The 57,671-nt window shown below is 48.4% G+C and carries 48 protein-coding genes, 1 tRNA gene and 1 other RNA gene (1 of these 50 running past the window's edge); 46 read left to right on the top strand and 4 right to left on the bottom strand.

Going from position 1 to position 57,671, the window contains the following annotated elements; genetic code table 11:
• Together EIZ58_RS29055 and eutB are read right to left on the bottom strand one after the other, a co-directional pair.
• Positions 1-1,103: the 5' portion of a PucR family transcriptional regulator gene (locus EIZ58_RS29055; RefSeq protein WP_134704485.1), read on the bottom strand. It extends 586 nt beyond the left edge of the window; 1,103 of the gene's 1,689 nt are visible here — the first part of the coding sequence; it begins with the start codon at positions 1,101-1,103; its stop codon lies beyond the left edge, outside the window.
• Positions 1,104-1,170: 67 nt separating this feature from the next.
• A complete protein-coding gene (gene eutB, locus EIZ58_RS29050) occupies positions 1,171-2,157 on the bottom strand; it encodes a hydroxyectoine utilization dehydratase EutB (RefSeq protein ID WP_134704484.1) in 987 nt (328 codons plus the stop codon).
• 210 nt (positions 2,158-2,367) lie between these two features.
• Between eutB and EIZ58_RS29045 the strand changes: the two genes are divergently transcribed.
• From EIZ58_RS29045 to EIZ58_RS28920, 26 genes are all read left to right on the top strand, one after another.
• Positions 2,368-3,573, top strand: a complete 1,206-nt coding sequence (locus EIZ58_RS29045; RefSeq protein WP_134704483.1) for a M24 family metallopeptidase — start codon at positions 2,368-2,370, stop codon at positions 3,571-3,573.
• A gap of 18 nt (positions 3,574-3,591) precedes the next feature.
• Positions 3,592-4,575: a cyclodeaminase gene (locus tag EIZ58_RS29040; protein WP_134704482.1), complete on the top strand. Its 984-nt coding sequence runs from the start codon at positions 3,592-3,594 to the stop codon at positions 4,573-4,575.
• A 24-nt stretch (positions 4,576-4,599) separates the two neighbouring features.
• On the top strand, positions 4,600-5,823 hold the full coding sequence (locus EIZ58_RS29035; RefSeq protein WP_134704481.1) for a cystathionine gamma-synthase family protein: 1,224 nt from the start codon (positions 4,600-4,602) through the stop codon (positions 5,821-5,823).
• 63 nt (positions 5,824-5,886) lie between these two features.
• The gene (locus EIZ58_RS29030; protein WP_205672397.1) at positions 5,887-7,104 is read left to right on the top strand and encodes a M20 metallopeptidase family protein; all 1,218 of its coding nucleotides are present in this window, start codon (positions 5,887-5,889) and stop codon (positions 7,102-7,104) included.
• Positions 7,105-7,127: 23 nt separating this feature from the next.
• On the top strand, positions 7,128-8,168 hold the full coding sequence (locus EIZ58_RS29025; protein WP_134704480.1) for a homoserine dehydrogenase: 1,041 nt from the start codon (positions 7,128-7,130) through the stop codon (positions 8,166-8,168).
• Between the two features lie 19 nt (positions 8,169-8,187).
• The gene (locus EIZ58_RS29020; protein WP_240689452.1) at positions 8,188-9,639 is read left to right on the top strand and encodes an aldehyde dehydrogenase family protein; all 1,452 of its coding nucleotides are present in this window, start codon (positions 8,188-8,190) and stop codon (positions 9,637-9,639) included.
• Positions 9,640-9,717: 78 nt separating this feature from the next.
• Positions 9,718-10,602 carry a pyridoxal 5'-phosphate synthase lyase subunit PdxS gene (gene pdxS, locus EIZ58_RS29015; protein WP_205672399.1) on the top strand — a complete coding sequence of 295 codons (885 nt, stop codon included), beginning with the start codon at positions 9,718-9,720 and terminating at the stop codon, positions 10,600-10,602.
• Positions 10,603-10,719: 117 nt separating this feature from the next.
• Positions 10,720-11,889: a M24 family metallopeptidase gene (locus EIZ58_RS29010; protein ID WP_134704478.1), complete on the top strand. Its 1,170-nt coding sequence runs from the start codon at positions 10,720-10,722 to the stop codon at positions 11,887-11,889.
• Between the two features lie 14 nt (positions 11,890-11,903).
• On the top strand, positions 11,904-12,635 hold the full coding sequence (locus EIZ58_RS29005) for an aspartate/glutamate racemase family protein (RefSeq protein WP_134704477.1): 732 nt from the start codon (positions 11,904-11,906) through the stop codon (positions 12,633-12,635).
• A 30-nt stretch (positions 12,636-12,665) separates the two neighbouring features.
• The gene (locus EIZ58_RS29000) at positions 12,666-13,742 is read left to right on the top strand and encodes a TRAP transporter substrate-binding protein (RefSeq protein ID WP_134704476.1); all 1,077 of its coding nucleotides are present in this window, start codon (positions 12,666-12,668) and stop codon (positions 13,740-13,742) included.
• 85 nt (positions 13,743-13,827) lie between these two features.
• On the top strand, positions 13,828-14,358 hold the full coding sequence (locus EIZ58_RS28995; protein WP_134704475.1) for a TRAP transporter small permease: 531 nt from the start codon (positions 13,828-13,830) through the stop codon (positions 14,356-14,358).
• Positions 14,359-14,379: 21 nt separating this feature from the next.
• Positions 14,380-15,654: a TRAP transporter large permease gene (locus EIZ58_RS28990; protein WP_134704474.1), complete on the top strand. Its 1,275-nt coding sequence runs from the start codon at positions 14,380-14,382 to the stop codon at positions 15,652-15,654.
• A gap of 55 nt (positions 15,655-15,709) precedes the next feature.
• A complete protein-coding gene (locus EIZ58_RS28985; protein WP_134704473.1) occupies positions 15,710-17,179 on the top strand; it encodes an NAD-dependent malic enzyme in 1,470 nt (489 codons plus the stop codon).
• Positions 17,180-17,301: 122 nt separating this feature from the next.
• Positions 17,302-17,916: a CBO0543 family protein gene (locus tag EIZ58_RS28980; RefSeq protein ID WP_205672395.1), complete on the top strand. Its 615-nt coding sequence runs from the start codon at positions 17,302-17,304 to the stop codon at positions 17,914-17,916.
• 295 nt (positions 17,917-18,211) lie between these two features.
• Positions 18,212-19,648 (top strand): stalk domain-containing protein, encoded by a 1,437-nt coding sequence (locus EIZ58_RS28975; RefSeq protein ID WP_134704472.1) that lies wholly within the window; start codon positions 18,212-18,214, stop codon positions 19,646-19,648.
• A 24-nt stretch (positions 19,649-19,672) separates the two neighbouring features.
• On the top strand, positions 19,673-21,046 hold the full coding sequence (locus tag EIZ58_RS28970) for an efflux RND transporter periplasmic adaptor subunit (RefSeq protein WP_134704471.1): 1,374 nt from the start codon (positions 19,673-19,675) through the stop codon (positions 21,044-21,046).
• Positions 21,046-24,114, top strand: coding sequence for an efflux RND transporter permease subunit (locus EIZ58_RS28965; RefSeq protein WP_134704470.1), 3,069 nt, complete (start codon positions 21,046-21,048; stop codon positions 24,112-24,114). The genes EIZ58_RS28970 and EIZ58_RS28965 overlap by 1 nt, the downstream gene beginning before the upstream one ends.
• 18 nt (positions 24,115-24,132) lie before the next feature.
• On the top strand, positions 24,133-24,822 hold the full coding sequence (locus EIZ58_RS28960) for a response regulator transcription factor (RefSeq protein ID WP_134704469.1): 690 nt from the start codon (positions 24,133-24,135) through the stop codon (positions 24,820-24,822).
• The gene (locus tag EIZ58_RS28955; protein ID WP_134704536.1) at positions 24,809-26,209 is read left to right on the top strand and encodes a sensor histidine kinase; all 1,401 of its coding nucleotides are present in this window, start codon (positions 24,809-24,811) and stop codon (positions 26,207-26,209) included. Before EIZ58_RS28960 ends, EIZ58_RS28955 begins: the two co-directional genes overlap by 14 nt.
• A 72-nt stretch (positions 26,210-26,281) precedes the next feature.
• Positions 26,282-27,895, top strand: coding sequence for a tetratricopeptide repeat protein (locus EIZ58_RS28950; RefSeq protein ID WP_134704468.1), 1,614 nt, complete (start codon positions 26,282-26,284; stop codon positions 27,893-27,895).
• Positions 27,896-27,905: 10 nt separating this feature from the next.
• Positions 27,906-28,604 carry a hypothetical protein gene (locus tag EIZ58_RS28945; RefSeq protein ID WP_134704467.1) on the top strand — a complete coding sequence of 233 codons (699 nt, stop codon included), beginning with the start codon at positions 27,906-27,908 and terminating at the stop codon, positions 28,602-28,604.
• Between the two features lie 85 nt (positions 28,605-28,689).
• Positions 28,690-29,655 carry a thioredoxin-disulfide reductase gene (trxB, locus tag EIZ58_RS28940; protein WP_134704466.1) on the top strand — a complete coding sequence of 322 codons (966 nt, stop codon included), beginning with the start codon at positions 28,690-28,692 and terminating at the stop codon, positions 29,653-29,655.
• Positions 29,656-29,843: 188 nt separating this feature from the next.
• Positions 29,844-30,716, top strand: a complete 873-nt coding sequence (gene rapZ, locus EIZ58_RS28935; protein WP_134704465.1) for an RNase adapter RapZ — start codon at positions 29,844-29,846, stop codon at positions 30,714-30,716.
• Positions 30,717-30,725: 9 nt separating this feature from the next.
• Positions 30,726-31,703, top strand: coding sequence for a gluconeogenesis factor YvcK family protein (locus tag EIZ58_RS28930; protein ID WP_134704464.1), 978 nt, complete (start codon positions 30,726-30,728; stop codon positions 31,701-31,703).
• An 11-nt stretch (positions 31,704-31,714) separates the two neighbouring features.
• The gene (whiA, locus tag EIZ58_RS28925; protein ID WP_134704463.1) at positions 31,715-32,659 is read left to right on the top strand and encodes a DNA-binding protein WhiA; all 945 of its coding nucleotides are present in this window, start codon (positions 31,715-31,717) and stop codon (positions 32,657-32,659) included.
• A 47-nt stretch (positions 32,660-32,706) separates the two neighbouring features.
• Positions 32,707-32,967 carry an HPr family phosphocarrier protein gene (locus tag EIZ58_RS28920; protein ID WP_134704462.1) on the top strand — a complete coding sequence of 87 codons (261 nt, stop codon included), beginning with the start codon at positions 32,707-32,709 and terminating at the stop codon, positions 32,965-32,967.
• A 160-nt stretch (positions 32,968-33,127) separates the two neighbouring features.
• Here the strand turns inward: EIZ58_RS28920 and clpP are convergent, their stop codons facing one another.
• Entirely contained in the window at positions 33,128-33,718 is a 591-nt protein-coding gene (gene clpP, locus EIZ58_RS28915; RefSeq protein WP_134704461.1) for an ATP-dependent Clp endopeptidase proteolytic subunit ClpP, read from the bottom strand.
• A gap of 368 nt (positions 33,719-34,086) precedes the next feature.
• Between clpP and EIZ58_RS28910 the strand changes: the two genes are divergently transcribed.
• From EIZ58_RS28910 to EIZ58_RS28820, 19 genes are all read left to right on the top strand, one after another.
• A complete protein-coding gene (locus EIZ58_RS28910) occupies positions 34,087-34,302 on the top strand; it encodes a hypothetical protein (RefSeq protein WP_134704460.1) in 216 nt (71 codons plus the stop codon).
• 170 nt (positions 34,303-34,472) lie between these two features.
• Positions 34,473-35,855 (top strand): RNA polymerase factor sigma-54, encoded by a 1,383-nt coding sequence (rpoN, locus tag EIZ58_RS28905; RefSeq protein ID WP_134704459.1) that lies wholly within the window; start codon positions 34,473-34,475, stop codon positions 35,853-35,855.
• A gap of 2 nt (positions 35,856-35,857) precedes the next feature.
• Entirely contained in the window at positions 35,858-36,118 is a 261-nt protein-coding gene (locus EIZ58_RS28900; protein ID WP_134704458.1) for a glutaredoxin family protein, read from the top strand.
• A 1,408-nt stretch (positions 36,119-37,526) separates the two neighbouring features.
• Positions 37,527-38,531, top strand: coding sequence for a type I glyceraldehyde-3-phosphate dehydrogenase (gene gap, locus EIZ58_RS28895; RefSeq protein WP_134704457.1), 1,005 nt, complete (start codon positions 37,527-37,529; stop codon positions 38,529-38,531).
• A gap of 97 nt (positions 38,532-38,628) precedes the next feature.
• Entirely contained in the window at positions 38,629-39,810 is a 1,182-nt protein-coding gene (locus EIZ58_RS28890; RefSeq protein ID WP_134704456.1) for a phosphoglycerate kinase, read from the top strand.
• A gap of 12 nt (positions 39,811-39,822) precedes the next feature.
• On the top strand, positions 39,823-40,572 hold the full coding sequence (tpiA, locus tag EIZ58_RS28885; protein WP_134704455.1) for a triose-phosphate isomerase: 750 nt from the start codon (positions 39,823-39,825) through the stop codon (positions 40,570-40,572).
• On the top strand, positions 40,569-42,104 hold the full coding sequence (gene gpmI / locus EIZ58_RS28880; RefSeq protein WP_134704454.1) for a 2,3-bisphosphoglycerate-independent phosphoglycerate mutase: 1,536 nt from the start codon (positions 40,569-40,571) through the stop codon (positions 42,102-42,104). Before tpiA ends, gpmI begins: the two co-directional genes overlap by 4 nt.
• Positions 42,105-42,128: 24 nt before the next feature.
• Entirely contained in the window at positions 42,129-43,415 is a 1,287-nt protein-coding gene (eno, locus tag EIZ58_RS28875; protein WP_134704453.1) for a phosphopyruvate hydratase, read from the top strand.
• Between the two features lie 81 nt (positions 43,416-43,496).
• Positions 43,497-43,739, top strand: coding sequence for a preprotein translocase subunit SecG (secG, locus tag EIZ58_RS28870; RefSeq protein WP_134704452.1), 243 nt, complete (start codon positions 43,497-43,499; stop codon positions 43,737-43,739).
• 129 nt (positions 43,740-43,868) lie between these two features.
• On the top strand, positions 43,869-44,576 hold the full coding sequence (locus tag EIZ58_RS28865; RefSeq protein WP_134704451.1) for an alpha/beta hydrolase: 708 nt from the start codon (positions 43,869-43,871) through the stop codon (positions 44,574-44,576).
• A complete protein-coding gene (locus EIZ58_RS28860; protein WP_134704450.1) occupies positions 44,569-45,324 on the top strand; it encodes an alpha/beta hydrolase in 756 nt (251 codons plus the stop codon). Before EIZ58_RS28865 ends, EIZ58_RS28860 begins: the two co-directional genes overlap by 8 nt.
• A 52-nt stretch (positions 45,325-45,376) precedes the next feature.
• Complete coding sequence (gene rnr, locus EIZ58_RS28855; protein WP_134704449.1) at positions 45,377-47,707, top strand: ribonuclease R; 2,331 nt, start codon at positions 45,377-45,379, stop codon at positions 47,705-47,707.
• 215 nt (positions 47,708-47,922) lie between these two features.
• Positions 47,923-48,384: an SsrA-binding protein SmpB gene (gene smpB / locus EIZ58_RS28850; protein WP_134704535.1), complete on the top strand. Its 462-nt coding sequence runs from the start codon at positions 47,923-47,925 to the stop codon at positions 48,382-48,384.
• A gap of 72 nt (positions 48,385-48,456) precedes the next feature.
• Positions 48,457-48,815: a transfer-messenger RNA gene (ssrA, locus tag EIZ58_RS28845) on the top strand.
• 205 nt (positions 48,816-49,020) lie between these two features.
• Complete coding sequence (locus tag EIZ58_RS28840) at positions 49,021-49,683, top strand: haloacid dehalogenase type II (protein WP_134704448.1); 663 nt, start codon at positions 49,021-49,023, stop codon at positions 49,681-49,683.
• 207 nt (positions 49,684-49,890) lie between these two features.
• Positions 49,891-51,363: a glutamate--tRNA ligase gene (gltX, locus tag EIZ58_RS28835; RefSeq protein WP_134704447.1), complete on the top strand. Its 1,473-nt coding sequence runs from the start codon at positions 49,891-49,893 to the stop codon at positions 51,361-51,363.
• 82 nt (positions 51,364-51,445) lie between these two features.
• On the top strand, positions 51,446-52,885 hold the full coding sequence (locus EIZ58_RS28830) for an aldehyde dehydrogenase family protein (RefSeq protein WP_205672393.1): 1,440 nt from the start codon (positions 51,446-51,448) through the stop codon (positions 52,883-52,885).
• Positions 52,886-52,915: 30 nt separating this feature from the next.
• Positions 52,916-54,265 (top strand): 4-aminobutyrate--2-oxoglutarate transaminase, encoded by a 1,350-nt coding sequence (gene gabT / locus EIZ58_RS28825; protein WP_134704445.1) that lies wholly within the window; start codon positions 52,916-52,918, stop codon positions 54,263-54,265.
• 118 nt (positions 54,266-54,383) lie between these two features.
• Positions 54,384-56,114 (top strand): sigma-54 interaction domain-containing protein, encoded by a 1,731-nt coding sequence (locus EIZ58_RS28820; protein WP_134704444.1) that lies wholly within the window; start codon positions 54,384-54,386, stop codon positions 56,112-56,114.
• Positions 56,115-56,142: 28 nt separating this feature from the next.
• On the opposite strand, the gene EIZ58_RS28815 is transcribed toward EIZ58_RS28820, so the two are convergent.
• Positions 56,143-57,273, bottom strand: a complete 1,131-nt coding sequence (locus EIZ58_RS28815) for a metallophosphoesterase (RefSeq protein ID WP_134704443.1) — start codon at positions 57,271-57,273, stop codon at positions 56,143-56,145.
• A 105-nt stretch (positions 57,274-57,378) separates the two neighbouring features.
• Here EIZ58_RS28815 and EIZ58_RS28810 point away from each other — a divergent pair.
• Positions 57,379-57,453, top strand: a tRNA-Gln gene (locus EIZ58_RS28810).
• Positions 57,454-57,671 lie beyond the last annotated feature (218 nt).

Below are 57,671 nucleotides of genomic sequence, written 5' to 3'. Positions count from 1 at the left end.
TTTTGGTGAAAGGTTGCCATGATGAGCCGATTAAGGGATTGGGCAGCTTTAGTGAACTGCTCTTCCATCGAGCGAACGGTCTGCTGGTGCCATTGATCATAAGAACCATGTGCAGGACTTTTCTTTTGGTACAAGGTCTCCAAATTTTCCGGCTGACCCAGTATGCAGACATAGGGGCAGTTGACGTTCATATCGAGGGATTTGGCTCGGGAAAGTACGGTATCCCAGGAATCCATCTCGCCCTTGGCTAAACTCCAGACAAAATCGTCGCGCAATCGTAGCTCCGTTTCCTGTATGGCGTTTTCCCTTTGGAACCAAAGGGCTGCTGCCGTCACCGCATGCTCCAGGACATATTCTTCACCGCCGGCATAGAAGGCATCAATGGTGGTACCGGAACCAAAGGAAAGAAGCAGATAGCCATGGGTCCGATTGGCGGTTTGGATGGACAGCCGGATGGCCGATGCATCCAATTGCTTGAACCATGAGGAATCTCTTTCGTTTCGCACTTCCTGTAGAAGGTGCCCCTGGGCTTGCTCGGCCAAGGATCCGGCGTCATGGCTTTTCCCTTTAATGAGGCCGTCCTTATCCATAATCAAGACGGGGAGTCCGACTTCTTCCCGGATCGCCTGGGCCGCATCGGATAGTGAGGCCCCTTGAAGAAACAGGTTCAGCAGCTTTTTCTGGAGTTCTTCCGAACGCTCTAGAGTAGAACGCTTCCACTGGTTCAATTTGCTCAACACCTCATGGGTAATGTCAGCGAAGCGGACCTCCCATGGAATCTCGATTAAGGGAAACTGATGTTCTTCGGCAAAGTCTATAACTTCCTTTGGAATTTCAAGCACGTGTCGGCCGGTGGCGATGGCTAAAGCAGCAGCATCCGATTCCATCACATCCTGGACAAACTTTTTGAAGATTTTCTTATCATGGTTGCAGCCGATGGCTGTCGTCAAGACGAGTTCATTTTTCCGAACAAAATTCTCTACTGGGATTTCGATGACCGATATGGACTCTACCGGACGCTGGTCTATGGCAGTTTTACCCGCCAATAGTTTGGCTAGTCCCATTACTTCGATATCCAGTGCATCTTTCAGTGTAAATGTCATGTGTCCCCCTAAGGTTGTAAGTGAAACTTCCTCCAGTGTACTACAAGAATGGGGTTTTTCTCTTTTTTTAAAATTTTCCAACATACGGTTGGGTCGCTCGCAGATGGGTATCCGTGTTGACATTGCATCCGCTGATAATGACGGCAATGTGCCCGCCAGGCTTGGCTACATTCCTCTTTAACAGGGCTCCGATGCCGACCGCTGCAGCGCCTTCCACAACCATTCGGTGGGCTTCTAGCATGTAAGCCATTCCCTCGGCAATCGTTTCTTCAGGGATCAGAATGGAGTGATCGACGTACTGGCGAACCATCGGAAAGGTGTACTGATTATTCAATCCGATTCCCCCGAGTAGGCTGTCTGCCAAGGTGTCCCGCTCTTCCATTACCACGGGCCTGCCTGCTTTGAGACTTTCATGCATCACCGCACCATGTTCCATGGAGACACCAATTACCTGAATGGCTGGATCATTGGACTTTAAGGCTAAGCCAACCCCGGCGTGCAAGCCTCCCCCGGATAAGCCGCCGATGACCAGATCGACTTCAGGGAGCTCCTCTAGGATTTCCAAGCCCATGGTTCCCTGGCCGGCGATGATATGAGGATCGTCGAAGGGCGGGATGACGGTTAGCCCCTCTTCCTCTTGCAGATGGAAGCAGTGTTCGCCTGCAGCATCCTGGCTTTCCCCAACAATCGCAAGCTCGGCCCCCCAGCGGCGGATCGCATCGACTTTGGCCTTTGGCACTCGCTTGGAGATGCAGACCACAGCTGGAATGCCGAGCTTCTGGGCTACATAAGCCACCGCTTGTCCGTGGTTTCCCGTCGAGAAGGTGGTTACGCCCCGTTTTTGCTCTTGCGGGGTAAGGCTTAAGATCTTGTTTGCCGCTCCTCTTACTTTAAAGGCACCGATGTCATGCATATTTTCAAGTTTTAGATAAACGGATGCCTGAGCCATTTCGGATAGCTTGTGCGAAAAGATCAGCGGCGTCTTCTTTACAATTGGCGCGATTCGCTTTCGCGCCTTCCACACATCTCGAAGGGTAGGCGTGAACTGATTCATTTTGTTTCCTCCCAATGAAACCCAAACTGAAAGTTTCTTTAAATTGTAAGAATAACACGAATTATAGTGCAGAAATTGACGAACCGTCAATTATTCAAAATGACTACAATTCTGAAAAAATCTTCATACATTTTTGCGGATGCTTCGGTTAGGGGAGAGAAGGTAATATTGCCTTACAAGCAAGCTGAGTCGACGAAAAGGGGAGTTGCAATGTTATCATTTGACATTTTGGAATATAGAGAAAGATTAAGAAAAACGAAGCAAAAGATGCAAGAGCAAGGGATTGACGTCTTGTTGGTAACCGACCCTGCCAATATGAATTACTTGTCTGGATATGATGGCTGGTCCTTTTATGTACATCAAATGCTGATCGTCATAGCTGATGAGGAACAGCCTTTCTGGATCGGCAGGGGGCAGGATGCGAATGCGGCTAAGGTCACCACTTGGCTGACCAAAGATAACATTATTCCTTATACCGACGAGTATGTTCAATCGACCACGAAGCACCCGATGGATTTCGTCTCCGATATCTTAAAGCAAATCGGCCAGGCAAACCGAAACATCGGCGTAGAAATGGATACGTACTACTTTACCGGCAAGTGCTACACCAGCTTGATCAAGGGACTGCCGAATGCCCGATTCCTAGATGCCACTTCGCTCGTGAACTGGGTCCGAATCGTAAAATCGGATCAGGAAATTGATTATATCCGAAAAGCTGCAAAAATCGTGGAAAATGCGATGCGAATCGGCATTGATATGATTCAAGAAGGAGTGAGGGAGTGCGATGTGGTGGCTGAAATCTACCGCACGCAAATTCGGGGAACCGACTTCTACGGAGGCGATTACCCGGCGATTGTGCCCCTTTTGCCGGCGGGAGAAAAGACCTCTACGCCCCATCTGACTTGGACCGATCAGCGCTATAAGCAAGGGGAACCGGTAATCCTGGAGCTGGCTGGATGCTATAAGCGTTATCATGCTCCGCTAGCCCGAACCATGGTGATCGGCGAGCCCACAGAGCTTATGAAGGATTTGGGCAAGGTGGTAAGCGAAGGCCTCAATGCCGCGCTAGACGTTGTCAAACCTGGCGTCACGTGTGAAGAGGTGGAGCTGGCTTGGCGAAACTCGATCGCGAAGAGCGGTTTTAGCAAAGATTCCCGCATTGGCTATGCGATGGGCTTGAATTACCCGCCGGATTGGGGCGAACATACGGCAAGCTTCCGCCCGGGAGACCGAACCATTCTCCAGCCGAATATGACTTTCCATATGATTCCTGGAGTTTGGCTGGATAGCTGTGGAGTGGAAATTAGCGAGTCCTTCCGGGTTACGGAACAGGGATGCGAAGTGTTCGCGAATTTTCCGCGGGAACTGATCATTAAGAAGGACGAGCCGGAGATTCCAGAGCCGCAAGCAGGATAAGGAAAGGAGGAACCGCCGATGATTATCTTTCAGGAAAAAGAAATTCGCCGACATGTTGAGCTGAATTTGGAGTCCATTCGGGTCGTAGCTGAGGGGTTTACCTCTTTGGCTCAAGGTAAGGTGACCCTGCCGCCGATCATGCGAGTGGATATCCCAGAGCATCACGGAGAAGTGGATGTGAAAACGGCCTATATTCAAGGTTTGGATAAATTTGCAATTAAAATGTCTTCCGGTTTCTTCCATAACTATCAATTAGGACTCCCCAGCTTGAGCGGCATGATGATCCTATTCAGTACCGAAACGGGGATTCCCCAGTCGGTCCTTCTGGATAATGGCTATCTGACAGACGTAAGGACCGCAGCGGCTGGAGCCGTAGCGGCAAGCTATCTGGCCAAAGAAAAGCTGGATACGGTAGGGGTCATTGGAGCGGGAGCGCAAGCCCGCTACCAGATGGTGGCGCTTAAGCAAGTTCGAGATTTCCGGCGCATTCGAGTGTATGCGCCAACGGCAAGCAAAGTGGAGCAATATGTAAAGGACATGGAGGCCCGACTCGGTGTTGAGGTGATTGCCGTACCGAGTGCGGAGGCGGTCGTCAAGGAAAGCGAGCTCGTGGTAACGACCACGCCCTCCACTTCGCCCATTATCAAGGCGGAATGGCTTCATCCCGGCCTGCATATTACGGCGATGGGATCGGATGCGGAGCATAAGCAAGAGCTGGAAGCCCAAGTCTTGAGCAAGGCCGATCTTCTGGTCTGCGATGTCAAATCCCAATGCTTTCGCCTGGGAGAGCTGCATTATGGATTGGAGCAGGGAACCATCTCGCAAGCAAGCGATATTATCGAGCTCGGCGAGGTCACGGCAGGCCATAAAGCGGGCCGCGTTCATGACGGCCAAATTACAATTTGTGATTTAACGGGTACGGGTGTACAGGATACAGCCATTGCCCTCTATGCGTATAACGCCTTAGTGGCACAGCAGGCAGGAATACAATTCGATAACTAATAACAGAAGAGGAGAGTGTGGAAGATGGCAAAGAACTTCGATAAAGCAAATGTAGGAACAAAAACGGTATGGGCAGGCGAGCAGGATTATTTGGTGCATGGGGCAACTCAGGTTCCCGTTGTAGTTAGTGTTGCTTACGGCTACGATGACATGGATGAATGGTACGACGTCGCGACAGAAAAGAAGAAAGGGCATATCTACGGGCGCAACACCAATCCGACGGTTCAAGCTCTTGAAGACAAAATCAAGATTCTTGAAGGATCGGAAGATGCGACCAGCTTTTCGACCGGAATGGCGGCAATCAGCAACACCCTCTATACGTTCTTGAGACCGGGAGATCGCATTGTTTCGATTAAAGATACGTATGGCGGAACCAATAAGATCTTTACCGAATTCCTTCCGCAGATGGGAATAGAAGTTGTATTGTGCGAAACCGGAAACCACGAGGCCATCGCAGCAGAAGTAGCGAAAGGCTGCAAGATCCTTTACTTGGAGACACCAACGAATCCGACGGTGAAAATTACAGATATCGAAGCCATGGCAAAAGCCGGACACGAAGTAGGAGCCCTCGTGGTTGTAGATAATACGTTCGCGACTCCGATTAACCAGAATCCGCTGCAATTGGGTGCAGACCTGGTCATCCATAGCGCTACGAAGTTCTTAGGCGGACATGCGGACGCGCTGGGCGGATTAGTTTGCGGAGACCACAAGCTAGTCAAGCAAATCTATCACTATCGTGAAATCAATGGAGCCACGATGGATCCGTGGGCTGCCTACTTAATCCTTAGAGGAATGAAAACCTTGAAGCTTCGCGTCCTTCAGCAAGCGAAAAGCGCGATGGAAATCGCGAAGTATCTGCAAACGAAAGAGCTGGTTGAAGCGGTGTACTACCCTGGTTTAGAAACGCATGTCAACCACGATATCGCGAAAAAGCAAATGCGCGGATTTGGCGGCATGCTCAGCTTTGAAGTCAAGGGCGGCATGGATTCTGTAAGACACTTTTTGCCGAAGCTCCAGTACGCCAACCGTGCAGCGAATTTGGGAGCGGTTGAGACCACCTACGGCCCTGCCCGTACGACGAGCCACGTAGAATGTACGCCAGAAGAGCGCAAAGCGGTAGGAATTGCTGAAGGATTGGTACGTCTGGCTGTAGGGATCGAGGATACCGAGGATTTGATTGCTGACCTGGAGCAGGCATTCGCGTACTTAGAAGCGCAGCTGCAAGTGGCTGTAACCGAAGAAAACTAAGTTGAAAACGAGGGGCGGCTGCCAACTGCTGCCCCTTATAATCCAGGCAGAGGTGAAGAAACATTGGCAACGCTTTATGATTCCATTGCAGAAAAGGCACAGGAACTCTCAGGAAAAGTCGCGGAATGGCGGCAACAGCTCCACAGCCATCCGGAGCTTAGCTATCAGGAATACCGTACATCGCAGTTTGTGGCCGATATTTTGAAAACGATTCCCGGAATGGCCGTTGAAACCGGAGTTGGCTACCCGACCGCGGTGGTCGGAACGTTGTCCGCAGGGGTTGGACCGACGATTGCGCTTCGGGCCGATATGGATGCCTTGCCGATTATGGAAGAGAACCAAACTCCCTATCGTTCGCAGCAGGAAGGGGTTATGCACGCTTGCGGTCATGATGCGCATACCTCGATTTTACTCGGTGTGGCCCACGTCCTGGCAGAAAGGTTTGAACGCCAAGAGTTAACAGGGACAGTGAAATTCATTTTTCAGCCTGCCGAAGAGTCGACGGATGAGAATGGCTTAACCGGAGCGGTGCATATGATCCGTGCGGGCGTTTTAGACGGGGTGGATTGTGCCATCGCCCTTCACATGAGTCCGGAAAATCCAGTGGGTGAAATTCAGGTGAATGCCGGCTATAGTATGGCGAATGTCGATGTATTCGATGCCAAGATATTCGGTACGGGAGGCCATGGAGCCTACCCTCATTTGGGTACCGACCCCATTTGGATGCTCGGCCCGGTTCTCCAAGCCCTTCATGGCATCGTATCGAGAAAAGTGTCTCCGCTGGATGCAGCTGTTGTCAGTGTGGGGCAGATTCATGCGGGATCTGCGAGCAATATCATTCCTTCTGAAGTGACGGTTCAAGGAACGCTTCGCAGCTATACCCCTGAGGTAAGGGAACAGCTCATCACAGAAGTGGAGAAAGTTTTTTCCTTAGTGGATATTCTGGGCGGAAGCTATACCTTCCACGCGCAGCGGGGAGAGCCAGCTTTAAAAAATGATGAGACCGTAAATGAGTGGATCAAGCAAACCCTTCAAGACCTGTATCCGGACTGCCGACTGGTGCATACCCCATTTGGGCTGGGGGGAGAAGATTTTGCCTATATGGCCCAAAGGGTGCCGGCCGCGATGTTTTTCCTGGGATGTGCCTTGCCGGACGGAATCAAGAGAGAGCTGCACACGCCAATTTTTGATATTGATGAGAGATGCTTGCCGATGGGAGTCACCATTCTGGCAGAGATCGCCAAGCGGTTTCTTGAAGGGCAATATCAATTAAAGAAATAGAAAGAGAAGGGAGCGGACGAAAGATGCCACACAAGATTGCACTGCTGGGGTTTGGAGTGGTCGGACAAGGGCTAGTGGAGATTCTTCGCGACAAAGGCGAAGCACTTCAAGCCGAATGCGGATTTGACGCTAAGGTGGTAGCCATTGCAGACCTAATGAAAGGATCGATTTACGATCCGGAAGGCTTAAACTTGAATGACGCCTTAAAGGCAGTAAAAGAGACGGGAACATTGGATGCTTATCCGGATACTCCCGGCTTGATCCGAGGATGGGACAGCTTCCGGACCATCCGGGAAAGCAATGCGGATACGATTGTGGAGATCACATTTACGGATGTGAAGACGGGCCAGCCGGCTATCGACCATTGCCGCGCCGCCTTCGAAAGCGGAAAGAACGTGGTAATGAGCAATAAAGGGCCGGTTGCCCTTGCTTATCAGGAATTATCCCAATTGGCGAAGAAGCACGAGGTCCGCTGGGGCTATGAAGGAACCGTGATGAGCGGAACCCCTGCGCTCCGGATGCCGATTACCACGTTGGCCGGAAACGAGATTCAGGTAATCGTCGGGATCCTCAACGGAACGACTAACTACATCCTGACTAAGATGGAAGAAGGCTTAACCTATGAGGCGGCCTTGAAGCAAGCGCAAGAGCTGGGCTACGCCGAAGCCGATCCGACCAGCGATGTGGAAGGCTATGATGCGCAGTACAAAGTGGTGATTCTGGCGAATGTGGTGATGAATGTACCGCTGAAGCGGGAAGATGTGGCTTGCGAGGGGATCAGTCACCTGACGCCTAGAGATATCGAATGGGCCCAAGCGGAAGGGAAACGCTGGAAGCTGTTAGCCAGAATAAGCAAGGACGGAGACAAGGTGATCGCCAAAGTAGGGCCAGAAGCGATTCCGATGACGGATCCGCTGGCAGGAATTATGGGCGCAACCAATGCCGTGACCTACCAATGCGACTTGGCCGGCCCGATTACGCTTGTCGGAGCAGGCGCGGGCCGTACGGAAACTGGATTTTCCTTATTGATTGATTTGATCAACATTCATCGTCAGCAACTTTAACCAGGAAGGCGGGAGAGGGATGGTTATATCCGTGAGAACAAAGGTACAAGGCAAACAAATGCACATAGCTGGAAAATGGGTGAGCAGCGAGCGCGTCATCGAAGTTCGCGATCCACAGGATAACAGCCTGATCGATACGGTTCCGGCAGCGACAGCCGAGGAGATGGCGAAGGCGATTGAGGCGGCCAAAGAGGGCGTGAAGATTGCTGCTGAGATGCCGGTTCACCAACGAATCGCAATTCTGAACAAGACTGCAGATATCATCGAGCGCCGCAAGGAAGAGTATGCCACCACGATTGCCCGCGAAGGCAGCAAAACGATCCGCGAAGCCCGCAAAGAGGTGACCCGCTGCATCGAGACCATTCGGATCAGCGCGGAAGAGGCGAGACGGATTCATGGCGAAACGATTCCGTTTGACCAGATGCCGGGAAGCGAGAACCGGATGGGGTACTATTACCGTTTTCCGATTGGGCTGATTGCCGCAATCACGCCATTCAATGACCCCCTCAACCTAGTCGCCCACAAAGTAGGGCCGGCCATTGCTTCAGGAAATGCGATCATCGTCAAGCCGGCAACGGTCACCCCACTAAGCGCTATTTTGCTGGCCGAAGCCTTGCTGGAAGCGGGTCTTCCGCCACAGGTGCTCACGGTCATTACAGGGAATGGAAGCGAGATTGGGGATGTTTTGGTTACCCATCCGGCTGTACGCATGATTTCCTTTACGGGGGGCTCGCAAGCAGGCTTGGATATCAGTCGCAAAGCCGGATTAAAAAAGATCGGAATGGAGCTGGGCTCCAACTCGCCGGTGATCGTGCTAGCCGATGCGGATTTGGAAGAAGCGGTAGAATCGACCGTTTCCGGAGCGTTCTGGGCAGCCGGGCAGAATTGCTTGGGCGTGCAGCGCGTGTATATTGAGGAAAGCATCTTCGATACATTCAAGGACAAGTTTACGGCCCGCACGAAGCAATACCGCACAGGGGATAAGCTTTCGGAATGGACCGACATGGGGCCGATGATTACGGAAAAAGAAGCGATTCGCGTAGAAACGTGGGTGAATGAAGCCATTGAAAAAGGAGCTACGCTGATTTGCGGCGGAGAGCGCAACGGCGCCTTCTATTCCCCTACGGTGCTGGCCGATTTGCCGGAAGATTGCACGCTAGCCAAGGAAGAAGTGTTTGGCCCAGTCGTGATGCTGTACCCGGTGTCGGATTTAGAGGCTGCGATTCAGCAGTCGAATAGCGCGGATTATGGATTGCAGGCCGGGATCTTTACCAGCAATCTGGAAAAAGCTTTCTCTGCGATTAAACACTTAGAAGTAGGCGGAGTGATGATTAATGACAGTACGGATTATCGGATCGATGCGATGCCGTTTGGCGGAGTGAAGGGCTCCGGGCTTGGCCGCGAAGGCATTCAATTTGCCATCCATGAGATGACAGAACCGAAAGTCGTTTGCTTTAAACTGCCTAAATAATAAAAATAAGGATTACAGCGAGGAGAGGAGGAGGAACAGCTTTTGTTCCTCCGCTCGAGACATAAGGAGGATAAGAAGATGATTGAAGTTGGAACGGTAATGGTAAAGCGCGGTATGGCAGAAATGCAGAAGGGCGGCGTGATCATGGATGTGGTCAATGCCGAGCAAGCAAGAATCGCCGAGGCGGCAGGAGCTGTAGCGGTGATGGCGCTTGAGCGAGTCCCTTCCGACATTCGGGCGGCAGGTGGAGTGGCCCGCATGGCGGACCCGACGATTGTGGAAGAAGTGGTGAAAGCCGTTTCGATCCCGGTTATGGCGAAGGCTCGCATTGGCCATTTCGTTGAGGCCAAGGTGCTCGAATCTCTAGGCGTAGACTATATCGATGAAAGCGAAGTCCTGACGCCGGCAGATGAGGTTTTCCATATCAATAAAAAAGCATTCACCGTCCCTTTTGTATGCGGTGCGCGAGATATCGGAGAAGCGTTGCGCCGAATCGGAGAAGGGGCATCTATGATCCGCACCAAAGGGGAGCCGGGCACCGGCAATATCGTGGAAGCGGTCCGCCATCAGCGCATGATGCAAAGCCAGATCCGCAAGATCCAATCCATGGCCTATGACGAGCTAATGGCCGAAGCCAAGAATCTTGGGGCTCCTTATGAGCTGGTCGAGTATATCCACAGGAACGGAAAGTTGCCAGTCGTGAACTTTGCCGCAGGAGGGGTCGCTACTCCGGCAGACGCCGCTTTGATGATGCACTTGGGCTCCGATGGGGTGTTCGTAGGTTCCGGGATCTTCAAGTCGGAAAACCCTGAAAAATTCGCCCGCTCCATTGTGGCGGCGACGACCCACTATGAGGACTATGATCTGATTGCCAAATTATCCACCAACTTGGGTAATCCTATGAAGGGGATTGAAATCTCGACTTTGCTGGAAAACGAAAAAATGGCGGTTAGAGGCTGGTAATCGAAAAGTTGGGCAGAAAATCTAACAATTATAGTATATGCAAAAGTATATACTGGTATATTTATCCTTGTGATAGATCACAAAGTGCAGAAGATATTGGTTTGGGAGGCAAAGGGCATGGCTCTTTTTGAAGTGGCAGAATATCGTAAAAGAATGAATCAAACCAAGCAAAGAATGGCCGAACAGGGCATCGACGTCTTACTAGTGACCGATCCGGCCAACATGAATTATCTCTCCGGATATGACGGCTGGTCGTTTTATGTTCATCAATTGCTGATCGTGCGATTGGATGAAGAGCAGCCGACTTGGGTTGGAAGGGGGATGGATGCAACCGCGGCGGTTGCGACCGCGTGGATCGACTCCGACCATATCGTCGCTTACCCTGATGATTACGTGCACAACACGGTGAAGCATCCCATGGATTATGTGGCGCAGCTGTTGGACAGCAGGGGACAAGGGAATAAAACCATCGCGGTAGAGATGGATGCCTATTATTTCACGGCTCAATGCTATGAAAGCCTCAAGCAGGGCTTGCAGAACGCCCAGTTCAAGAATGGGACCAACCTTGTGAATTGGGTTCGGATCGTGAAGTCAGACCAAGAGATTGTTTATATGAAGAGAGCGGCCAAAATCGTAGAAAACGCCATGCGCATCGGGATCGAATCGATTGAAGAGGGGATCCGGGAGTGTGATGTGGTGGCGAAAATCTACCATGCCCAAATCAGCGGAACGGAAAGCTATGGCGGAGACTATCCGGCGATTGTTCCGCTTCTGCCTTCCGGAGAAAAAACCAATACCCCTCACTTGACTTGGACGGACCAGAAATATCGCAAGGGCGATCCGGTGATCTTGGAGCTGGCCGGCTGCCACCAGCGCTACCATTCTCCGTTGGCGAGAACGGTGGTCATCGGGGAACCGGAACAAAAAATCAAGGATTTGGCGGAAGTAGTCATCGAAGGAATTGAGGCAGCTTTAGCTGCGGTCAAGCCTGGAGCGACGTGTGAGGAAGTGGAGCTGGCTTGGAGAACATCCATTGAAAAGAGCGGCTTCAAAAAAGATTCTCGCATTGGCTACTCCACAGGGGTGAACTATCCCCCGGATTGGGGCGAGCATACGGCGAGCATCAGGCCTGGAGATCGAACGATCCTTCAGCCGAATATGACGTTCCACATGATTCCTGGAATCTGGCTGGACAAGTATGGGGTGGAAATCAGCGAAACGTTCCGCGTGACGGAAACCGGCTGCGAAACGCTAGCGAACTTCCCTAGGCAATTGTTCATCAAATAAAGGAGCGGGAAGATATGGTCTATAGAGCTAGGAAAGGCCAAGTCAGTTATGGGGAAGCGATTGGCATCCTCATGCTCGAAACCTATGCGCCATTTATCCCCGGAGATGTAGGCAATGCCTCGACGTACAGCTTCCCGGTTCGGTACCAGACCGTCAAGGATTTTACCGTAGACCGGTTGTTCAGCAAGGACATGTCCTTGCTGGACGCGGTGAAGCAAGCCGGCGAGCAGCTTGTCGCGGACGGAGTCAAAGCCATTACAGGAGATTGCGGGTATATGGCTCTGTTCCAGCGGGAACTGGCAGAGCATCTGGAAGTGCCGGTGTTCATGTCAAGCCTTCTCCAAGTGCCGTTCATCTCCCGCATGCTTCGTGCGGAGGAAAAGGTGGGGATCCTATGCGCCAGTTCCCAAGTCCTTGATTCGACACTGCTCAACGCCGTGGGGATCCATCCAGGGATCGGCATCCGTGTGAAGGGGCTGCAGGATCAGCCCCATTTCTACTCCGCGGCGCTGGCAGAGGAAGGTTTTTTGAATTCCATCGAGATCGAAAAAGAAGTCGTAGCAGTTGCCAAGCAAATGGTAGAAGAAGACCCCTTAGTCCAAGCGATTCTGCTTGAATGCAGCATGCTACCGCCGTATGCCGAGGCTGTACAGAAAGCGGTTAACCTTCCGGTATTTGATTACATCACCATGATCAATTATGTCTATTCCGCCGTGGTAAAGAAGAGGTATGCCGGATTCATGTGAGTCGAAGAAAAAATAGGGGGAATTTGAAAAATGAAGAAATATACTGCTAAATCCACATTGTTGACGCTCTTTTCCGCTCTGATGGTTTTCACCACGGCATGTTCTTCCGGTTCAACGGGTAGCACAGCGAAGCCGGCTGAGGGCGCGGGCGGTAATGAAACCATCACGGTTCGCATGGTGCATGAAGAGATTCCTGGAAGCGTTCAAGACCAATACGCGCAAAAGTTTAAAGAAGTATTGGAGCAGAAATCAAACGGAAAATTCAAGGTGGAGATTTATCCGGTCGGTCAATTGGGGGATGCGACCCAGCAGGCTGAGCTATTGCAGAATGGAGGAGTCGAGTTTGCCATTACTTCCCCGGGAACGACAGGTACGCTAGTTCCGGAAAACCAATTGTTTTCTCTGCACTTTCTATTTTCTGAAGATATGGAATTGAACAAGAAAATACTAAATGAAAGCAAAGCCTTGAATGAAGAGCTGAACAAGATCTATGAAGAGAAGAACATTAAGGTATTAAGCTATTGGACGGAAGGGTTCATGGACTGGACCAGCAGTAAGCCGGTGGATACCCCGGAAGGCTTTAAAGGCTTGAAGATGAGAACCATGGCCTCTCCTATGATTGTAGCGGCTTATGAAGCCTATGGAGCCAATCCAACCCCCGTTCCTTATATGGAAGTGTACAGCGGACTGCAGCTGAACATGATCGAGGGTCAGGAAAACCCGATGTTCGCTATTGAGGAAATGAAGTTTTATGAGGTGCAGAAATACCTGACGCTTTCCCATCACTGCTTGTATGTCACAAGCACAGCGGTTAATCCGCAGTTCTTCGACTCTTTGTCACCCGAGGATCAGCAGGTCGTATTGGATACGGTAGATGCCTTAAAAGATCATTCCTTTGATATCCAAGAAAAATTGAACAATGAAAGATTGGAAAAGATCAAGGCAGCAAGTGACATTCAGATCGTGACCCTTACGGATGAACAGCGCGCAGCGTTCAAGGAAGCGAGCCAAGCGGCCCGTGCCAAGTATGTCAGCCTAGCTGGTGACCGCGGGGATGCCATCCTCAAGCAGCTGGAAGAAGAAATCGCGGCGATTATCAAGAAATAGCGATGGAGAGGCTTGAACCAAAGGGGGGATCCCTTTGGTTCGAAACGTCTCTCGGCAACGTTGATAAAAGGGGGACAACTCTAATATGAAGCTTCTCAAATGGATCGATAGACTCATTATGAACATAGAAGAGAAGATATTAAGCTACTCCATTCTCCTCATGGCGTTTATCTTAATCGGAAATGTCATCAGCCGGACATTTTTTAACTATAGCTGGCATTTTGCAGAGGAGGCGGGCCAGTTTCTGGTGATTGCCATCACGTTTATCGGGATTAGCTATGGAGCTCGGAAAGGAAGGCATATCAGCATGACTGCCGTCATCGACCTTTCTCCTCCCAAAATCCAAAAAGCCCTCATTCTCATCATTTCCGCTGTCACCTCTGTCACTTTGTTTTATTTGGCCATTTTAGGTATCGAGTACACGCTCAAGGTGGAGGCCTTAGGAAGGGTCACGCCAGCGTTGCGGGTTCCCATGTATCTCGTCGTGATGTTCATACCGATTGGGTTTATTCTAGGAGGCATTCAATATGCCCGAAACTTTTGGATAAACCTGAAAGCAAAGCCTGCACTGACCGATGAGACTGCGTCAGACCGCAATATGCAACAGGTTATTTAATACTAGGGGAGGAAAAAACCGATGGTCTTAACCCTCATGTCCGTCATGGTCCTGCTGTTAGTTATGGGCTTCCCCATGATGATGCCGATGATCGTATCGCCGCTGATTGTCTTAAAGCAATATTATCCGAATATGGATCCCATGATGATGACCCAACAGCTCTACGCTGGGGTGTCCCCTTTTGTCCTGCTTGCCGTTCCCATGTTCATTTTTGCCGCCGATATCATGGCCACTGGCCAGACGGCCAACCGCCTGCTGGATTTTGTGGGGCGCTTTGTGGGGCATATCCGGGGAGGATACGCGATTACGACAGCCGCGACTTGCACCTTATTCGGAGCCATATCCGGTTCCGCCCAGGCGACGGTAGTGGCTGTGGGAAAGCCGATGCGCTCTAAGCTGTTGAGCAATGGCTATAAAGACTCTGCCGCCATGGCTTTGATCGTGAATGCTGCTGATGTTGCCCTTCTGATTCCCCCCAGCATCGGCATGATTATGTATGCGGTGGTGACTGGCACTTCCGTAGGGGAGATGTTTATTGCCGGGATTTTGCCGGGACTGGTCGTTCTCCTGTTTTTTTCCGTTTACAGCTATTTCTATGCCAAAGCCAAAAATCTTCCGCAGCAGCCGAAAGCCACGTGGAAGGAACGCTGGACCTCCAGCAAAAGAGCGCTGCTGCCTCTTGGATTTCCCGTCATTATTATAGGAGGAATATATACTGGTCAATTCAGCCCGACTGAAGCGGCTGCCATTTCTGTTCTCTATGCGATTATTTTAGAGATATTCATCTTTAAGACCGTGAAGCCCAAAGACTTACAGGGCATCGCCCTATCCAGCGGTCTCGTCACGGCGGCTGTCTTCATCCTGGTAGCCGGCGGTTCCGCGTTCTCTTGGGTCATCTCGTATGCCAAGATTCCTGAGATGATTACTTCCAGTGTGCTTGGAGCGGATCCTTCCGCTTTAGCCATTTTAATCACGGTCACGATCTTCTTTTTTATCGGCTGCATGTTCGTCGATCAGATTGTGGTCATCATGGTGCTAACGCCTATCTTTTTCCCCGTTGCGATGCAAGCAGGAATTGACCCGGTCGTACTGGGCATTATCATTACTCTGCAGGCGGCTATCGGGGCATCCACCCCGCCTTTCGGCTGTGATATCTTTACGGCTTGCGCTGTGTTCAACAAGCCTTACCTCGAGGTTGTGAGAGGGACTCCTCCTTTCATTCTCATGCTGATTGCAGTTTCAGTCCTATTCATTGCTTTTCCGGATGCGATCTTGTTTTACCGTTACTTCATGTAACGGCGAATCATGCGTGTAAAATCAACGAGTTCTATTATGAAAGGTTGGAGTCCAAATGTCCTTGACTAGCGGTACAGGTATGCATATTATTGTTCGGGTACAATTTCAAAAGGAAACCGTTTCGTTTGGAGACATTGCCAAGACCATTGGTGAGGCCGGGGGAGATATTATCGGCGTAGATGTGATTTCCTCGAGCAAAACGCATACCGTTCGGGACATTACCGTGAGTGCGTATGACCAATCGCACGGCCAGCTGATTGCCGATACCTTAAAGAAACTGCAAGGCATCACCATTATTCATGTATCGGATCGGACATTTCTCATGCACGTGGGCGGGAAGATTGAGGTCACGTCCAGAATCCCCATCAAAAACCGGGATGACCTCTCAAGGGTGTATACCCCCGGCGTGGCCCGCATTTGTACGGCGATTGCCGAAGAGCCCAGTAAAGCTTATTCTCTGACGATCAAACGGAATACGATCGCTGTTGTTTCGGATGGAACGGCGGTATTGGGCCTAGGGGATATTGGCCCGGAGGCAGCCATGCCGGTGATGGAAGGGAAGGCCATGCTTTTCAAGCAGCTGGGGAATGTGGACGCTTTTCCGATTTGCTTGGATACGAAGGATCCTGAGGAAATCATCCGAATCGTGAAGGCCATTGCCCCTGCTTTTGGCGGAATTAACTTGGAGGATATTTCCTCCCCAAGGTGCTTCGAGATTGAGGAGCGGCTCAAACGGGAGCTGGACATTCCTGTGTTTCACGATGACCAGCATGGAACAGCCGTCGTCTTGCTGGCTGGCCTGCTCAACGCGCTGAAGCTCGTCGGAAAAAAGCTGGAGGATGTTAAAGTAGTCCTAAGTGGCGTAGGGGCCGCAGGCATGGCATGCACCAAAATTCTGCTGGCTGCCGGCGTAAAAAATATTATAGGTGTAGACCGAGAGGGAGCGGTTGCACGAGGAATCCTCTATACCAATCCTTATTGGCTTAGTTATGCCCAGATCACGAATCCAAAGAATGAAACCGGCGGCCTCAGCGACATCATAGCCGGTGCGGATGTCTTTATTGGCGTGTCCGCCCCTGGTATCCTCAAAGTGAAAGATCTTAAGAAAATGGCAAAGGATCCGATCGTGTTTGCCATGGCAAATCCGAATCCAGAGATTCAGCCGGAGCTAGCTGAGCCTTATGTTCGAGTCCTGGCTACCGGCAGGTCAGATTACCCGAACCAGATCAATAATGTTCTTTGTTTCCCTGGGATGTTCCGTGGGGCTCTTGACTGCCGCACTTCGGATATTAATGAAGAAATGAAACTGGCTGCCGCTTATGCAATCGCCTCCGTCGTCTCGGACGAAGAGCTGAGCGAGAGCTATATTATCCCGACCGTGTTCAATCATCGAGTGGTAGAAAAGGTGAGGGAAGCTGTAATTGAAGCTGCTATTCAGACAGGAGTCGCCCGGAAAAAAGCGAGGTTCCAGGAGGATGGACAAATGGAAGAGCTACCTAGCGAGCTAGAATTAGTAGGGAGTTAAAGAGGAAGCTCATCAGCAGGAGATGCTGGTGGGCTATTTTTCATTTGAGTAGGGAATCTTATTTTGGGGAAATATTTACAAATAGTGTAGTTTAAATTGGTTAAAAGGTAAGGGATGATTTTATGACGTATGAAGAGGGAATACGTGAAGTAAGCAGAGGATACCAAATGATAAAAGAAGCAACAGATATCATGAGTACCGCTATTGTTGAAGCCTTTTATTTTACATGGCAATGGTGGTTTGGAGTGGCATTAATGGTACTCCCATGGATCATTTGGTTTCTGCTTAGAAAAAAAGAGAGCACCAATCGCTTACTCCAGACCGCGTTTTTAGTCATTATCTTGTCTATTTTCATTGATATGATTGCTTTCTCCAAAGGGGCATGGTCCTACCCGATGGAGATCGTCCCCATTTCACCTATGCTGCTACTCCCGTATCATTTTTCATTAGTTCCAGTTACCGTCATATTTTTTATTCAATATAAAACGAAAGTGAATATGTTGGTTAAAGGGATCATCTTTGCAGCAGTAGGAGCTTTTGTTGGGATGCCTTTCTTTACCATCATTGGTTTTTATGATCCTAAAGGGTGGCCATATAGTTATGACTTCTTTCTATTTCTATCTATTTATCTAATTGGACACTGGTCAAGTCGATGGAACCAATACGAAAAGATCGAGAATGAAAGTGGTAAAGAAAATGAAGTTCATTTTCTGCGGAGAAAAGAGAAGGTGAGATGAAGACGCTGTATTAGCGTCTTTTTTCTACTGTTTAAGAAAGTTTAAGTTAACTAAAGCATTAAAGTGAACAAACTTTTTTAAACGCATAAAAAACTTCCTCTAAAGGCGGTCTGGCTACCTTGGAAATACTTCAATAGAAGTTTTTTTTATTTTGTCTGCCGTCTGTACCTTAAAGGGTTGGCACATTTATTAGGTCAATGAGTTATTATTTGAGACTCCCCTCTTTGACATCCACTTGACATATTTCGTTCTTACAATAGTTCTTAGCCTATGAAGAATTGGGAAGGTGGAAAACATGAAAAAACAGATGACCTCATTGCTGGCGCTCGCTCTTCTGGCAGGGGCCAAGCCTGCAGCGGCTCAGGTCCAGGTAGCTATAGACAGCAATCTCATTACCTTTGAACAAGCCCCCTTTATTCACAATGACTTAACTCTAGTCCCGATGCGAGAGATTTTTACCGAGCTAGGCGCGGAAATCGCCTGGGATCCTCCAACGCAAACGGTGACCGCAACAAAGGATAGCGTTACGATTCAGCTTAAGATTGGCTCCTCCTATGCCTTGAAAAATTTCCAACAAGTATCGTTGGATACACCTGCCATGATACGCCATGGCAGGACCTTCGTTCCGCTGCGCTTTATTGGAGAGTCGCTGGGAGCGACAGTAGGATGGGACGGGCCATCCCGAACTGTACAGATTACTTCAGAGCAGTTAAAAGCCGAACAGGACGTAACGCCTGCCTTGTCGTTTGATCAAGCCGTCCAATGGGCGGTGGCCAATGCTCATACGGTGAAGATGGCGGAGCAGGACATTGAGCGAAAGGAACTCAATCGAGAGGATGCGTCAAGTAAAATCGATTTTATCCCGATCAATGAAGGTAATGGTCCGGATGAAGCGGCTGTACGGTCTGCATGGAGAAGCCTCCTCACGGCAGATATGAACCTTCAACTGTCCAAGAAAGAAATTGAAGTTACCCAAGATCAGGTAACCTACCGTGTCAAGCAAGCCTACCAAGATATCCTCGTAAAGGAAAACGATGTGCGGAATAAGGAAGAAGCTTTGGAAGTGGCTCGAATGGAAGAACGCGCGACGCTTGCCAAGGCTCAGATTGGAAAAGTTTCAGAAGTAGACAAAAACAGGGTGATCAAGGCGACCGTAGAAGCAGAGAAAAATTGGCAGCTGTCCAAAACGGCTTTGCAGGAAGCCCAAGGAAAACTCAACACCCTTATGGGCAAGACCAAAAGCACGGTTTATAAGTTAGCCGATCAACCTCTGACCCATGAGATCGAGGCCATTGATATCGACTATCATGTAGCAAAAATCCTCTCTTCTAGTCCCACCATATGGAGGCTCGAGAAACAAGTCGAGTTAGCTAAGCTTGGGGTGACCCTTTTTTCGTGGAACGCCGGGCAAAACTATCAGATTGCCGAGATGGATGTGACCCAAGCGCAAGCCACCCTCGCGGAAAACAAGAAGCAGCAGGAAGAGTCTTTACGGACCGCGTATGCCAGCTTGAAACAGCTAGAAGAACAGGTTCAACTGCGCAAGCTGACGCTTGAGACGGCAGAAGAACAGGTAAGAGTAGCCCAATCCAAGTTCGATCGAGGGTTGATTACGGCATTAGAAGTCAAAAAAGAGCAGACTAGCCTCAACCAAAGAAAAAGAGAGCTAGAAGAATTGGCGATCCGTATCGATCAAGCTTTATTTACTTTACATAAGCCGTGGGCGAGCTAAAAAAGAAGGAGGAGATCTTTGAAAATGAAGAGAAACCATCTGGTTTGGCTAAGTGTTTCGTTCTTATTGGTTTCTGGTTGTTCCATGGGGGCCTCTTCCCAGGGAGGTCCTGGGGGAGCGCCTGGGCAAGGGGCTATGGCGGCTCGGGCTCAACAGGCGGTTGCCGTAGAAGTAGAGGAAGCGAAGAAAGGCGATTTAACGGTGACCAAAAAGATTGTGGGAAGCGTCTTATCGGACAAGCAAAGTGACGTGCATGCCACGATGGCAGGAAAGCTTTTATCCCTTCAGGTGAAAAAAGGCGATCGCGTCACGCAAGGTCAAGTGTTGGGAAGAGTGGATACCTCTGACACGGCGGAAGCGATCGTGCAGGCCCAATTTAATATCGAAAGTGCCAAACAGCAGCTGCAGAGCGCCCAGATTTCCAAAAAGCAAACCGAGCAAAATCAAAGCCGAATCGACCAGCTGAAGCGTCAGTGGGAAACTGCTAGAACGAGTTTAGAAGAAATGCAGTTCCTATTTGACCAAGGGGCTGCGCCGCAAAGTGAGTTAACGCAAGCCAATAAGCAGGAGGAAGAAGCTCAAATTGCCTATGAAAACGAGCTGCGCTCCTATGACATTGAATGGGAAAGAGCAGAGCTTGCGATTCAACAAAACGAGCTGAGTGTGAGAAAAGCGGAGGCCACCCTTCAGGAACTCCGGAAAAACGCACAAAAGGCGACTACGGACGCTGTCATTTATGCCCCGATCGCAGGAGAAGTCATGGCGGTCAACTACAATGTAGGGGATCAGCTGTCTACCCAGCAGCCATTGCTTACCATCTCCAATAACCAAAACTTGAAGATCACGACTCAAATCACCGCGGAGCAGCGGTCCTTGCTACCTTTGGGTCAAGAAGTGCGAGTCGTAACGGCAAATCCGGATACCTCCGCCACAGCCCAAGTGCAGTACATCAGCGGAACGACCAATGCCAATGGCCTTTATGATGTGGAGCTCGTTTTTTCCACGCCGGGGGTCAGTATCAGCAGTGGGGAAGCGGTTCAGCTGACTTTTACAGAAACGCTGGCGTCGGATGTGCTGTTGGTTCCCACGCATGCGATTTTGCAAAAAGCAGATACCTCCTTTGTGTATGTGGTGGAGGAAGGCAAAGCGGTTCAGAAAAAGGTGGAGGTTTTGAATGCCCAGTCTGACGTGACGGCCGTAGGCGGGGAACTTCAAATGGGAGCCCAAGTCATTGTCAACGGACATAAGCTGGTTACTGAAGGGATGAATGTGCTTCTGCCTGGTCAGGTTCCTACCATTCAGCAGGGGGGAGAAGGACGTCCGGGGCAAGGTCAGCGGCCTGAAAGGCAAGGCGGGCAAGGACAACCGCAGCGAGCTCCTTCCGGAGGTGGCCAGTAATGAATTTAATCAAGTTATCGGTCCAGCGGCCGGTGGGGGTGATCATGCTGGTGATCTGCCTTCTGATGGTGGGCGTGGTCACCTTGCGTGATATTCCCATAGACCTTTATCCGGAAATGGAAATGCCTACGGTCACCGTGACCGCCAATTATAGTAATGTAGCTCCGCAAGATATGGAGAGAATGGTGACGAAGCCGATTGAGGCGCAGATTGCTTCGATGAATGGCGTGGACTCGATGGTGTCGACGACCAGTACCGGCTCTGTGCGGATTCGGGTTACGTTTGACGACTCGATTCCTTTAGACAAAGCGGCCTCCGAGCTTCAGCAGCGCATGTCCCGCATGTCGCGATCCCTGCCAGACAGCGTGGAGACGCCAACGGTTTCTCAGTTCGATATCAACAGTACACCGATTATGACGCTTGCGCTGGTCGGAAGAGATACGGCCAACCTCGAAAAGCTGGCCAACGACATCAGTCCTCAATTCGAACGGATTGATGGGGTAGCTGGGGTCTCGGTAGAGGGGGGAAGGTCAGCAGAGCTTCGCTTGACGCTCAACCCTCTTTTGCTCCAGCAGTATAACCTAACAGCAAGCGATGTAGCGAATGCGATTCGCACGAAAAACACCTCCAATACCGTAGGATCCGTACCCAAAGGCGATGAAGATATCCAAATCCGGGTTGATGGGGAATACACCTCCCTCGATCAGATTGCAACCACGCCGATTCGATTGGGAGACAGTCAAACCATTACCGTGGCCGATATTGCAACGATTACGGACATCTCCAGCGAGGTTCAGTCCATTACGCGAATCAATCAGGTGCCAGGCGTCTTGATGTCCATTTCCAAGCAGTCGGGAAGCAATACGGTGGGGGTTGCCGATCGTATTTATGAAACGATGGCCTCTCTACAAAAAGAGCTGGCCGAAGGCATTGAGCTGGTAACAGTTAATGACCAGTCTACTTTTATCCGCAATGCGATCAGCGGAGTGACCCAAGCGATGGCGGTTGGGGGGGCCTTTGCCGTATTCGTTTTGTTATTCTTCTTGCGCAGCGTAAGGGCTACGCTGGTTATCGGGGTGTCCATCCCGATTGCCATCGTGGCCACCTTTATTCTGATTCGCTATTCCGGGCAGACCTTAAACGTCATCACGTTATCCGGTTTAGCTCTGGGGATTGGGATGATGGTGGACAGTTCCATAGTGATCTTGGAAAATATCATGAAGTATAAGCAAAATGGGGTCAGTGCAAAGGAAGCCGCTATAAAAGGAGGAAGCGAACTGGTCTCGGCTGTGATCGCCTCTACGACGACCACGCTGGTCGTATTTCTTCCTCTCGTTCTGCTTGGCACCGGTCAAATTGCCAATTTATTCTTGCCCTTGGCGATTGTCGTTTCGTTCTCGCTCGTCACTGCTTTATTAGTCGCCATTACGTTGGTGCCTATGGTGGCCTCCAAGATGCTCAACAGTCGAAACGCAGAAAAATGGGCGAAGGATCCAGTCTGGATGCGAGGGCTCACGTGGCTGTATGAACGAGTGCTGCGGTTCAGCTTGCGGTTCCGATGGCTCGTGGTGCTGGGCGTGGCCGCCCTCACCGTAGGGAGCACCTTGCTTTTCGCTACCTTGGATGTGGAGACCTTCCCGCGCTCGGCGGAAGAACGGATTAATCTAACGGCTCGCTTTGATGAAGGAACGGAATTTACTCAGATTGAAGGATTTGCGAATCAGGCTGAAGCCGTGTTGGCTAAATATCAGGATGAAATCAAGCTGCAGCAAACGTCGATTCGATCTACGCAGATCAGTATCGCGTTGCAGTTGCCTCCAAAAAGTGAACAACGTCGAACGACTGCAGAGCTTTCCGCTGCGATTCAAGCGGACTTGAGGCGGGAGATTGTGGGGGTTAGTTTCTCGGCAGGCCGTGCATTCCGGGCAGCAGGAGGGGGAGGATCGGCCCTCACCGTGAGCTTGGCGGGTCCGGACCAAGAAGTGCTGCACACGCTCTTGGAACAAGTGGATTTGCTGCTTTCCAGGATTCCTTCGATCGAGAATGTAGAAATCCCCAGCATCAATGGACGCCCTCAATACACCATCCGAGTGGATGAGCCGGTCGCCGTTCGATATGGTTTAACCCAAGGACAGGTGATGGATCAGATGAGTACCGTGTTTAACGGAATTTCAGCGGCAAGGCTACAACAGGACGGCAAAGAATACAATGTGATGGTGCGCTATCCGGAAGAGGAGTCGGACAGCATCGCCGATTTGCAGGGATTCCTGCTCAAAACCTCGGCAGGTCAGTATATTCCGTTAACCGCGATAGCCAGCATTCAAGAAACCAAAGGACCGGTTTCGATCCAGCGGGAAAATCAGCGGCAAATGTACACGTTAACGGCTGACGTAACAGAAGGGGCTTCCGCGGCCCAGGTGACGCAGCAAGTGAACCAGCTGTTAGCCGGACTTCCTGTACCGAATGGCTACGAAGTTACGACCGGCGGAACGCGCCAAGAATTTGACAATTCCGTAGGCAATCTCTTGCTGATGATTGCGTTAGCAATCTTCCTCGTGTACACCGTGATGGCGGTTCAATTCGAATCGTTCATTCATCCTTTTATCGTCATGTTTGCCCTGCCTACCACAGTGGTCGGGGTTATCTTGGGACTCAAGACCACCGGCTTGCCCTTAAGCTTCCCGACCTTTATTGGGATGATTATCTTGGCCGGTATCGTGGTCAACAATGCGATCATTCTGGTCGATTATATCAACCAGCTTAAGCGAGGAGGGACGGATTATAAAGAAGCCATTATCGAAGCCGGACGCAGCCGTCTGCGTCCGATTCTGATGACGACGATTACCACGGTTTTGGGAATGCTGCCTTTATCCCTTGGACTAGGGGAAGGAAGTGAAATGCAGCAGCCGATTGGGGTCGTTACGATCTTTGGGTTAAGTGTATCCATGTTCTTTACCTTGTTCTTTGTCCCTGTGATGTATTCCATCATTGAGGATTTCGGTAAATGGGTGACAAATCTATTCCGCCCGAGACAAGCACCAACCCAGCAAATCGATATTCAAAGTTGAAATAGAGGGGGGATTACTATGAAGACCATCCTCATTATTGAAGATGAGCGGGCCATTTCGCGGGTGTTGAAAGTCTATTTGGAAAAAGCGAAATATGAGGTTGTACAAGCTTTTGATGGGGACGAAGCCGTCCACCTGCTGCAGACGATGCAGCCTTCCCTTGTGCTTTTGGATGTGATGCTGCCTGGGCGCGATGGGTGGGACCTGCTGAACTATATTCGCGAACGAAGCGCTTGTCCGGTGATTATGCTGACGGCTCTTGGGCAAACCCAGCAAAAGCTGATGGGGTTAAATCAGGGGGCGGATGATTATATCACCAAGCCTTTTGTCGCGGAGGAAGTCGTCGCCCGGGTAAACGCCGTGCTTCGTCGTTCCACTCCGATGGCCGTTCATCCCCAGGCCAAGGTATTTGGCCATTTAAAAGTGGACTTTAAGGCCCACCTGATTACGCTGCATGGGGTCGAGCTTACGCTAACCCCGCGCGATTTGTCCTTGCTTTTGTTTCTAGCTCAGCATCCCAATCAGTTGTTTACCCGGGAGCAGCTCATTGAATGCGTATGGGGGCTGGATTACGAAGGAAGCGACCGCGCCGTGGACTTGGCCATCAAGCGCATTCGGCAAAGCTTGATCCATTGGCCCGCCACCCAAGGGGAAATACGAACGATGCGAGGATTGGGGTACCAATTTTGTGTTTATGAACCACGATAAGCGAAAAACACTGCTTCAATATTGGACCACCCGATATGTTCTAACGCTGGTTACTGGGCTGCTGGTGATCGGGGTGTTCTCCTTTTTCTGGCTGCAGTACCAAGCGACGGAAAAAAGGTTGGGCATGATGAGCATGCTGGCAGAAGAAATTGCCGATCGGGTCGTCGACTCCGAAGGGAACCTGCAAGTCGACCCTTCTCTACAAGGGATTATTGACCGCCGGGCCCGTTTTCTCGAGCTGGGAGGAAGACTCATATTCCTCATTTTAGATCAAGATCAGCAGTTGATTTATCCTAAGCGGGCTCCTCTACCGGAGCAGTACCGTATCCCGTTGGATCCACAGGAGCCTGTTCAGAAGATTTCTTTTGGAGAAGGCAAGGAAGCCTTTGTCATCACCAGACAGATGGAGAGGCAAGGAGCGCCTGTCGGCTGGGTCATCCTGCTGCAGCCTCATATGGGGCTCATGGTCAGCAAGGAGCCCTTTCAATTTCTCGTGATCATGCTGGCGAGTTTAGGGGTGCTCGGTTGGGGGGTCATCTATTTGCTCACGCGAAAGCTCTCGCAGCCGATCAAGGAGGTAGCCGAGGCGGCCAAACAAATTGTTACCGGAAACTATCAGCTTGAATTGGATCGAGAGATCAAGGAAAAGGAGATCTATGAACTCGTAGAGTCCTTTAAGGACATGGCCGACCGCTTGGAAAAAGCCGAAGTGATGCGAACCGAGCTGCTGGCAGGGGTAACACATGAGCTCAAGACCCCGGTTACCTCGATAAGCGCGCTTGTCCAAGCGGTGAGGGATGAAGTGGTGAGCGGCGAGGAGGCCAAGGAGTTTTTGGACATCTCCCTCAAGGATACCGTCAGCCTGCAAAAAATGGTAGAAGACCTGCTGGATTTTAATTCCTTTGCCGTAGGGGATGTGACCGTTCATAAAGAGGTGACTGATCTGAACCAGCTGATACAGGAAATCACTTATCAGTGGACCATTGTCCAGGGTCAGGGAAACCTTCAGGTCGAAACTATCCTTCCAGAGCAAAGCATCCTGATGGCTACTGATCCTTTGCGGGTGCAGCAGATTTTAACGAATCTCCTCAACAATGCGAAGCAGGCCATGCTTGACGAGGGCAAACTGCAAGTGACGCTTTATCAACGGGAGCAGGAAGTGAGAGTGGATGTGTTGGACGAGGGTCCCGGTATCCCTCAAGAGGAACAGCCGCTCATTTTTGAAAAATTTTATAGAGGAATGGACAAAAAACATCGGATCCGAGGATTGGGACTAGGACTGCCATATAGCAAAATGATGGCAAAGGCCTTGGGAGGTGACCTCCTGCTGAAGCAAAGTACAGCGGAAGGGACCGTGTTTTCCTTGATTTTGAACAGGCCCACCTAGCATATGGTCTCTAACTTCTCTCCAGCAGATGTGTTATACTTATAGCATAACGATTGGATGTGAGGAGTCTGTATGCCTTTAAAGCCCAAAAATGTTATTCCTTTTTCGATTAGTGCTGATTTCTATATAGAACGAGCGAACAAGTCGCTTGATCGCTATAATTATCCCAAAGCTCTTCACTACTATAAAAAAGCCGTGGAGATCGAACCGCATAATCCTTTACTTTTTTGCAATATGGCTGGCGTACTCGGACATCTTGGAAAATATCAGGAATCCAATGAGATTTTGCATTACGTCTTGCAGAAGCTAGATGAGAATACGATCGAGTGTCACTATTATTTAGCGTGCAACTATGTCTATCTGGATATGCTGGAGAAAGCCGAAGAGCATGCCCATGTGTATCTTCAGCATGACCCTAAAGGCCGCTATGCTTCGGATGCAGAGGAGCTGCTTGTGTATTTGCAGGGGGAGTTGGACCACGCCCATCCCATGGATGAGGAGCCGGTGCCCTTAGACGAAAAAACCCAGCGCCATGAAAAAGCGAGAGCTCTCATGGAGGAAGGAAGCTTTCAGCAGGCAGAGAAGCTGTTAGTGAAGCTGATTGAGGAATATCCTGACTTCCTGGCGGCGAGTAATAATCTGTCTCTTTGCTATTACTATAAGGGTGAGTTTGAAAAAGCGGGAGACATGATCGACCAAGTGCTAGAGCAAGAGCCTCATAATATTCATGCCTTATGCAATCTGGCGATTTTATATTACCAGCAGCAGGAGCACCAAAAGCTAGAAGAGCTGCTAGGCAACTTGAGAAAGCTCGTCCCGTTGCAATACGACCAAGCCTATAAGCTAGGCATTACCCTTGGCGTCATGGGCGAGCATGAGGCGGCTTACAAGCTGTTTAAGAAGATGTCTGCTTATGCTTGGCAGCTTGATTTTCACTTGTTTCATTACTGTGCGGTGGCTGCTTTTAATTCCGGCCGACAGAAAGAAGCAGAGAAGTATTGGAAACTCGTCCGGTTAGAAGATCCGGAGTCTCCTATCGCGCCTTACTACCTCGAGATGCTGAAGCAAGGAGAAACACTAGATCGGGATATTCCCTACTACTATCATCTGCCGAATTACGAAAAGAAAAAGAAAAGCGGAAGCTCGCATTTGCCTGAGCCTTCCCTCCAGCAGGAAGTGGAGCATGATCCCTTTATCCGTTCTTCCTTCCTCTGGGCCTTGCGGCACGGGGACCGTGAAACCAAGCTGCAAGTCTTACAAGCGTTTGAGTGGCTGGGGGATCAAGAGGTGATTGAGGCACTGCTGGAATTTGTCCAGCAGTCCGATGAGGATGAGGAGCTAAAGAAGATTGCGCGATTCGTCCTCAAGACGCTGGGCTACTCTTCGGAGACCAAGATTCCTTGGCGCAAAACCTGGCACCGTGTACTCGAGTCCCTTTTGCCTGGCCTCACGGAGGCGCAAGGAAAGCAAGCCGGAGAGATATGGTCCCAGTTCATCCACCTGACGTACCCGGCCACTCCCGTCATCCGAAAGCCAGAGGCTTGGGCCGCTGCCTTGGAAGGCATGGTAACGGTGGAAAGCCTGGAGCTTGTTGCGGAGAAGTACGGGACTTCAGCCAAGACGATCCGCAAGCATATTGAAACGATTGAGACCGAGATTGAGAAAGGAAAGAACCCTATGTTGTAGGGTTCTTTTTTTGTGGGTTCGTGGGGAGTGCGGGACGCGGCGGGCGGGGCGCCCAATTACGGAGGGAAAGCGCCCAAAAGTAGCAGCGGATCGCCCGAAAAGGGAGTTGGGTCGCCCAATCGTGTGGGGAGCGCCCAATTCGGCAGGTGAAGCGCCCAAAAGTAGCAGCAGATCGCCCGAAAAGGGAGTTGGGTCGCCCGATCGTGTGGGAGGCGCCCAATTCAGTAGGGGGATCGCCCAAAAGTCGGTTTGGATCGCCCGAAAAGGGAGTTGGGTCGCCCAATCGTGTGGGGAGCGCCCAATTCAGGCGGGGAAGCGCCCAAAAGTCGGTTTGGATCGCCCGAAAAGGGAGTTGGGTCGCCCGATCGTGTGGGAGGCGCCCAATTCAGTAGGGGAAGCGCCCAAAAGTCGGTTTGGATCGCCCGAAAAGGGAGTTGGGTCGCCCGATCGTGTGGGAGGCGCCCAATTCAGTAGGGGGATCGCCCAAAAGTCGGTTTGGATCGCCCGAAAAGGGAGTTGGGTCGCCCGATCGTGTCGGGAGCGCCCAATTCAGGCGGGGAAGCGCCCGAAAGTAGCAGGTGATCGCCCGAAAAGGGAGTTGGGTCGCCCGATCGTGTCAGGAGCGCCCAATTCGGCAGGTGAAGCGCCCAAAAGTAGCTTTCAAACGCCCGAAAAGGTGTCGACTCGCCCACCCCATCCCTTTACATAAACTTTATTTGTAATAATTATAAATATCTTGTATACTAACTACTAGAACATATATTATTTCCAATCCGGAGGAGAGAGGGATCGGTATGTCCGAACAAAAAATTTATGATGTGATTATTGCGGGTGCGGGCCCGGCAGGGATGACCGCCGCTGTTTATACTTCTAGAGCAAATATGTCCACGTTAATGCTGGAGAGAGGCATTCCAGGTGGTCAGATGGCCAATACGGAGGATATCGAAAACTATCCGGGGTATGAATCCATTTTGGGCCCTGATTTATCGAACAAGATGTTTGAGCATGCTAAGAAGTTTGGGGCTGAGTATGCGTATGGGGATATCCAAGAGATCCAGGATGGCTATCCATATAAAACAGTCAAAGCCGGCAACAAAGAATATCTAGCCAAATCCATTATTGTAGCTACTGGAGCTGAGCATCGCGAGCTAGGCGCTCCGGGTGAAAGAGACCTATCCGGACGCGGGGTGTCCTACTGTGCGGTATGTGACGGTGCCTTCTTCCGTAACAAAGAGCTTGTGGTAGTAGGGGGCGGAGATTCAGCGGTGGAAGAAGCGATCTTCTTGACTCGTTTTGCCACGAAGGTAACCATCGTTCACCGTAGAGATCAATTCCGTGCGCAGAAGATTATCCAAAAGCGTGCCTTTGAAAATCCGAAAATAGAAGTGATCTGGGATACGGCGGTGAAGGAGATTCGTGGGGAGAATAAGGTAGCTTCTGTTCTGCTAGAAAACCTCAAAACTGGCGAGCAGACGGATTTTCCATGCGAAGGGGTATTCATTTACGTAGGGATGGATCCCTTGTCCAAAGCGGTGCAAGGACTGGGCATTACCAATGAGGCAGGCTACGTGCTTACCGATGAAAAAATGAAAACCAGCGTGCCTGGTATCTTTGCGGCGGGCGATGTTCGAGATAAGATGCTGCGTCAAGTCGTGACGGCGACTGGTGACGGCGGGGTGGCTGCACAGAGTGCTCAGCATTACGTAGAAGACTTAGAAGAAAGATTAAAAGAAGAGCAAGCGGCGTCACAAACAAAATAAAATTTTAATCTTTTTGTAACACTCTTGAAACATTCGTAGCATATAATAAAATTATCAAATTGACCCCCTTATAATATAAACCTTGAGGCGTGATTCGAATGAATCACGCCACTTTTTTGGGCTTACCAGCAAAAAAAATTGTTGTACGTGGGGATTGGTGGTATTCTAGGGAGAAGGGGTGAGGATTCATGACCGAAAAGCAAATCAATCTACTAATTATTACGGGAATGTCTGGAGCAGGAAAAACGGTCGCTGTGCAGAGCTTAGAGGATTTGGGCTTTTTCTGCGTCGATAATTTACCTCCTTTGCTAATACCTAAATTCGCTGAACTGATTGAACAATCGGGCGGCCGCATTAAGAAAGTCGCTCTCGTCATAGATTTGAGAGGTCGGGAGTTTTTTGATACCCTGTCGGATGCTTTGTCCAGATTGGAAGAAATGGAGCATATCCATTACCAGATTCTTTTCTTGGATGCTTCCGATCAGGTCTTAGTCCAACGCTATAAAGAAACGCGCCGACGTCATCCTCTTGCCCCCGAAGGCATGCCTCTAGAAGGGATCCTAGCCGAGCGAAGACTGCTAGAGGAATTGAAGGGCCGCGCGAATTTGATTCTAGATTCAAGCCAAATGAAGCCGGTTCAGCTCAAAGAAAAGATCTCCGGCTATTATTCCAATATGAAGTCCCAGATGACGGTCAATATCACGTCGTTCGGATTTAAGTACGGTATTCCGATTGATGCCGATCTGGTGTTTGACGTTCGCTTTTTGCCGAATCCTCATTACATCGATGAGCTTCGTCCCAAGACGGGGCTGGATCAAGAGGTCTCAGGCTATGTGTTCCAATGGGAACAAACCAATGAATTCGTGGAACGGCTACTGGATTTCATAGGCTATTCGCTTCCCCATTACCAGAAGGAAGGAAAGAGCCAGCTGGTCATTGGAATAGGGTGTACCGGAGGGAAGCATCGTTCGGTTTCGATCGCGGAGTATCTGGGTGAAAAGTTTAAAGAGGAGTATCAGACTCGTGTGAGCCACCGAGATATCGAGCGTGACCGGAAGTGAGGTGAAGGCATGGAAGACTGGCAAACGGGAGAAGAGATACCGAAAAGTAAAGTGGTTGTCATTGGCGGGGGAACAGGCCTATCGGTCTTGCTGAGAGGGCTGAAGGAAAAGCCTTTTTATATCACGGCGATTGTCACCGTGGCTGACGATGGGGGAAGCTCTGGACGCTTGCGGGAAGAAATGTCCATGCCCCCGCCTGGGGATATTCGCAACGTAATCGTGGCCTTGGCCGATACGGAGCCTTTGCTGGCTGGATTGTTTCAATATCGTTTTGTCAATGGTGCCGGTTTGGCTGGCCATAGCCTAGGAAACTTGTTTATTGCGGCCATGAAAGAGATTACAGGTGATTTTGTCACGGCGGTCAAGGAGATTAGTCGCGTGCTCGCGGTACGGGGGCAGGTTTTGCCTGCCGCTAATCAAGCCATTGTCCTTAAAGCTGAGATGGAAGATGGAACCATCGTGGTTGGGGAATCCCAGATCCCGAAGATCGGCAAAAAGATTAAGAGAGTCTTTTTAGAGCCTAAAGATGTGCAGCCGCTGGACGATGCGATTGAAGCGATCCGGGAGGCAGACTTGATTTTGCTGGGACCAGGAAGTCTTTACACAAGCATTCTTCCGAATTTGCTGGTACCTGGGATCTCGAAGGCGATTGTCGAGTCCCATGCCAAAAAGGCCTATATTTGCAATGTCATGACGCAACCTGGGGAAACAGATTTTTACACGGCGTCCGATCATGTCAACGCGCTGTATAATCATGTGGGGACCGACTTGTTTGATACGATCATCGTAAACAATGCAGAGATTCCGGAAGCGGTGTTGGAGCGTTATCGGGAGAAGGGAGCGTCTCCCGTTCAGTTTGACGAGGAGCGCTTAAAGAAATTTGGTTTTGATATTATTCAAGATAACTACGTCATATATGAAACCTACTTGCGACATAATGCACCTCGAGTGGCTGATGCCATCGCGGCGCTCTTGGAGCAAAAGTGAGGTGAGAACGAGTGTCCTTTGCAGCCCAAACGAAAAAAGAATTAACCCAGTTAGAAGCCGCTCCTTGCTGTGCGAAATCTGAATTGGCGGCTTTAATTCGGATGAATGGGACGATCCAGTTTGGCAACAATCGGTTTGTGCTGGATATCGTAACAGAGAATGCAGCCATCGCCAGAAGAATTTATCTTCTGGTGAAGGAGCATTTTCAAGCTCATGCGGAATTACTCGTCCAAAAAAAGATGCGCTTAAAGAAAAATAATGTCTATATTGTTCGATTGCCTCATCATGCCAGGCAGATTCTTGAAGCCTTGTTGATTTATGCCGGCGGTTCCTTTAGTCAAGGAATTCCCAAGGAAACGGTCAAAAAGGCTTGCTGCAAAAGGGCTTATTTGCGTGGTGCCTTTTTGGCAGGAGGATCCGTCAATCATCCGGAATCGAATAGTTATCATCTTGAGATTTTTACGCTGTATCAAGAGCATTGTAAAGACTTAAGCTCCCTTGCCAACAAGTTCCATATGAATGCACGCTGCATTGAACGAAAAAAAGGCTATGTCATGTACATCAAAGAGGGAGAGCGGATCACGGAGTTTCTCAGCTTGATTGGCGCTCACCAGGCTCTGTTGTATTTCGAGGATGTGCGGATCGTCAAGGATATGCGCAACTCGGTTAATCGACTGGTGAACTGCGAGACGGCCAATCTGAACAAAACGGTCAGTGCGGCCATCAAACAGGTTGAGAACATCAAGCTCATTGAGCGACAGATGGGACTCGACCAGTTGCCGGACAAGCTGAGGGAAGTGGCGGAGCTCAGGTTGAAGTATGCGGACTTGAATTTAACCGAGCTTGGGGAAATGCTGCCCAGCGGAAAAGTGAGTAAATCAGGCATTAACCATCGTTTAAGAAAACTCAATGAAATCGCTGAAAAACTTCAGCGTAATGAAAGCACACGTTTGTGATATAATAGGGAAAGTTGAAGCTCGAGGCAGAATTGGAGGTTATGGTGTTGGTTCGTCAACAAGCTATTGTAAATTTAAAGACTGGATTGCAAGCGCGTCCGGCCGCTTTCTTTGTACAGGAAGCAAACCGTTATTCTTCGGAAATCTTCGTGGAAAGAGAAAATAAGAAAGTCAACGCAAAAAGCATCATGGGAATCATGAGCTTAGCCGTTAGCCACGGAACTGAAATTACCATCTTGGCAGAAGGAAACGATGCCGAAGAAGCGGTTACCAATCTTAAAGCGTTAGTGGAAAAAGAAGAAGCTTAACGAAAAAGAGTACCCCCGACGGGAGTACTCTTTTTAATTACCGCATAGGAAATTATATGTTACTTTAGGTTACTAAAGTAAATCTAATTTCCTATCGGCATAAAAAACTTCCACTAAAGGCGGTCTGGCTACCCTGAATATACTTCGATAGAAGTTTTTTTTATTTGGTCTGATCAATTCGCTGAATTACGTCATCGATAAGGCCGTATTCTTTTGCTTCGATGGCACTCATGAAATTATCGCGATCGGTATCGCGCTCTAGTCTTTCCTTCGGTTGGCCGGATCTCTCTGCCATGATGGAATTTAAGTGGTCACGCATACGCAAGATGCGCTTCGCGCTAATTTCGATGTCACTTGCCTGTCCTTGTGCACCACCGAGCGGCTGATGGATCATCACTTCACTATTCGGCAGGGCAAATCGCTTACCCTTCGCGCCAGCGCACAGCAAGAAGGCTCCCATGCTTGCTGCCATCCCAATGCAGATGGTAGAAACGTCTGGCTTGATAAACTGCATCGTATCATAAATGGCCATGCCGGCAGTGATGGAGCCGCCAGGGCTGTTTATGTAAATACTGATATCCTTCTCTGGGTCTTCCGCGGCAAGAAAGAGCAACTGTGCAACGACACTGTTGGCTACTTGATCGTTAATAGGCGTTCCCAAAAAGATGATTCTGTCCTTCAGCAAACGGGAGTAGATATCGTACGCTCTCTCCCCGCGGTTCGTTTGTTCTATGACGGTAGGGACTAACATGGGATTTCCTCCTCTCAAACTGGATAAATCTTCTTACTATTTCATACTACATGAAACTTCATTGAAGGTCAATAATGGTCAAACAGTTTTTGTTCTTCATCACCTATCATCGACGGGTAGGGTAGTCTTTTATACCCTAAGCAGGGCAAAAAAAATCCACCGATAAGCCGGTGGGCAAGATAAGATAGGAGTGGAGAGAAACCTGAACAATGGTATCAGGGTTAAATCTAGTATATCTGATGTGGTAAGCGTTTACAATCATTTCTTTTCATCAAAATTCTCGGTTATTTGACAAACTCTATGAGCAAAAGACCTGTACTTTTGAATTTATTTTTAATAGTCTAGAATGATGAGGGGGGAGTGTCGGGATGAGAGATGGAATTCAACGGTTCACCTGTCCAAACTGCTATATCACATCAACATCGGGTACATGGGATACTTCGACGGCTAGTCGGTTTAAAGTAGGAGTAAAAGAAATTGAACCGGTTGTGAAAGGATTCGGCGATTACTTTTCACAATACGTATGCCCTAATTGCTCCAAAACCATCTCCGGTGATCAATTAGTCCCACAAAAAGGCTACTAAAATGTCAAGTCAAATCACCCTTCTACGTAGACTGTAGGAGGGTGATTTCTTTAACCTTTGGGGGAGGTGAAAAAATACCAATAGATTTTAGCAGGGATTTGTCTTATGATGACGAATATACTTCCATATAAAACTTCCGGATACGACAGAAGCAGGAGGAGGGGTAACGGATGCAAATGGGATACGGACTTTATCAAGAACAATCCTTGAAGCTGGTCATGACGCCAGAGCTGCGTCAAGCGATAACAATTCTTCAGTTTTCTGCACTAGATCTTTTGGAATATATTAATCAACAGCTAAGCGAGAATCCAGTTATCGAGCCCTTGGATATGGAAATAAACCAGGGAACTGAACCGAAGTCTAAGGAAACGTCCAGCGTAGATGTAGACTGGTCTGAATATATTCGCGCAAGAGCACAGGATGATTATGCAGGGTCATCGATACGTTCGAATGAAAACGAATACAACCCGCTCGATTGGGTGGCAAGGAATGACTCTACTTTAGAGAAGCATCTATTAGAGCAGCTTTCGTATATTAAAGAGCTCTCCAATCCAATTCTCGGAATCGCCAAATATATGATTGGAAACCTTGATGAAAGAGGCTATCTGGATCTATCACTCGATCAAGTGGTAAAAACGCTGGCGGCTGATCCCGAGGACGTGGAAGAAGCACTCTGGGTCGTACAAAGCTTAGAGCCTAGGGGAGTAGGGGCTCGAGATTTGAAGGAGTGTCTGATCATCCAGCTCGAATATGCCGGGTTGAAGGGTTCCCTTTCCTTTGTGATTGTGGATCGTTACTTGAACGACTTGGCTGATGGTCGAATCAGTAAGATCGCTACAGAGATGCAGGTTTCACCTCAAGAGGTGCAGGAAGCGGCAGACGTCATTCGAACGTTGAATCCTCGCCCTGGCCTTGACTATCACCGGGATGAAGCGAAATACATCATCCCCGATGTGACCGTAGAAAAAGTGGAGGGCGAGTACGTGATTCTCGTCAACGACTCCACATCTCCTCGCTTGAGCATCAGCAGCTATTATGAGAAGATGTTGAAGGGCGACGAAAATACCAAGAAATATATCCACGACAAGATGAATTCGGCCATGTGGCTCATTAAGAGCATCGAGCAGCGCCGCATGACGATTTACAAAGTGACCGAAGCGATTGTCAATGAACAGAAGGAGTTCTTTGAAAAAGGAATTGCCTACCTCAAGCCGATGACGCTAAAAGAAATCGCAGAAATTGTGGAGCTGCATGAATCAACCATCAGCCGCGCCACCAATAATAAATATGTCCAAACGCCACGCGGTGTTTTTGAGCTCAAGTACTTTTTCTCCTCAGGCTTAACCACAGCTTCAGGCGATGCCACATCTTCCGAGAGCGTTAAAGCCAAGATTAAGGAGCTGGTCGATGCCGAGGACCGCAAAAAGCCTTTATCCGACCAGAAGCTATGTGAGCTGCTCAATGAAAAAGGAATCGAAATCTCCCGCCGCACCGTGGCCAAATACCGTGAGGAGATCGGCATCCTTTCGTCCGCAAAAAGAAAGAGGTACTAGTAATGAAGTCTTTTCGCATTACAATTTTTACCCGGGACGGCTGCTGCTTGTGCGACGACGTGAAAGAACGAGTCGAGCGGGTAGCCTCAGAATATCCCATTGAACTGCAGATGTTTGACATCACCACCGACCCAGACATCTATGAAAAATACAAATGGACCATCCCCGTCGTTCATATCGATGGAGAAGAAGTCTTTGTATCCAAAATGGCAGAGCTTTGGCTTCGCCGTGAATTGGATAAGCGACTAGAAACGAGCCCGTAGGGGCTCGTTTTTTTGTGCTGAGGAGAGTAGGGGGGCTGCAGGGGAACTGTGCGGGGGACCGACGATGTCACTGTTTTGACTTGGGGGATCTGGGGTGATTAAGGGGGATGATGTCGTCATTTGGGCCTGGGCCTGGTTTGAGTGAATCATAGGGCGTCTATGATGTCGTCATTTGGGGTTGGGCCTGGTTTGAGTGAATCATAGGGCGTCTATGATGTCGTCATTTGGGGTTTGGGCTGATTTGAGGGAATCATAGGGCGTGTATGATGTCGTCATTTGGGCCTGGGCCTGGTTTGAGTGAATCAAAGGGCGTCTATGATGTCGTCATTTGGGGGTGGGCCTGGTTTGAGTGAATCAAAGGGCGTGTATGATGTCGTCATTTTGGGTTGGGGCCGATTTGAGTGAATCATAGGGCGTGTATGATGTCGTCACTTGGGGTTGGGCCTGGTTTGAGTGAATCATAGGGCGTGTATGATGTCGTCATTTGGGGTTGGGGCCGATTTGAGTGAATCATAGGGCGTGTATGATGTCGTCATTTGGGGTTGGGCCTGGTTTGAGTGAATCATAGGGCGTGTATGATGTCGTCATTTGGGGTTGGGGCCGATTTGAGTGAATCATAGGGCGTGTATGATGTCGTCACTTGGGGTTGGGCCTGGTTTGAGTGAATCATAGGGCGTGTATGATGTCGTCATTTGGGGTTGGGGCCGATTTGAGTGAATCATAGGGCGTGTATGATGTCGTCATTTGGGGTTGGGCCTGGTTTGAGTGAATCATAGGGCGTGTATGATGTCGTCATTTGGGGTTGGGGCCGATTTGAGTGAATCATAGGGCGTGTATGATGTCGTCACTTGGGGTTGGGCCTGGTTTGAGTGAATCATAGGGCGTGTATGATGTCGTCATTTGGGGTTGGGGCCGATTTGAGTGAATCATAGGGCGTGTATGATGTCGTCATTTGGGGTTGGGCCTGGTTTGAGTGAATCATAGGGCGTGTATGATTCACTCATTTTGGGTTGGGGCCGATTTGAGGGAATCAAAGGGGATGTATGATGTCGTCATTTGGGCCTGGGCCTGGTTTGAGTGAATCAAAGAGCATGTATGATGCCTTCATTTGGGGTTGGGCCTGGTTTGAGTGAATCAAAGAGCATGTATGGTGCCTTCATCTCGGTCGTCCTAATGAAAGCAGCCCCCCTACCCCCACCCACTCATCCAAAATTTATCCAACTCGCCCATTGACAACCTCGGCTTCTCGTGCGAAAATAACTCTTGTGGGACATAAAAAGTAAACTTGGACATTTATAGTCCCTTTAAATAATTGAACTTGTCCTGAATCATACTAAATGGGACCGTTCATAAGATACGCTTTTTACATTACTAACATATAGCTGCTTACAATCGAGGAGGAATAACGATGGTGAAGATTGGGATTAATGGATTTGGAAGAATTGGAAGAAACGTATTTCGTGCAGCCTTAAACAACCCGGAAGTTGAAGTTGTAGCCGTAAATGACTTAACTGATGCACAAACCCTTGCACATTTATTGAAGTATGACACTATCCACGGCAAGCTTGATGCCGACGTTCGTGCAGGCGATGGGTACCTAACGGTTAATGGAAAGGAAATTAAGGTTTTGGCGGAGCGTGATCCGGCTCAGTTGCCTTGGGGTTCTCTAGGCGTCGATATCGTGGTGGAATCCACAGGACGTTTCACGAAGCGTGAAGATGCAGCAAAGCATATGGAAGGCGGAGCGAAGAAGGTTATCATCTCTGCACCAGCTTCGAACGAAGATATCACAGTGGTGTTAGGGGTTAACGAAGATAAATATGATCCGGCTAACCACCACGTTATTTCCAATGCTTCTTGTACAACCAACTGCTTGGCTCCGTTCGCAAAGGTATTGAATGACAAGTTCGGCATCCGCCGCGGCTTGATGACGACTGTACACTCCTACACGAACGACCAGCAAATTCTTGACCTTCCACATAAGGATTTGCGCAGAGCGCGTGCTGCTGCGGAAAACATTATTCCAACCTCGACTGGAGCGGCAAAAGCGGTAGGATTGGTACTGCCAGAATTAAAAGGAAAATTGAACGGATTTGCAATGCGAGTTCCAACTCCTAACGTATCTGTTGTTGACCTGGTAGCAGAGCTCAATCAAGATGTAACCGTAGAAGAAGTAAACGCCGTTTTAAAGGAAGCAGCTGAAGGTCCATTGAAAGGCATTATGGCTTATTCCGATGAGCCGCTTGTATCCGGTGACTATAACGGAGATCCGCATTCTTCTTCCATTGATGCTCTTTCCACGATGATTTTGGAAGGCAACATGGTAAAAGTCGTTTCTTGGTATGACAACGAGTGGGGCTATTCTAACCGTGTGGTGGATTTAGCGGATTATATTGCCAAAAAGGGACTGTAAAAGTAAAATAGTAATCGTGTGTTAAGAAAGGGAGAAGTGAAGATTTCTCCCTTTTCCGTATATAGAAGTCCTCAGAAGACCAAGGAGGCCAGGGAAGATGCAGAAAAAGTCAGTTCGAGACCTAGACGTAAAAGGGAAAAAAGTGTTTTGCCGCGTCGATTTTAATGTGCCGATGAATGAAGGGACGATTTCCGACGATACGCGCATTCGGGCCGCTGTGCCCACGATCCAATACCTTCAACAACAAGGGGCAAAGGTGATCTTGGCTAGCCACTTTGGACGTCCGAAAGGACAAGTGGTAGAAACCATGAGACTCACCGCGGTAGCGGCAAGATTGTCAGAATTGTTGGGTAACCCGGTCGCGAAAACCGAAGAGGTGGTAGGTGAAGCGGTAACGGCCCAGGTTCAGGATCTGCAAGAGGGACAAGTTCTTCTTTTGGAAAATGTTCGTTTCCACCCAGGCGAAGAAAAGAACGACCCGGAGCTAGCGAAACAGTTTGCTGCTTTGGCAGATGTGTTCGTCAATGATGCCTTTGGTGCCGCGCATCGTGCCCATGCTTCAACCGAGGGAGTAGGACATTACATACCAGCCGTAGCCGGCTTCCTGATGGAAAAAGAATTAGCGTTCTTGGGAGGGGCCCTGTCCACTCCAGAGAGACCATTTACAGCCATTATCGGCGGAGCCAAAGTGAAGGATAAAATTGGAGTCATTGAAAGCCTTTTGGATAAAGTGGACAACCTAATTTTGGGTGGCGGCCTAGCCAATACTTTTATCAAAGCCCAAGGCTACGATGTAGGATCCTCTTTGCTAGAAGAAGATAAAGTAGAGCTAGCCGCAAGCTTCATGCAACAAGCGAAGGAAAAGGGCGTCAATCTCCTAATTCCTACGGATGTAGTGGTGGCTGATCGATTTGCCAATGATGCCAACACCAAGACGGTATCCGTAAGCGGAATCACGGAAGGGTGGCAAGCGTTGGACATCGGACCGGACACGGCGAAAGCCTACCAGGATGTCGTCGCGGGTTCTAAGACTGTTGTATGGAACGGACCGATGGGTGTGTTTGAGATGGAAACGTTCATGAAGGGAACCGATGCGATCGCGCGGGCGATGGTAGAAGTTCAGGGAACGACCATTATTGGCGGCGGAGATTCGGTCGCTGCGGTGGAAAAAGCAGGCGTTGCCGAGAAGATGTCTCATATTTCGACTGGCGGCGGTGCATCTCTTGAGTTTATGGAAGGAAAACAGCTTCCAGGGGTTACGATTCTGGAAGATAAATAAAGGGTGGTAAACATGAGAAAACCAATCATTGCTGGTAACTGGAAGATGTTCAAGACGATTGCTGAAGCCATTGCGTTTGCGGAAGCCTTGCCTGTTCAGGATGAAGCAGTGGAGGCCGTACTTTGTGCTCCATTCACCGCGCTTTCTGCTTTGGCTGAAGCTTTGGAAGGGAAAAATATTGCCTTAGGTGCACAGAATATTCATTGGGCAGAAGACGGTGCTTTTACAGGCGAAGTGAGTCCTTTAATGCTCAAGGAGCTAGGGGTTAAATATGCCATTGTGGGACACTCGGAGCGCCGTGCGCTTTTCGGAGAGACGGATGAAACCGTTAATCAGCGCTTGCATGCCGCTTTGAAGCATGGAATTTCTCCGATCGTTTGTGTAGGCGAGGATCTAGAGCAGCGTGAAGCTGGACAGACAAAGGAAGTCGTCAAAGTACAAATGGAAGCGGCCCTTAGAGACGTCACAAGCGAGCAACTGGTGAATCTGGTCGTTGCCTATGAGCCCATTTGGGCGATTGGAACGGGGAAAACTTCGTCTGCTGAAGATGCCAACGAGGTGATCGGGTTTATCCGTGAGCTGATTGCGGATCAGTATGATCAATCCCTAGCTAACCAAGTGCGCATTCAATACGGCGGAAGCGTAAAGCCGGAAAATGTGGCTGGATTTATGGCGCAATCAGATATTGATGGGGCATTGGTTGGCGGTGCAAGCTTACAGCCTGAGTCCTTCCTCGGTTTGGTGAAGGGAGCTCACCAATGAATAGACCGAAACCCGTAGCTTTAATTATTATGGACGGCTTTGCCATGCGGGAAGAATCGTATGGCAATGCGGTCGCGCAAGCCAATAAGCCCAATTTTGACCGATACTGGAATCAATACCCGCACACCCTTCTAGAGGCCAGTGGTGAAGCAGTAGGTCTTCCTGAAGGACAAATGGGGAATTCCGAGGTTGGTCACCTGAACTTAGGGGCCGGGCGCGTGGTGTATCAAGATCTAACCCGAGTAACGAAGGAGATTCGTGAAGGGCATTTTTTCGAAAATGAAACCTTCCTCGGCGCGATCCAGCATGTGAAAGAAAGAGGCACGAAACTTCACTTGTACGGACTCCTGTCCGATGGCGGCGTTCACAGTCATATTCGCCACCTTTTTGCTTTACTGGAGCTAGCCAAAAAACAGCAAGTCGAAAAAGTTTACATACACGCTTTCTTGGATGGACGCGACGTATCTCCAGACAGTGCGAAGATTTACGTAGAAGAAACCGAAGCGAAGATGCGTGAGCTTGGCGTCGGCCAATTTGCTACAGTTCAAGGGCGCTACTATGCCATGGATCGCGACAAGCGCTGGGAGCGAACGGAAAAGTCGTACCGAGCCATGGTGTACGGGGAAGGACCGAAGTACCAAGATCCTGTTCAAGCGGTACAAGCTTCTTACGACCAGAGTATTTACGATGAATTTGTCATGCCAACGGTGATTACGGACCAGGAAGGAAACCCGAATGGCCTGGTGGAAGATCAAGACGCGGTGATTTTCTTTAATTTCCGTCCGGATCGTGCCATCCAATTATCGCAGGTGTTTACGAATGAGGATTTCCGCGGCTTTGATCGTGGGGATCGAGTTCCTAAGAACTTGTACTATGTGTGTCTGACAAAATTCAGCGAAAGTGTCCAAGGTTATGTCGCTTATAAGCCGACGAATCTCGATAACACGTTAGGTGAAGTGTTGTGTCAACAGGGCCTCAAACAACTACGCATCGCGGAAACGGAAAAGTATCCTCATGTCACGTTTTTCTTCAGCGGCGGTCGCGAGGATGAATTTGAAGGGGAAACCCGTGTGCTCATTTCTTCTCCGAAGGACGTCGCTACTTACGACTTGAAGCCGGAGATGAGCGCTCAAGGCATTACGGACGCGCTTCTAGCTGAGTTAGACAAGGACGAGCATGATGTAATCATTTTAAATTTTGCAAACTGTGATATGGTGGGTCATTCTGGTAAAATGGAACCGACGATCCAAGCCGTCGAAACCGTCGATCGATGTGTGGGTACGGTGGTGGATGCCATCTTGGCCAAGGGCGGTGTGGCCTTGATTACAGCGGATCATGGCAATGCGGATCTTATGCTCACAGAAGAGGGTAATCCGATCACGTCTCACAGTACGTACCCCGTACCATTGATCGTAACGAAGGAAGGGCTTGAGTTGCGAGAGGGCGGCATTTTGGCGGATATTTCCCCTACCATCTTGAAGCTTCTAGGAGTCGAACAACCAAAAGAAATGACAGGAAAACCGATCTATTAAAAAGAAAAAGGAGTGTAACAAACGATGACGATTATTTCTGATGTTTACGCAAGAGAGGTTCTAGATTCCCGCGGTAACCCAACTGTTGAAGTTGAAGTGTATTTAGAATCTGGTGCTTTTGGGCGTGCGATGGTACCATCTGGTGCATCTACTGGCGCTTATGAAGCGGTTGAGCTTCGCGATGGGGACAAGTCCCGCTACCTTGGAAAAGGGGTGCTTCAAGCCGTTGACAATGTTAACGAAGTGATTGCTCCTGAGCTTATCGGATTGGACGCTCTTGATCAAATCGGGATTGACCAATTGATGATCGAATTAGATGGTACACCAAACAAGGCCAAGCTTGGTGCCAACGCGATTCTTGGCGTTTCCATGGCTGTTGCACGTGCTGCAGCGAGTGAGCTAAACATTCCTCTGTATGTGTACCTTGGCGGATTCAACGCGAAGCAGCTTCCTGTTCCGATGATGAACATCTTGAATGGAGGAGAGCACGCGGATAACAACGTGGATATCCAGGAGTTCATGGTTATGCCAGTTGGAGCGGAAAGCTTCTCTGAAGCTCTTCGCATGGGAGCGGAAATCTTCCACCAGCTTAAGTCTGTTCTTAAAGAAAAAGGCTTGAACACCGCTGTAGGCGATGAGGGCGGATTCGCGCCAAACCTAGCTTCCAATGAAGAAGCGATCACGACGATTATGGAAGCCATCAAGCAAGCGGGCTATGAGCCAGGAAAAGATGTTTTCCTAGCGCTAGACGTAGCAGCAACTGAAATGTACCGCGATGGTGCGTACCACCTTTCCGGTGAAGGCGTAACAAAGACCACCGATGAAATGGTAGACTACTTGGCTTCTTTAGCTGATAAATACCCGATCATCTCGATTGAAGATGGGTTGGATGAAGACGATTGGGATGGTTGGAAAAAATTAACGGAACGCATTGGTTCCAAGGTTCAGTTGGTTGGTGACGACTTGTTCGTAACCAATACCCAGCGTTTGGCTCAAGGGATCGAGAGCGGAACGGCGAATGCGATTCTAGTAAAAGTAAACCAAATCGGAACGTTAACCGAAACGTTTGATGCGATTGAAATGGCGAAGCGTGCAGGTTATACTGCGGTTATTTCTCACCGTTCTGGTGAAACCGAAGATTCCACGATTGCCGACATCGCCGTGGCTACGAATGCTGGTCAAATCAAAACGGGTGCCCCTTCTCGTACAGACCGCGTTGCGAAGTACAATCAATTGCTTCGCATCCAAGACGAGCTAGGCCCTATAAGCCAATATGGCGGAAGAAAAGCATTTTACAACTTAAAGGGATAATTTGGTGGGGGACAAGTGAAACTTGTCCCTTCCTTGTTTTTATGATAAAGTTATGTTACGTATGAGTATGGAGGGTAGAGCATGACTCTTTTTCTTAAGGTATTGTTAGTAATCTTCTGTATCGGACTCATTGCGGTTGTTCTTCTGCAATCTGGTAAGAGTGCTGGGTTATCCGGGGCGATTGGCGGAGGCGCTGAACAGATGATGGGTAAGCAAAAAGCACGCGGTATTGATGCCGTGCTTCATAAGATCACCATTGTATTAGCAACTGGATTCATGATCTTGTCTATTGCCGTCGCCTTTTTTACAAGAGGCGCGTTTTAGGAAGAAAGAGACCTAATGAGGTCTCTTTTTTTGTTGTAATCAAATTGTAAGGTAACATCTTTAGAAAATTGTGGTATATTGTAAAAGCGGGTACAATCCCTATGATCTCGTAATCGAAGGAGAGGTAGTATGATCGGTTGTTTGCTTCTTCATGGTTTTACGGGCAGTCCGTATGAAGTGGAGCCCCTGGCCGAGCACCTGAAGAAATTTGGCTGGAAGATATCAGTACCGACGTTACCGGGTCATGGTTCAGAGAGGGAAGACCTGAACAAGGTTACCTGGAAGGATTGGATTCTCAAAGCGGAAGAAGAACTTCGACTGTTGATGCAAGAATGCTCGGAGGTCTACGTGGTAGGCTTTTCGATGGGAGGAATGATTGCGGCGTATCTCTCCACGAAATATCCCGTTTCTAAGCTAGTCTTATTAAACGCTTGCGTATTTTATATAAATCCAGGGCAAATGTTTGCCAACATGGCGGAAGCGATCAAGTCCAACTTCACGGCCGATTCCAAGGATTTGTTGAAGCGATATATGCAAAAATCGCTTTCTACACCAATACGGGCCGTTGTCCATTTTCGCAGGCTGGTGAAGGTATTGAAGCCGGAATTGGATAAGGTGACCGTACCGACCTTAATTCTCCAGAGCGAATGCGATGATTTAGTGGAGCCTCGCAGTGCACACTATATTTATCAGCATATACAATCTGAACAAAAAGAAATTCATTTTTTTACGGAATCTAAGCATATACTCTGTCAAGATTGTGAAAAAGAACAGGTCTTATTCACTGTAGAGACTTTCTTAGCCAAAGATCTGGAAGGGGCAAGCATTCATGATTGAAGTACGTCCCATTTTTCATAGAGGACATAATGGTCGAGGGATTTTACTCATTCATGGGTTTACCGGCACCAACTTAGAGATGAGACCCGCCGTGGAATTTTTTAGGGGGAGCGGATTTGCTGTTTCCGCTCCTCTTTTGGCTGGACACGGTACAACCCCTCAAAACCTGCGAAAAACCTCTTGGAAGGAATGGCTGTATTCGGCCGAAGAAGGGGTTCACCAACTATTAACGAATGGAAGCAAGGTTATCTACGCGGCTGGACTTTCCATGGGAGGTCTATTAGCGTTAAAGCTCGCTCAAAAATACGAGTTTCGTTCGATTGCAACCTTAAGCACCCCCATTTTCGTCCGGGATACCCGGATTAAGCATGCCCGATGGGCTAAGTGGTTTGTGCCGTATGTCCCCGGTACAAGGGAGAAGAAAGCTCCTCACATTGAACAACACATCATCCCCTACTCGCGCACACCGCTTGCTTCTGTGTACAGTTTGTCTCAGCTGATCGAAGAGGTGAAGGTGGAGCTGCCTAACATCAAGACCCCCATCTTTATTGCTCAGAGCGGAGCAGATGAAACCGTGGATCCTACAAGCGCGGATTATATCTATTCGCAAATTGGGTCACACTATAAACAAATCCGTCATTATCCCGATTCTAGTCACATTATTACGCTAGATCATGATCGCCATCAGCTGTTTATGGACATGGCGAAATATTTTGAAGAAATTACTTGGGAACTGGAGGGGCGATAAACCCTCTTTTTTTCACCCTCTATAACGTACATAGATAAAGGAGTCGACGAGAGTGGTCACTGAACAAAGAGTTGTTGAATTTATGAGAGAAGAAGCCTATGCCCCGATGACTGTAGCCGAGCTGGAAGAAGCGTTTGGCGTGGAATCGGCTGCCGATTTTAAAGAGTTTGTGAAGCTGTTAAATGTGCTAGAGGAAGCAGGCAAAATCATTCGCACGCGTTCCAACCGGTACGGAGTGCCAGAGCGCATGAATCTGGTCAAAGGTCGTTTACAGGGCAACGCCAAGGGTTTTGGCTTTGTCATTCCTGAGACCAAAGGTGAACCGGATGTCTTCATTTCCGCTCACGACATGAACGGAGCTCTGAATGGCGACATTGTACTGTGCCGCCCTAGCGCCAAGGTTAAGAGTGGAGGCCGGATGGAAGGGGAGATTATTCGCATCCTTCAACGCGCCAATAATCGTTTTGTCGGAACGTATACGGACGGGAAAGACTATGGCTTCGTGAATATCGATGATAAGCGGATGGCTAAAGATATGTTCATTCCTAAAAACGCCAGCATGGGGGCCATGGAAGGGCATAAGGTCATTGCGGAAATTACCAAATACTCAGAGGATGGGCGAACCAATCCGGAAGGACGTATAGTCGAGATTATCGGTCATAAAAATGATCCTGGTGTCGACATTCTTTCCATCATCCACAAGTATGAACTGGCCGAGGGATTTGATGAACATGTCATGAAAGAAGCGGAATCGGTCCCTGAAGAACTAACCGAAGGGGACTGGCAAGGGCAAAACCGCCGCGATCTCCGTGACCGGGTAATGGTCACTATCGACGGAGCGGACGCCAAAGACTTGGATGATGCCGTTTCTCTGGAGCGTCTGGAAAATGGCAACTACCTGCTTGGGGTGCACATCGCAGACGTCAGCCATTATGTAAAAGAAGGCTCCTTCCTGGATGAGGAGGCGTACCGCCGCGGGACGAGCGTGTATTTGGTGGATCGCGTCATCCCGATGCTTCCACACCGTCTTTCCAACGGGATCTGCAGTTTGAATCCTCAAGTCAACCGTTTGGCGATGAGCTGCGACATGGAATTGGATCAAGAGGCGAAGCTCGTCCGCTATGAAATTTTTATGAGTGTCATTAAGACCAATGAGCGAATGACCTACCAGAATGTTTATAAGATCTTAGAAGAAGACGATCAGGAACTCATGGCTCGTTATGAACCGCTTGTCCCGATGTTTCGGGACATGAAGGAGCTGGCCTTGAAGTTGCGGGACAAGCGCATGCAGCGTGGGGCGATCGATTTTGATTTTAAGGAAGCCAAAATCCTTGTTGATCCGGAAGGAAAACCGACGGAAGTGGTGATCAGGGATCGGACGATTGCGGAGCAAATCATTGAAGAATTCATGCTGGCCGCCAATGAAACAGTAGCGGAACATTTCCACTGGTTGAATCAACCGTTCATGTACCGCACGCATGAAGATCCGGATGAAGGGAAGCTACGTAATTTCCTTCAATTTATTACGAACTTTGGCTATGTGGTCAAAGGGACACCAAGTGATATCCATCCGAGAGCCTTGCAAATGCTGTTGGAGCAAGTGCAGGGAACACCGGAAGAAACGGTCATCAGCAAAGTCATGCTCCGCTCCATGAAGCAAGCGAAGTATGAAGCAGAAAACAATGGTCACTTTGGGCTAGCCGCGGATTATTATACGCATTTCACTTCACCGATTCGTCGTTATCCCGACTTAATTGTTCATCGCTTAATCCGCCACTGGCTGGAGAACGGCCCGATGGATGAAGAGCAGAAAGTGGACTGGGGAGAAAAGCTCCCAGACATCGCTCGCCACACGTCGGAACGGGAGCGGGTTGCGGTTGATGCCGAGCGAGAAACCGATGATCTGAAAAAGGCCGAATTTATGGCCGACAAGATCGGCGAAGAGTTTGAAGGGATGGTCAGCAGCGTCACCAACTTTGGGATGTTCATTGAGCTTCCCAACACGATTGAAGGCCTCGTGCATATGAGCTACTTGACTGACGATTATTACCACTACGATGAACGCACCTACGCGCTGGTTGGCGAGCGTACGAAAAAGTCTTACCGCATTGGTGACATGGTGAAGGTCCGGGTTGTTGGGGTGAACAAGGACGAGCACTCCATCGACTTTGAAGTGGTGGGCATGGCAAAAAGAGCGGAGCATAAGCCGCGTAAAGCCAAGATTGTCATTGAAGGCGGCAAACGGGAGAAGAAAGCGAAGCCTGGCAAACCCGGTGAAAAGCAAGCCGGAAAACAGCCGTTTTGGAAGGAAGCAGCCAAGGGCCAGAAAAAAGGCGCTGGCGGCGGGAAAAAAGCGAAGAATAAGAAGAAAAAGAAGAAGTAGAAAAAACTTTTATCGAAGTATATTCAAGTAGCCAGACCGCCTTAAGAGGAAGTTTTTTATGCCGATAGGAACGTCAGAGTTACATTTTAATTCTTATTGGACTTAAATTCCTATGCGGAAAATGCAAGCGTCCGATTATCCGGGCGCTTTTTTCCCCTTTGCCCTTATGCTATAATAGGAAGATGCTAATGTTTTTGGGGTGAGTACACATGGCGATCACACGCGGGGAAAAATTGATTTCACAAAATAAAAAGGCGTTCCACGATTATCATATTGAGGAAAAGTACGAGGCGGGCATTGTCCTGACGGGTACCGAGATCAAGTCCATTCGCCAGGGAAAAGTCAATATGCGAGACAGCTTCGCTCAGATTCGTAGAGGGGAAGTCACGTTGCATAACCTGCACATCAGTCCTTATGAGCAGGGGAATCGTTATAATCACGAACCGCTGCGCACACGTAAGCTCCTGTTGCATCGCGAACAGATCAACAAACTGATCGGGATGATTAAGGAAAAAGGCTATACGTTGGTTCCATTGAAAATCTATTTAAAGAATGGACTAGCCAAGGTTCAGATTGCTACTGCTAAAGGGAAGAAAGACTATGATAAGCGGGAGTCTCTGAAGAAGAAGGATGCCCAACGCGAAATGGCGCAAGCCATGAAAGAACGTTTCCGATAATTGCTATTTGAAAAGTGTCGGAGGCTATGGTATATTATCTGTACGTGCTTGAAGTACTCTAACATCCCTTATGGGGGCGTTCTGGATTCGACGGGGGTAGTTCGGGCATAAGTAGCGAGTCGGGGGGCTGCGGGCCTCGTTAACAACGCGGAGTTAAATATAACTGCAAAACAACCTAAATTACAACTAGCTGCTTAATTGCAGCCTAGCCCTTCCATAGCGGATCGCCCATGTTTGCTATAGAAGGTCATCTCAGTGGGATAGCTCGTCCGGACCGTTACTGACCGGAAAGTGAACTGTAGGTAGCTAGCCAATCCAGAAGCCTGTCGTTGGGCGTCGGTGAGGCGAAACTCTAAATCCAGCGACTGCACTCGGAGAAGCTTATGTTGCGTTGCTTTCGGACGTGGGTTCGATTCCCACCGCCTCCACCATACATACGATGGTGGAGTTTTTATTTTTAGGCAAGGCCATACATGAACATAATTTAGCACCCAATTATACTTAAATATTTGGGTGCTTTTTATTATTCTAACGGTTAACTGGTAAAGAACTTAACAAAAAGAGTTGAGTTCTTTTTTATTTTCCACCATAAGAGTACAATAATAAGAAAATAAGGATAAAGGTGGGAAATCAGTTTTGCGTATAAAAGCTATTATTTTCGATGCTTATGGGACCTTATTTGACGTACATACAGTAGTAGATAAATGTGAACAATTTTTTCCTGGACAGGGCAAACAAATCAGTGAAATATGGAGACAAAAACAATTAGAGTACAGTTGGCTTCGCTCTTTAATGGGACGGTATGTTGACTTTTGGAGCTTGACTCAAGATGCCTTATTATTTGCACTGAAAGACTTAAAATTAGATTTAACAGAAGAGACTCAGCAGACACTATTGAACGAGTATCTACGACTGCAACCTTATCCCGAAGTACCAAAGGCGTTGGAAAGGCTTCGAAATCTGATCCTTGCGATACTATCGAATGGCTCACCTCATATGTTAAATACTCTTGTTGAAAATGCGGGTCTTTCTCAGGTGTTTAATCATGTCATCAGCGTAGATGAACTTAAAATTTATAAGCCTTCTATGGGTGTATATCAATTAGGGGTAGTAGAGCTAGGAGTTCTTAAAGAAGAAACGTTATTTATGACTTCAAATCCTTGGGATGCGGCGGGTGCTAAAACATTCGGATTTCAAGTTTGTTGGATAAATCGCTTTAACAAACAATTTGATGAATTAGGAGTACAACCGGATATCGTAATAAGTAATCTTGATGAATTAACGGAAAAATTTCTATAAATTTGCTAAACTAAGCTCTTTTCTTCAAGAACCACCCTACTTCGGGTGGTTTTTTGCTTTTCATCATTCAAATCTGAATGAATTCCATTCATTTTTGAATGACCTTCACTAGTGCCTCATCTCTAATGGCTCGCCGCTTTCAACAAAAGGGTTGGCAAGAGACTTGCATAATATGTTTGACAAAGATCTGAAGAGGGGGCGTCCGTTATGTCTATCCGCGTTCGTTTTGCACCTAGCCCGACAGGACATTTACATCTGGGAGGTGCCCGTACAGCCCTATTTAACTATCTCTTGGCAAAGAAACGGGGAGGCACATTTATTGTAAGAATTGAAGATACGGATCAAACACGAAATGTGGAAAAAGCAGATTTGGGCTTTTTGGAAAATCTTAGGTGGTTAGGGCTCCATTGGGATGAAGGCCCGGATATCGGCGGCGACTATGGACCTTATCACTGTATGGACCGATTGAATATTTATCAGCCGTATGTCGATCGCCTGATTAGCGAAGGGAAGGCTTATCCCTGTTACTGCACCGAGGAAGAGCTTGAAACCGAGCGTCAAGAATCGATGAGGCAAAATCGAATATACAAATACAGCGGCAAATGCAGAGATTTGAATGCGGAACAAAGAAGAACGTTAGGACAAGAGGGGCGCAAAAAAACCGTTCGATTCCGCGTACCGGAAGGTCGACTTATTCAATTTAGCGATGATGTACGGGGAGATATGAAGTTTGGATCGGATGACATAGGCGATTTTATTATGGTAAAGTCTGACGGAATCCCTACTTATCATTTTGCCGTCGTGGTCGATGATCACTTAATGAAAATTACACATGTCATACGAGGCGAAGAACATCTTTCCAACACCCCAAGGCAGATATTGATTTATGATGCGTTCGGTTGGGAGATACCGCAATTTGCTCATCTGGCTTTGATCCTTAAACCTAGCGGGAAAAAACTGTCCAAAAGGGATGAATCCATCCTTCAATTTATGGACCAATATCGTTCTTTGGGTTACTTGCCTGAAGCGATGAATAATTTCCTTGTTTTGCTGGGTTGGTCTCCGGAAGGAGAACAGGAATTGTTCACGCTTGAGGAGATGGCTGCTTCCTTCTCACTCGATCGACTTCACAAATCTGGCGCAATCTTTGATCAAGCTAAACTCGATTGGATGAACAACTATTATATGAGACAAGCGGATCCAGAAAGATTAATAGATCTAGCCGTCACGATGTTTCAGCAACAAGGATTAATAGATGATAGGGTGGATGTGCGTTGGATTGCAGAGTTGATTTCCCTCTGTGGGGAACGCATATCCCATGTAGGAGAACTCGTCTCGATGGCTGAGCCTTTGCTAAGGGCAGAAACGGTATATAGTGAGGATGCCATGAGATTGCTAGAAGAAGATCAGGTGCAGATGATTGCAAATTCTTTCTTGGAGAAAGTGAAAGAAGATCATGAGTGGAATGCAATAAGGATTACCGATTTAATGAAAAACATTCATAAGGAAACTGGTTTAAAAGGGAGATCTCTCTACGTTGCGATTCGCGCCGTTGTATTTGGAGAAACGCAGGGACCAGATTTAATTCATAGCTTGTTGCTACTAGGAAGAGAGACGGTGATCTACCGATTGGATCATTCAAAAATGAATGGTATCCATTCAAAAGTGAATAACTTTTAGCTCGATACTCCGCTGATGGGGCATCAGGCTAGGTTGGAAAGATTGGCATCATATTTGCATTAGTAAAAGATAAAAAAACAAAATGATAGAGAGGTTGAAGACATTGAAAAAACATTTGTTCATTAATGGGGAATGGGTAGAAGCCAAACAATATCAACCATTATATAGTCCATATAGCGGGGAGCAAATTGCAGAAATTGCTTTTGCCGATGAATCGGAAGTGGAAATGGCCATCCAGGCGGCAGAACAAGCACGGCCGATAATGGCTAAAATGCCAGCTCATCAACGAGCAACGATATTGGAGAACCTCGTGAAGCTGATGGAAGAAAACGCAGATGAATGCGCCCGCTTAATTGCCCTTGAGGCGGCGAAACCGTGGACAACGGCTAAGGGTGAAGTGGCTCGTACGATCATGACTTATAAGTTTGCTGCGGAAGAAGCGAGACGGATTCATGGGGAAACCATTCCGATGGATGCCGCACCTGGCGGAGAAGATCGGATCGCTTTTACGATTCGTCAGCCCTTGGGAGTCGTAGCAGCCATAACCCCGTTCAACTTTCCTATGAATCTCGTGGCGCATAAAGTGGGTCCAGCGATTGCTGCAGGAAATACCATCGTATTAAAACCGGCAACGCAAACGCCTTTGACTTCGTTGTATTTAGCAGAGCTATTGCAAAAAGCCGGTCTACCTAATGGCGTTATTAATGTGGTTACCGGAAGCGGCAGTACAGTAGGCGAGAAATTGATTCAAGACCAGCGGGTGAAAGTCATTACCTTCACAGGCAGTCCAGCGGTGGGAATCGGGATTCGGAATAAAGCCGGATTGAAAAAAGTAACCCTGGAACTTGGCTCCAATGCAGCCCTTATTGTCGATCAGGGAACAGATCTCAATTCAATTATCGCCAGGGCAGTCACTGGTGCCTTCGCCTTTGCCGGTCAGGTGTGTATTTCCTTGCAAAGGGTCTATGTACACGAAGCGTTATATGAATCCTTTGTTGAGAAGTTTGTCGCGCAAACGAAGACCTTACGACTGGGGAACCCGCTTGATCCTGAAACGGATGTTTCGGCTTTGATCAGTCCTAAGGATGTGGAACGTTCTTTACAGTGGATCGAAGAAGCGAAACAAGCTGGCGCAACGATTGCCACTGGTGGGGCAGCAGAAGGGAATATTCTTCAGCCGACGGTGCTTTTGAATGTAGATCCGAAAGCCAAAGTGTCATGTCAGGAAGTGTTTGCCCCAATTGTGTTGATCAATAAAGTTTCCAGTGTGCAAGAAGCGATCGAATACGTGAATGATTCCCGATTCGGACTACAAGCGGGCATATACACCCCGAACATTACAACGGCCATACAGGCTGCAGAAGCTTTAGAAGTGGGCGGAGTGATGATCAATGACATTCCAACCTTCCGTGTCGATCACATGCCTTATGGAGGGGTTAAAGAAAGCGGAATCGGACGCGAAGGCCTCAAATATGCGGTAGAAGAAATGACCGAAATGAAATTAGTATGTATTAAAAAATAACCAAATTAAATGAAAAGGGGAAATCATAAAATGGAAAAAACATCTCAAAAATATATTAACTTAAAGACCTCCATTCCTGGACCTAAAGCTTCTGAATTGCTAGAAAAGAGAAAGGCGAATGTTCCTCAAGGCGTATCGAATACTGTTCCCACTTTCGCTGCCAAAGGGGAAGGCGCGCTTCTGACGGATGTTGACGGCAACACCTTTATCGATCTTGCAGGAGCGATTGGAACGATCAATGCTGGCCATTGTCCGCCAAAGGTGGTAGAAGCCCTTATTGAACAGGTACAAAATTATATTCATCCCGGTTTTAATGTGATGATGTATGAGCCTTATATTAATTTAGCTGAGAAGCTCAACCAAATTACGCCAGGGTCGCATGAGAAGAAAACGTTCTTCTTGAACAGTGGAGCGGAAGCCGTGGAAAATGCGGTAAAGCTAGCACGTAAATTTACCGGAAGAAAGGCGATTATCTCCTTTGACCGCGGGTTCCATGGACGTACTTTACTCGCCATGTCCTTAACCAGTAAGGTAAGACCGTATAAGTTTGGCTTCGGACCGTTTGCACCGGATACGTATAAAATGCGTTATCCTTATTACTACCGTGCACCATTGAACGTTAGTCCAGAAGAGCTTGATCAAATGGTACTTCAGCAATTAGAGGAATTTTTCATATCCGAGGTACCCGCAGAAGAGGTAGCGGCGATCATTATGGAGCCTGTACAAGGAGAAGGCGGATTTGTGGTTCCTTCGAAAGTGTTTGTTCAAGGCGTGAAAAAAGTGTGCGAAAAATATGGAATCTTATTTATCGCGGACGAAATCCAGACGGGATTCGGGCGTACAGGGAAGATGTTTGCGATGGAGCATTTTGATATTGTACCGGATATTATGACGATGTCTAAATCGATCGCAGCCGGTCTGCCTATCAGTGCGATCACTGGAAGAGCAGAAATTATGGATTCTGCAGCTCCAGGTGAAATAGGCGGAACTTACGGGGGAAGTCCGTTGGGTTGTGTAGCCGCTCTTAAAGTCATTGAAATGATGGAAGAAGAGCGACTGGCCGACAAAGCCCAGATCATTGGCGACACGATTATGTCCCGCTTCACGGAATTGAAAAATCGATACTCCTTCATTGGAGAGGTCAGAGGGTTGGGCGCGATGTGTGCCGTGGAGTTAGTGAAGGATCAAGCGACAAAAGAGCCGAATAAAGAGTTAACCGCACAGATTGTACAAGAATGCTATCGTCGAGGTGTCATTGTACTAAGCGCGGGGCTTTACGGCAATGTATTGCGATTCTTATCTCCGTTGGTCATCACCGATGATCAGTTAAAGGAAGCGTTGGATGTCATTGAAGAGGTATTATCGGACCTATCTAAGTAACTCAAAACTCCAATCTTTGGGAGAGGGCGACCTCTCCTTTTTTTTATCTTGGATATGATAAAATATTGTTATCTACACGCTATCCTGCATTTATGAACGGGGATTGGGGGAATTAAGCTTGAGCAGCATTAAGGATATAAACAAAGAATTTATTATCGTTGACGATTCCATTATCGTGCAGGAAACCTTACGCTTAGTTCAACAAACGAAGGCTAAACTCGTAATTGTCAAAAAAGGTAAACTCATCGTGGGGATCTGTGATAGCCATCAGCTGCTCCTGCAGTTAGAGTCTGTCTCTGAACCATTAAGTTACAGTTCTGACTATAAGATCGTAACTCAAGACAAAATCCTCTCCAATTCAGATCTTCAATTTTTATATTTGTTAGTCGAAAATGAACAAGGCGATTTGATGGGATGGCTTGATAATGAGTCTTCGGAAATTCTCTATATTAAGCAGACCTTCTCACAAGAAGTGCGGGATTTAACGACTGATCTAGAAGCTATCGTGGATTCTGTTTATGATGAAATATTAGTCGTTGATGCAGCCGGAACGATTCTCAGGGTTTCTAACCGCAGCAATTTGAATTTTTGGGGAGTGGATCCTGCTACCGTAGTCGGGGAGAATATTTTGGCGTTGGAGGAAAAAGGGTGGTTTAAGCCATCTGTAACACGACGCGTTTTGGAGGAGAAGAAGAAAATCTCTGTTGTCCAGCAAAATCGTTTTGGTAGGAAAATACTAGCGGTGGGCAATCCGATTTTCAACCGGAAAAAACAATTAGAACGTATTGTGATTGCTTCCCGAGACATTACGGAAGTGACCAACTTACAGGAAGAGCTTGAAGAAGTGAAGGAGTTAACCGAAAAGTATCGGAAAGAAGTGAATATCCTTCGAAAGATTCAGCATAACGAAAAACCAATTATTTATCAGTCACAATCAATGGATGAGATGATGGCCGAGGTTGCAAAGGTGGCTCGGGTGGAGTCTACCGTGACCATTTACGGGGAATCGGGTGTCGGGAAGGAACTAATCGCAGATGCGATTCATCATCTTAGCCCCCGGAAGACCAAACCTTTTGTCAAAATTAATTGTGGCTCCATCCCGGAAAATCTGCTGGAAAGCGAATTGTTTGGTTATGAGAAAGGCGCATTTACCGGAGCCCTCAATCAAGGGAAGAAAGGATTATTTGAATTAGCCCATCAAGGTACGCTATTTTTGGATGAGGTTGGGGAGTTATCCTTAAATCTCCAGGTTAAGTTATTGAGAGCATTACAGGAAAGAGAAATCATGAAAATAGGGGGAACAAAGCCGATTCCCATCGATGTTCGAATGGTAACGGCTACGAATCGAAACCTAGAAGAAATGGTGGCAGCAGGCACTTTTCGAGAGGATCTTTTTTATCGACTGCATGTCATACCTTTATATGTACCAGCTTTGCGGGAGAGAGTCGATGATATCGAGCCATTAGTTCTTCACTTTTTGGAGTACTTTAATGAAAAATTTGCCACGAAGAAGCATGTTTCGGAGGATGCAGTTGAAATGCTGAAGGCCTATCACTGGCCGGGAAATGTGCGACAGCTTCAAAATGTGGTGGAAAGAGCTATGGTGATTACAGCAAGCCAATTAATCACCGCGAACGATTTAAGCCGAATATTAAGCACTAAAAATCGAAGTGTTCCCTCGGTTCAGGTCAATGAAATCATTCCACTGGAAAAAGCGATTGAAATGACGCAATATCAACTGATCAATATGGCTTTGTCCGAATATAAAACCGTCACGAAGGTGGCCAAAGTTTTAGAAGTAAGTCAACCTACGATGAGTAGACACATCCAAAAATTTATTGGGAAATGAGCGTAAAGATAAAAAAACATCCAATCTTCTAGGGAAGACTGGATGTTTTTGGTGTACCCATCGTGAGATGGATTTGGACGATCTCTGAGCGCGAACCGAGACGAAGCGGAGGCCCCCAGAAGCCAAAGCCACAGGATACGATGGAATGAAGCTGTTCTTTTTGTAAGTAACCCCAATCGTTTTCAAAAAGGCGCTCCGTGATGAAGTTACCCGGGTAAACTTGCCCGTGATGGGTATGGCCGGAGAGGACAAGATCGATGCCCAGCTTTTGAGCGACATCCAACTCATAGGGCTGGTGATCCAGAAGAATGGTCGTTTTCTCCGTGTCTACTCCTTCTAGCAGAGAGGCAAGTGTTGCACGATTGCGCTCACTTCGGTCTTTTCTGCCGATGAGTTGAATATTTTCGTTTACAGCTAGCGTTTCATCATATAAGACGTGCATTCCGCTTTTCTCCAAAGTTTGAATGACTTCTGCCATCGGTCCGTTATGCTTATCGTGATTCCCTAAGGAGGCATACACACCATAGGGGGCTTGGATTTGGGTCATGATTTTGTCGATCCCTTGTCTTAAATATGGTCGGATGTCATCATCAATGATATCTCCTGGGATCATGACAATATCGGGTTGAAGCATATTAATTTCATTGACCATTCGTTGCGCATGATCAATCCCTGAGAGTAAGCCAAAATGCATGTCGGAGACCAAGACCACTTTCAGCTGTTGAGGACGGTTTCCTTTGTCAATATGGATGTCGTACGTTTGAAGGGTGGGGCTATAAGTATTGTAGGAGCCATAAGCGACCAAAGAAAAAAGGACAAGGAGAAGAACGGAGCTCGTTCCCTTTTCGATATGGTGATGCGGAAGCCGAGTTAACCGCAACAGCCAAACACTCACATGAGCTAACGGCAACAGGATCACCAAAAGATAAAAAAGGGCCATCCAATAGGCGCCGATGAGATGGAGGATGACATTTTCCGTGAGCTTACCCAAGATAAAGGATGTAGCAACGATCGCAAGGGTAAGGATATAGAGAAACTTAAATTTCTTGGATGGCTCCGTGGACATCCTGTTCTTCATCCATCCCCAGCCGGTCCATCCAATATAATAAACCAAGATCGCATACAGTAAAATAAAGACAATTCCTATTACGAAAGGCATTCCAATCTCCATTCCATTTATGGTGTGCAATAAATAGTATGTTTTCCGAAAGCCAAATTTATGATCTGTGTATGTTTCTTATCTTTGGGAGCATACTAGGGTTAGTGGCCCGTAGCCAAGCGGTAAGGCAACGGACTTTGACTCCGTCATGCCCTGGTTCGAATCCAGGCGGGCCAGCCATCCCCATACAATTGCCCCAAGACGAGCTGTCTGTTAGGTGCTCGTTTTTTTATTTTCTCTGGTTTGTTGGTGACTAGAGGGGGCATAGGGTATTGGCTTGATTTTTTAAAGAAGATTGTGGATGGACGGAAAGGGAGGAAGGTGATAAAATAAGAACAAACGTTCCGGTTGGGGGTTCGTATGTATAGTCTGACTCGCCTTAAGAAATTTTTTAATCG

The sequence above is a fragment of the Ammoniphilus sp. YIM 78166 genome, assembly GCF_004522215.1.
Classification (GTDB): domain Bacteria; phylum Bacillota; class Bacilli; order Aneurinibacillales; family RAOX-1; genus YIM-78166.
The sequence above is the reverse complement of the archived record's forward strand: the minus strand, read 5'-3'. Positions and strand labels throughout refer to the sequence as shown.

Excerpts from the sequence above, each read along its gene's own strand:
- EIZ58_RS28980 (WP_205672395.1), top strand. The coding sequence starts at position 17,302 with ATGACGTATGAAGAGGGAATACGTGAAGTAAGCAGAGGATACCAAATG.
- EIZ58_RS28865 (WP_134704451.1), top strand. The coding sequence starts at position 43,869 with ATGATCGGTTGTTTGCTTCTTCATGGTTTTACGGGCAGTCCGTATGAA.
- trxB (WP_134704466.1), top strand. The coding sequence starts at position 28,690 with ATGTCCGAACAAAAAATTTATGATGTGATTATTGCGGGTGCGGGCCCG.
- gap (WP_134704457.1), top strand. The coding sequence starts at position 37,527 with ATGGTGAAGATTGGGATTAATGGATTTGGAAGAATTGGAAGAAACGTA.
- EIZ58_RS28830 (WP_205672393.1), top strand. The coding sequence starts at position 51,446 with ATGATAGAGAGGTTGAAGACATTGAAAAAACATTTGTTCATTAATGGG.
- gltX (WP_134704447.1), top strand. The coding sequence starts at position 49,891 with ATGTCTATCCGCGTTCGTTTTGCACCTAGCCCGACAGGACATTTACAT.
- EIZ58_RS29045 (WP_134704483.1), top strand. The coding sequence starts at position 2,368 with ATGTTATCATTTGACATTTTGGAATATAGAGAAAGATTAAGAAAAACG.
- EIZ58_RS28960 (WP_134704469.1), top strand. The coding sequence starts at position 24,133 with ATGAAGACCATCCTCATTATTGAAGATGAGCGGGCCATTTCGCGGGTG.
- EIZ58_RS28860 (WP_134704450.1), top strand. The coding sequence starts at position 44,569 with ATGATTGAAGTACGTCCCATTTTTCATAGAGGACATAATGGTCGAGGG.
- eutB (WP_134704484.1), bottom strand. The coding sequence starts at position 2,157 with ATGAATCAGTTCACGCCTACCCTTCGAGATGTGTGGAAGGCGCGAAAG.
- gabT (WP_134704445.1), top strand. The coding sequence starts at position 52,916 with ATGGAAAAAACATCTCAAAAATATATTAACTTAAAGACCTCCATTCCT.
- EIZ58_RS28890 (WP_134704456.1), top strand. The coding sequence starts at position 38,629 with ATGCAGAAAAAGTCAGTTCGAGACCTAGACGTAAAAGGGAAAAAAGTG.
- EIZ58_RS29035 (WP_134704481.1), top strand. The coding sequence starts at position 4,600 with ATGGCAAAGAACTTCGATAAAGCAAATGTAGGAACAAAAACGGTATGG.
- EIZ58_RS28900 (WP_134704458.1), top strand. The coding sequence starts at position 35,858 with ATGAAGTCTTTTCGCATTACAATTTTTACCCGGGACGGCTGCTGCTTG.
- pdxS (WP_205672399.1), top strand. The coding sequence starts at position 9,718 with ATGATTGAAGTTGGAACGGTAATGGTAAAGCGCGGTATGGCAGAAATG.
- EIZ58_RS29000 (WP_134704476.1), top strand. The coding sequence starts at position 12,666 with ATGAAGAAATATACTGCTAAATCCACATTGTTGACGCTCTTTTCCGCT.
- EIZ58_RS28990 (WP_134704474.1), top strand. The coding sequence starts at position 14,380 with ATGGTCTTAACCCTCATGTCCGTCATGGTCCTGCTGTTAGTTATGGGC.
- EIZ58_RS28985 (WP_134704473.1), top strand. The coding sequence starts at position 15,710 with ATGTCCTTGACTAGCGGTACAGGTATGCATATTATTGTTCGGGTACAA.
- EIZ58_RS29005 (WP_134704477.1), top strand. The coding sequence starts at position 11,904 with ATGGTCTATAGAGCTAGGAAAGGCCAAGTCAGTTATGGGGAAGCGATT.
- EIZ58_RS29020 (WP_240689452.1), top strand. The coding sequence starts at position 8,188 with ATGGTTATATCCGTGAGAACAAAGGTACAAGGCAAACAAATGCACATA.
- EIZ58_RS28815 (WP_134704443.1), bottom strand. The coding sequence starts at position 57,273 with ATGCCTTTCGTAATAGGAATTGTCTTTATTTTACTGTATGCGATCTTG.
- secG (WP_134704452.1), top strand. The coding sequence starts at position 43,497 with ATGACTCTTTTTCTTAAGGTATTGTTAGTAATCTTCTGTATCGGACTC.
- EIZ58_RS29025 (WP_134704480.1), top strand. The coding sequence starts at position 7,128 with ATGCCACACAAGATTGCACTGCTGGGGTTTGGAGTGGTCGGACAAGGG.
- eno (WP_134704453.1), top strand. The coding sequence starts at position 42,129 with ATGACGATTATTTCTGATGTTTACGCAAGAGAGGTTCTAGATTCCCGC.
- EIZ58_RS28950 (WP_134704468.1), top strand. The coding sequence starts at position 26,282 with ATGCCTTTAAAGCCCAAAAATGTTATTCCTTTTTCGATTAGTGCTGAT.
- tpiA (WP_134704455.1), top strand. The coding sequence starts at position 39,823 with ATGAGAAAACCAATCATTGCTGGTAACTGGAAGATGTTCAAGACGATT.
- EIZ58_RS28975 (WP_134704472.1), top strand. The coding sequence starts at position 18,212 with ATGAAAAAACAGATGACCTCATTGCTGGCGCTCGCTCTTCTGGCAGGG.
- EIZ58_RS29010 (WP_134704478.1), top strand. The coding sequence starts at position 10,720 with ATGGCTCTTTTTGAAGTGGCAGAATATCGTAAAAGAATGAATCAAACC.
- rpoN (WP_134704459.1), top strand. The coding sequence starts at position 34,473 with ATGCAAATGGGATACGGACTTTATCAAGAACAATCCTTGAAGCTGGTC.
- gpmI (WP_134704454.1), top strand. The coding sequence starts at position 40,569 with ATGAATAGACCGAAACCCGTAGCTTTAATTATTATGGACGGCTTTGCC.
- EIZ58_RS28995 (WP_134704475.1), top strand. The coding sequence starts at position 13,828 with ATGAAGCTTCTCAAATGGATCGATAGACTCATTATGAACATAGAAGAG.
- EIZ58_RS28955 (WP_134704536.1), top strand. The coding sequence starts at position 24,809 with ATGAACCACGATAAGCGAAAAACACTGCTTCAATATTGGACCACCCGA.
- EIZ58_RS28970 (WP_134704471.1), top strand. The coding sequence starts at position 19,673 with ATGAAGAGAAACCATCTGGTTTGGCTAAGTGTTTCGTTCTTATTGGTT.
- clpP (WP_134704461.1), bottom strand. The coding sequence starts at position 33,718 with ATGTTAGTCCCTACCGTCATAGAACAAACGAACCGCGGGGAGAGAGCG.
- rapZ (WP_134704465.1), top strand. The coding sequence starts at position 29,844 with ATGACCGAAAAGCAAATCAATCTACTAATTATTACGGGAATGTCTGGA.
- EIZ58_RS28910 (WP_134704460.1), top strand. The coding sequence starts at position 34,087 with ATGAGAGATGGAATTCAACGGTTCACCTGTCCAAACTGCTATATCACA.
- EIZ58_RS28930 (WP_134704464.1), top strand. The coding sequence starts at position 30,726 with ATGGAAGACTGGCAAACGGGAGAAGAGATACCGAAAAGTAAAGTGGTT.
- EIZ58_RS28965 (WP_134704470.1), top strand. The coding sequence starts at position 21,046 with ATGAATTTAATCAAGTTATCGGTCCAGCGGCCGGTGGGGGTGATCATG.
- EIZ58_RS29040 (WP_134704482.1), top strand. The coding sequence starts at position 3,592 with ATGATTATCTTTCAGGAAAAAGAAATTCGCCGACATGTTGAGCTGAAT.